The organism is Arthrobacter sp. Alg241-R88 (assembly GCF_900537115.1).
Taxonomy (GTDB): domain Bacteria; phylum Actinomycetota; class Actinomycetes; order Actinomycetales; family Micrococcaceae; genus Arthrobacter.
Genome location: NZ_UNRG01000012.1, coordinates 1 through 57671, shown reverse-complemented (window position 1 = coordinate 57671; position 57671 = coordinate 1). Strand labels below are relative to the sequence as shown.

At 62.8% G+C, this 57671-nt stretch carries 48 protein-coding genes and 2 pseudogenes (1 of these 50 running past the window's edge); 22 read left to right on the top strand and 28 right to left on the bottom strand.

Annotated elements, in window-relative coordinates; translation table 11 throughout:
* From G6R19_RS18715 to G6R19_RS18670, 10 genes are all read left to right on the top strand, one after another.
* Positions 1–709: the 3' end of an aldehyde dehydrogenase family protein gene (locus G6R19_RS18715; RefSeq protein WP_163167767.1), read on the top strand. It extends 743 nt beyond the left edge of the window; only the last 709 of its 1452 coding nucleotides appear in the window; its start codon lies beyond the left edge, outside the window; it ends in the stop codon at positions 707–709.
* A 30-nt stretch (positions 710–739) separates the two neighbouring features.
* A complete protein-coding gene (locus tag G6R19_RS18710) occupies positions 740–1528 on the top strand; it encodes an aldolase/citrate lyase family protein (protein ID WP_163167765.1) in 789 nt (262 codons plus the stop codon).
* A 28-nt stretch (positions 1529–1556) separates the two neighbouring features.
* Positions 1557–2543, top strand: coding sequence for a 2-dehydropantoate 2-reductase (locus G6R19_RS18705; RefSeq protein ID WP_163167763.1), 987 nt, complete (start codon positions 1557–1559; stop codon positions 2541–2543).
* A gap of 923 nt (positions 2544–3466) precedes the next feature.
* Entirely contained in the window at positions 3467–4648 is a 1182-nt protein-coding gene (locus tag G6R19_RS18700; protein ID WP_163167761.1) for an MFS transporter, read from the top strand.
* A 624-nt stretch (positions 4649–5272) separates the two neighbouring features.
* On the top strand, positions 5273–6295 hold the full coding sequence (locus G6R19_RS18695; RefSeq protein ID WP_163167759.1) for an SDR family NAD(P)-dependent oxidoreductase: 1023 nt from the start codon (positions 5273–5275) through the stop codon (positions 6293–6295).
* A 59-nt stretch (positions 6296–6354) separates the two neighbouring features.
* Positions 6355–7119, top strand: a complete 765-nt coding sequence (locus G6R19_RS18690; RefSeq protein WP_205484621.1) for a hypothetical protein — start codon at positions 6355–6357, stop codon at positions 7117–7119.
* A complete protein-coding gene (locus tag G6R19_RS18685; RefSeq protein WP_163167757.1) occupies positions 7112–7606 on the top strand; it encodes a DUF6644 family protein in 495 nt (164 codons plus the stop codon). The genes G6R19_RS18690 and G6R19_RS18685 overlap by 8 nt, the downstream gene beginning before the upstream one ends.
* 202 nt (positions 7607–7808) lie before the next feature.
* A complete protein-coding gene (locus tag G6R19_RS18680; protein WP_163167755.1) occupies positions 7809–8696 on the top strand; it encodes an aldo/keto reductase in 888 nt (295 codons plus the stop codon).
* A 1-nt stretch (position 8697) separates the two neighbouring features.
* Positions 8698–9603 carry a helix-turn-helix transcriptional regulator gene (locus G6R19_RS18675; protein WP_163167753.1) on the top strand — a complete coding sequence of 302 codons (906 nt, stop codon included), beginning with the start codon at positions 8698–8700 and terminating at the stop codon, positions 9601–9603.
* Between the two features lie 20 nt (positions 9604–9623).
* The gene (locus G6R19_RS18670; protein WP_240341967.1) at positions 9624–10529 is read left to right on the top strand and encodes an aldo/keto reductase; all 906 of its coding nucleotides are present in this window, start codon (positions 9624–9626) and stop codon (positions 10527–10529) included.
* Here the strand turns inward: G6R19_RS18670 and G6R19_RS18665 are convergent.
* Positions 10506–10996, bottom strand: a pseudogene (locus tag G6R19_RS18665) (transposase); the annotation flags it as partial. The gene G6R19_RS18670 and the pseudogene G6R19_RS18665 overlap by 24 nt on opposite strands.
* 351 nt (positions 10997–11347) lie before the next feature.
* The gene (locus G6R19_RS18660; protein ID WP_205484619.1) at positions 11348–12370 is read right to left on the bottom strand and encodes a LacI family DNA-binding transcriptional regulator; all 1023 of its coding nucleotides are present in this window, start codon (positions 12368–12370) and stop codon (positions 11348–11350) included.
* Positions 12371–12666: 296 nt separating this feature from the next.
* Here G6R19_RS18660 and G6R19_RS18655 point away from each other — a divergent pair, with 296 nt between their 5' ends.
* Positions 12667–13953 (top strand): MFS transporter, encoded by a 1287-nt coding sequence (locus tag G6R19_RS18655; protein WP_205484617.1) that lies wholly within the window; start codon positions 12667–12669, stop codon positions 13951–13953.
* 57 nt (positions 13954–14010) lie between these two features.
* Positions 14011–16827 (top strand): alpha-L-rhamnosidase, encoded by a 2817-nt coding sequence (locus G6R19_RS18650; RefSeq protein WP_163167751.1) that lies wholly within the window; start codon positions 14011–14013, stop codon positions 16825–16827.
* Between the two features lie 1030 nt (positions 16828–17857).
* Here G6R19_RS18650 and G6R19_RS18645 read toward each other — a convergent pair.
* The 6 genes from G6R19_RS18645 to G6R19_RS18620 are packed head-to-tail and all read right to left on the bottom strand — an operon-like array spanning position 17858 to position 24773.
* A complete protein-coding gene (locus tag G6R19_RS18645; RefSeq protein ID WP_163167749.1) occupies positions 17858–19336 on the bottom strand; it encodes a mannitol dehydrogenase family protein in 1479 nt (492 codons plus the stop codon).
* 8 nt (positions 19337–19344) lie between these two features.
* A complete protein-coding gene (locus G6R19_RS18640) occupies positions 19345–20349 on the bottom strand; it encodes a carbohydrate kinase (RefSeq protein ID WP_163167747.1) in 1005 nt (334 codons plus the stop codon).
* A 60-nt stretch (positions 20350–20409) separates the two neighbouring features.
* Positions 20410–21468, bottom strand: coding sequence for an NAD(P)-dependent alcohol dehydrogenase (locus G6R19_RS18635; protein WP_163167745.1), 1059 nt, complete (start codon positions 21466–21468; stop codon positions 20410–20412).
* 43 nt (positions 21469–21511) lie between these two features.
* Positions 21512–22435 carry a carbohydrate ABC transporter permease gene (locus tag G6R19_RS18630; protein WP_163167743.1) on the bottom strand — a complete coding sequence of 308 codons (924 nt, stop codon included), beginning with the start codon at positions 22433–22435 and terminating at the stop codon, positions 21512–21514.
* Positions 22432–23400 carry a sugar ABC transporter permease gene (locus tag G6R19_RS18625; RefSeq protein WP_163167741.1) on the bottom strand — a complete coding sequence of 323 codons (969 nt, stop codon included), beginning with the start codon at positions 23398–23400 and terminating at the stop codon, positions 22432–22434. Before G6R19_RS18625 ends, G6R19_RS18630 begins: the two co-directional genes overlap by 4 nt.
* A 20-nt stretch (positions 23401–23420) precedes the next feature.
* On the bottom strand, positions 23421–24773 hold the full coding sequence (locus G6R19_RS18620) for a sugar ABC transporter substrate-binding protein (protein ID WP_163167739.1): 1353 nt from the start codon (positions 24771–24773) through the stop codon (positions 23421–23423).
* A gap of 266 nt (positions 24774–25039) precedes the next feature.
* Here G6R19_RS18620 and G6R19_RS18615 point away from each other — a divergent pair, with 266 nt between their 5' ends.
* Positions 25040–25954, top strand: a complete 915-nt coding sequence (locus G6R19_RS18615; protein ID WP_163167737.1) for an AraC family transcriptional regulator — start codon at positions 25040–25042, stop codon at positions 25952–25954.
* 148 nt (positions 25955–26102) lie between these two features.
* Here G6R19_RS18615 and G6R19_RS18610 read toward each other — a convergent pair whose 3' ends face one another.
* The 6 genes from G6R19_RS18610 to G6R19_RS18585 all read right to left on the bottom strand — a co-directional run bounded on the left by G6R19_RS18610 (position 26103) and on the right by G6R19_RS18585 (position 31752).
* Positions 26103–26771 (bottom strand): hypothetical protein, encoded by a 669-nt coding sequence (locus G6R19_RS18610; RefSeq protein ID WP_240341966.1) that lies wholly within the window; start codon positions 26769–26771, stop codon positions 26103–26105.
* Positions 26772–26916: 145 nt separating this feature from the next.
* Positions 26917–28047: a PQQ-dependent sugar dehydrogenase gene (locus G6R19_RS18605; protein WP_240341965.1), complete on the bottom strand. Its 1131-nt coding sequence runs from the start codon at positions 28045–28047 to the stop codon at positions 26917–26919.
* Positions 28048–28112: 65 nt separating this feature from the next.
* Positions 28113–29384, bottom strand: a complete 1272-nt coding sequence (locus tag G6R19_RS18600) for an MFS transporter (RefSeq protein WP_240341964.1) — start codon at positions 29382–29384, stop codon at positions 28113–28115.
* Positions 29385–29435: 51 nt separating this feature from the next.
* Complete coding sequence (locus tag G6R19_RS18595; RefSeq protein WP_163167735.1) at positions 29436–29972, bottom strand: cyclophilin-like fold protein; 537 nt, start codon at positions 29970–29972, stop codon at positions 29436–29438.
* Between the two features lie 180 nt (positions 29973–30152).
* Positions 30153–30818 (bottom strand): SDR family NAD(P)-dependent oxidoreductase, encoded by a 666-nt coding sequence (locus tag G6R19_RS18590; RefSeq protein ID WP_240341963.1) that lies wholly within the window; start codon positions 30816–30818, stop codon positions 30153–30155.
* Between the two features lie 37 nt (positions 30819–30855).
* Positions 30856–31752, bottom strand: a complete 897-nt coding sequence (locus G6R19_RS18585; protein ID WP_163167731.1) for a helix-turn-helix transcriptional regulator — start codon at positions 31750–31752, stop codon at positions 30856–30858.
* A gap of 279 nt (positions 31753–32031) precedes the next feature.
* Between G6R19_RS18585 and G6R19_RS20500 the strand changes: the two are divergent.
* Positions 32032–32151, top strand: a pseudogene (locus tag G6R19_RS20500) (IclR family transcriptional regulator); the annotation flags it as partial.
* Between the two features lie 625 nt (positions 32152–32776).
* Here the strand turns inward: G6R19_RS20500 and G6R19_RS18575 are convergent.
* The 4 genes from G6R19_RS18575 to G6R19_RS20280 form a co-directional block, all read right to left on the bottom strand.
* Positions 32777–33565, bottom strand: a complete 789-nt coding sequence (locus G6R19_RS18575) for a hypothetical protein (protein ID WP_163167729.1) — start codon at positions 33563–33565, stop codon at positions 32777–32779.
* 354 nt (positions 33566–33919) lie between these two features.
* A complete protein-coding gene (locus G6R19_RS18570) occupies positions 33920–35056 on the bottom strand; it encodes an alpha/beta hydrolase (RefSeq protein ID WP_163167727.1) in 1137 nt (378 codons plus the stop codon).
* A gap of 743 nt (positions 35057–35799) precedes the next feature.
* A complete protein-coding gene (locus tag G6R19_RS20285; RefSeq protein ID WP_205484613.1) occupies positions 35800–36081 on the bottom strand; it encodes a hypothetical protein in 282 nt (93 codons plus the stop codon).
* A 143-nt stretch (positions 36082–36224) separates the two neighbouring features.
* Positions 36225–36566: a hypothetical protein gene (locus tag G6R19_RS20280; protein ID WP_205484611.1), complete on the bottom strand. Its 342-nt coding sequence runs from the start codon at positions 36564–36566 to the stop codon at positions 36225–36227.
* Positions 36567–36853: 287 nt separating this feature from the next.
* Here G6R19_RS20280 and G6R19_RS18560 point away from each other — a divergent pair, with 287 nt between their 5' ends.
* On the top strand, positions 36854–37348 hold the full coding sequence (locus tag G6R19_RS18560; RefSeq protein ID WP_163167725.1) for a lipocalin-like domain-containing protein: 495 nt from the start codon (positions 36854–36856) through the stop codon (positions 37346–37348).
* A gap of 763 nt (positions 37349–38111) precedes the next feature.
* Here G6R19_RS18560 and G6R19_RS18555 read toward each other — a convergent pair.
* Both G6R19_RS18555 and G6R19_RS18550 read right to left on the bottom strand, forming a co-directional pair.
* Positions 38112–38525 (bottom strand): cupin domain-containing protein, encoded by a 414-nt coding sequence (locus G6R19_RS18555; protein ID WP_163167723.1) that lies wholly within the window; start codon positions 38523–38525, stop codon positions 38112–38114.
* Positions 38526–38632: 107 nt separating this feature from the next.
* Positions 38633–39670, bottom strand: coding sequence for a zinc-dependent alcohol dehydrogenase family protein (locus tag G6R19_RS18550; protein WP_163167721.1), 1038 nt, complete (start codon positions 39668–39670; stop codon positions 38633–38635).
* 327 nt (positions 39671–39997) lie between these two features.
* Here G6R19_RS18550 and G6R19_RS18545 point away from each other — a divergent pair, with 327 nt between their 5' ends.
* Complete coding sequence (locus G6R19_RS18545; RefSeq protein WP_163167719.1) at positions 39998–40561, top strand: cupin domain-containing protein; 564 nt, start codon at positions 39998–40000, stop codon at positions 40559–40561.
* Between the two features lie 44 nt (positions 40562–40605).
* Complete coding sequence (locus G6R19_RS18540) at positions 40606–41403, top strand: carboxymuconolactone decarboxylase family protein (RefSeq protein ID WP_205484609.1); 798 nt, start codon at positions 40606–40608, stop codon at positions 41401–41403.
* Between the two features lie 474 nt (positions 41404–41877).
* Here G6R19_RS18540 and G6R19_RS18535 read toward each other — a convergent pair whose 3' ends face one another.
* From G6R19_RS18535 to G6R19_RS18500, 8 genes are all read right to left on the bottom strand, one after another.
* A complete protein-coding gene (locus G6R19_RS18535; protein WP_205484606.1) occupies positions 41878–42099 on the bottom strand; it encodes an SDR family NAD(P)-dependent oxidoreductase in 222 nt (73 codons plus the stop codon).
* 882 nt (positions 42100–42981) lie between these two features.
* Positions 42982–43389: a hypothetical protein gene (locus G6R19_RS18530; RefSeq protein WP_163167717.1), complete on the bottom strand. Its 408-nt coding sequence runs from the start codon at positions 43387–43389 to the stop codon at positions 42982–42984.
* A gap of 127 nt (positions 43390–43516) precedes the next feature.
* A complete protein-coding gene (locus G6R19_RS18525; protein ID WP_163167715.1) occupies positions 43517–45010 on the bottom strand; it encodes an NAD-dependent succinate-semialdehyde dehydrogenase in 1494 nt (497 codons plus the stop codon).
* A 221-nt stretch (positions 45011–45231) separates the two neighbouring features.
* On the bottom strand, positions 45232–46017 hold the full coding sequence (locus G6R19_RS18520) for an isocitrate lyase/phosphoenolpyruvate mutase family protein (RefSeq protein ID WP_163167713.1): 786 nt from the start codon (positions 46015–46017) through the stop codon (positions 45232–45234).
* Positions 46018–46353: 336 nt separating this feature from the next.
* On the bottom strand, positions 46354–47031 hold the full coding sequence (locus G6R19_RS18515) for an aspartate/glutamate racemase family protein (protein ID WP_163167711.1): 678 nt from the start codon (positions 47029–47031) through the stop codon (positions 46354–46356).
* A gap of 597 nt (positions 47032–47628) precedes the next feature.
* Entirely contained in the window at positions 47629–49128 is a 1500-nt protein-coding gene (locus G6R19_RS18510; RefSeq protein ID WP_205484591.1) for an aldehyde dehydrogenase family protein, read from the bottom strand.
* Positions 49129–49159: 31 nt separating this feature from the next.
* On the bottom strand, positions 49160–50185 hold the full coding sequence (locus G6R19_RS18505; RefSeq protein ID WP_163167709.1) for a zinc-binding dehydrogenase: 1026 nt from the start codon (positions 50183–50185) through the stop codon (positions 49160–49162).
* 195 nt (positions 50186–50380) lie between these two features.
* Positions 50381–51808, bottom strand: a complete 1428-nt coding sequence (locus tag G6R19_RS18500; protein WP_163167707.1) for an MFS transporter — start codon at positions 51806–51808, stop codon at positions 50381–50383.
* 840 nt (positions 51809–52648) lie between these two features.
* Here G6R19_RS18500 and G6R19_RS18495 point away from each other — a divergent pair.
* From G6R19_RS18495 to G6R19_RS18475, 5 genes are all read left to right on the top strand, one after another.
* Positions 52649–52831, top strand: coding sequence for a hypothetical protein (locus tag G6R19_RS18495; protein WP_163167705.1), 183 nt, complete (start codon positions 52649–52651; stop codon positions 52829–52831).
* Between the two features lie 103 nt (positions 52832–52934).
* The gene (locus G6R19_RS18490; protein ID WP_163167703.1) at positions 52935–53924 is read left to right on the top strand and encodes an aldo/keto reductase; all 990 of its coding nucleotides are present in this window, start codon (positions 52935–52937) and stop codon (positions 53922–53924) included.
* Positions 53925–54050: 126 nt separating this feature from the next.
* Positions 54051–55142, top strand: a complete 1092-nt coding sequence (locus G6R19_RS18485) for a tartrate dehydrogenase (RefSeq protein WP_163167701.1) — start codon at positions 54051–54053, stop codon at positions 55140–55142.
* Between the two features lie 134 nt (positions 55143–55276).
* Positions 55277–56050 (top strand): SDR family NAD(P)-dependent oxidoreductase, encoded by a 774-nt coding sequence (locus tag G6R19_RS18480; RefSeq protein WP_163167699.1) that lies wholly within the window; start codon positions 55277–55279, stop codon positions 56048–56050.
* 938 nt (positions 56051–56988) lie between these two features.
* On the top strand, positions 56989–57671 hold a 683-nt coding region (locus G6R19_RS18475; RefSeq protein ID WP_163167697.1), incomplete at its 3' end, for an IclR family transcriptional regulator C-terminal domain-containing protein.

Below are 57671 nucleotides of genomic sequence, written 5' to 3'. Positions count from 1 at the left end.
AGCCAACATTGTGCTGCCCGACGCCGACCTTGAAAAGGCCGCTCGGTGGAACATCCAACGCGCCTTCTTCAATGCCGGTCAGTCCTGTCATGCCCCCGCCCGCATGCTCGTGCACGAGAGCCAGATGGAGCAGGCAGTGCCCTTCCTCGTCGACGAGGCACACCGCTACCGGCTCGGTGACCCTCTGGAGAGCTCGACCTCTATGGGCCCGGTCGTCAGTGCTGACCAGTTCAAATCGATCCGAGATTTCATCCAGACCGGCCTCGATGAGGGCGCCCACCTCGTCACCGGCGGGCTTGAGCGCCCTGAGGGTCTGGACCAGGGCTATTTTGTGAAACCGACGGTGTTCACGGGAGTGACCCCGGACATGACAATCGCCCGGGAGGAGATCTTCGGACCCGTCCTGGCCGTCATTCCCTACCGCGACGAGGACGATGCCGTCCGGATCGCCAACGATTCGCCCTACGGGCTGGGAGGCTATGTCTTCGGTGGCGATCGGACGAATGCCCGGCGTGTCGTGAACGCGCTGCGGGCCGGACGTATCAGCTACAACGGCGCAGCCACGGATTCATACACGCCCATGGGCGGATACAAGCAGTCAGGCATCGGCCGCTCCATGGGCCGGTTCGGGCTCGAAGAATACCTGGAGGTCAAGTCCGTCTACGGGTTCGAGGACGAAGCGCAAGCGCTACCGGCACTGTTCGGCTGAAACACCCGACTCGATCAGGAGACACAGAACATGAACAACGAAGCCCCGCTGCTGCGCAATTATGCCAAAGAAAAGCTCTCCAAGGGCGAGAGGGTGTACTCAATGACCGTTCGTCTGGTGCGGACTGTCGACATCGCCTCCATCGCCTACACCGCAGGGTTCGACTCCGTCTACATCGACATGGAGCACAGCAGTTTTTCCCTGGAGGCTGCTGGTCAAATCTGCATGGCCTGCAACTCCCTGGGCGTCACTCCCCTGGTCCGCGTCCCCGGCCTGGACCCGTCCTTCATCGCCAGGGTCATGGATTCCGGGGCCATGGGGATCATTGTCCCCGGGGTGGAATCGGCCGAGGAGGCACGCGCGTTGGTTCGCGCCGTAAAGCATGCACCCCTGGGTGGGCGGTCCTTGGCGGGGGCCGCGCCCCAACTGCACTACCGGACCCTCCCCGCCGATCAACTCGTCCGTGAACTCGATCAGGCCTCCATGGTGGTACCGATGATTGAGTCCCAGGCCGGTCTTGACGCGGTGGAAGCCATTGCCGCCGTAGACGGTGTGGACATGCTCCTCGTGGGTGCCAGCGACCTCAGCGTCGAACTGGGTGTCGCGGGGCAACTGGACCACCCCCGGGTACACGAGGCATACCTCCAAGTCATCAAGGCCTGCCAAGCTAACGGAAAGTCCGTAGGCATCGGCGGCTTGGGCGGGCGGCCGGACCTCATCCGTCAATACCTGGATCTCGGCGCCGGCTTTGTCTCCACCGGCAACGACATCTCCTTCCTCAGCGCCGCCGCAGCACAAAAGCGCCAGCAATTCGAATGACCGACACATCACGGAACAGGAAGCACACATGAAAATCTGCGTATACGGAGCAGGAGCCGTAGGCGGACACATCGCCGGACGGCTTGCTGGGAGTGAAGCTGAGGTGTCACTGATCGCCCGCGGCGAGCAACTTGCCGCCATCCGGCAGCACGGGCTGCGGGTGGAAACCCGTGACGGAGTGCTGGTTTCCCACCCGACTGCCACCGACCGGCCCGGCGACCTGGAACCCCAGGACATCGTCATCGTCGCGGTCAAAGCCCCGTCCCTGCCGACCATCACCAAGGACGTAGGATCCCTGCTCCACAAGGACAGTCTGGTGCTGTTTGTCATGAACGGCATCCCCTGGTGGTACTTCCACTCTCACGGCGGAGACCTGGACGGCACCCGCCTTCGACGGCTGGATCCCGAAAGTGCGCTGTGGGAACACATCAGCCCGGAGCGCGCCGTGGGTGCCGTGGCCTACACCGCCTGCAGCGTGATCGCACCAGGGGTAATCCGTGCCGCAAATCCCGTTAACCGCCTGATCATAGGACGCCCAGACGGCGGGGCGGATGCCAGGCTCGATGCACTGGCGTCGCTCCTGAACCCCAGTGGCCTGGAAGTCACCGTGACACCGAAGATCCGTAACGCCGTTTGGGCCAAACTACTGATGAACCTGATCGGGGGTTCTTTGGCCGTCCTCACAGCCTCGCCGATGAAGGATGTCCTGGACAAGGCCGCCGTTGCCGGCACCGCCAAGGCCATGGCAGCCGAGGGCGCCGCCATCGCCCGAGCCCTGGGCTGCGATCCGGGCGATCCCTACGAAGGCCTGAGCAAGCTGGCGAAGTCCGGCCATCTCCAGAGCATCGCTCAGGACCTGCTGGCCGGCCGTCCCATGGAGATCGACGCCATGTTCCGTGTCCCCCTTGACCTGGCAGAACTGGTGCAGGTCCCAACCCCCAACCTCGACCTGATGATCGAACTGGCCACCCAACGCGCACGTGCCGCCGAAATGTATCACGACACCAGCAGATGACTACGCATGTGCACGGGCTCGAGCGTGCCCGCGTACTTGGCGCCCGTTGTCCGATCACTCACCACGTAACGAGTCATTCCAGGCCGTTCTGTGTGCTGCCTCCCGAGCAATTGTGAAGAGGACTGCGGACGAACGAAACCCTCACTCCCACCGAAAGGATACTTGTACCTTGCCAAAGGAACACGCCACACGGGAGAACTGGGCACGCCTGCGACCAGGGGATCACGTCACCGTCTCAGAATCTGCGCACTATTCCTATAAAGCCACAGTCGATGTCCTGACCGAGGACGCACGTGTCGTCTGGGTACTTCCTGAATCAGGCGATATCCGCCGTGCCTTTGACTGCAGGGAAGAAATTGTCATTAGCAGGATGGGTGACAGCTTCTGAGACTCCTCGGTGCCGCTCATAGGCAGTCCCGTCCTCACCCGCCGGTGCCCTCCAAGCCGCCGGGGCCTCCCTTGTCGCAACCGGGGAGGTTCCGGCATCCACAGCGGCCCGCACGCAAGCAACGATCATCGGCGAACGGACCCTTCGTGACTTGCCCCCGCATTATCCCGAGTCAACGAGGGTTCTCCAGAGAGGAGAGCTTCAAATGGGATGTTTTGCCGATTCACCCCCTGCCGGTGGTGATGCGCACATCCCGCAGGCTCCGCATCGAGGCGACCGGTGATGCTATCGCCCAAAGAACTCAACTTGACAGGACGTGGGTTGGATGCGCCGATGACTGGACAATTTTGTCGGAGGTATTGCTTAGGCCTATAAGCCTAGGGCAGTGCGAGGGGGGTTCCGCCAGTGACTCCCGCCGGAGGAAACATGATGGTTCCTTGGAAAGATGGATAAACCCAGCGACAGCATATTGCAGCCCGAATCGACGACGCCCAATCAACAAAGTTTGGGTCCGGCAGAAGGGTCCGGCCCGAGAATGAACCCAAAGGCCGGACTCCTTGTCCTCGCTGCTGCTGGCTTCATTGCCGTAACGACGGAACTTCTGCCTTCCGGCCTGCTGCCGGAGATCAGCCGTGAGCTGGGAGTCACCGAATCGGCCGTGGGGTCGCTGACGGCCGTGTACGCAGCAGTAATCGTCTTTACAGCCTTGCCTTTGTCGAAGCTTTTGGTAGGCCGTGTCCCGCGGAAGACGCTGCTGATGGCTGCAATATTCACCTTTGCCCTTAGCAATGTGCTGCTGGCGTTGAGCCCCACGCTTCCCCTGGCGATTGGAGCCAGGCTCCTGGGAGGCGTGGGGCATGGGCTCCTATGGTCTGGTATGGCACCGTATGTAGCGAGGATCGTGCCCGCACATTCGGTAGGCAAGGCGATGGCCATCGTCTTTAGTGGCAACAGCATTGCCCTGGCTGTCGGCGCTCCATTGGGGACCATGATGGGCGCCGTGCTCAGTTGGCGTACCTCGTTCCTTGTGCTTGCGGGAGTCGCAGTGGCCCTGGGGATCCTCGCGGCGTGGCTCCTTCCCGCCTCGTTAGAAGCTGGCCGTCAATCCACGCCGTCGCTGCGAGCGGCCCTGGCCGTCCCGGGCGTCATTGCTGTAGCCGTGGCCTGGCCGCTGCTGGTCCTGGCGCACTTCACCCTCTTCACCTACATCGCCCCGTTCCTGCTGACCTCGGGCCTGCCGGCAAGTGGCGTCAGTATCGCGCTGTCGGTGATTGGCGTCGCCAGCCTCGTGGGGATTTGGATCGCTGGCATGACCGCGGACTCACACCCCCGACGTGCCCTGCTGGTCACGGTGACTGGGTTCCTGGCAGTCTTTGTGCTACTTCCCGCACTCGGCGGCAGCTGGGCTGGCGCGATCATCATGCTGGCTCTATGGGGAACGGCTTTCGGCGCAATCGGCATTTTCAACCAGGCCGCGATCCTCCGTGTGGGCGGGGAACACCGGGATGCTGCCAATAGCTTGACAGTGGTAACCATCCAACTGGGCATCGCCCTGGGTGCCTCCTACGGCGCGGTGGCAATAACCACCATGGGTGCCGGACTTGTGTCCTATGCCGCGGCCGTTCCTATCGTTTCGGCCCTGGTGATCATCATTGCCAGCCGGAAGAGCGGTTACCCGTCCGGGCCGGGTGAGAGGCCTACTAATGGCCGCGCGTAGCAGCGAATGTATCACGTCTGGTAGATGCGGAAGTCTATGAGCTTTTGGATCGGATAAGGCTCTCGCGGTCGTATAGGCCAAAGCCGACGCCTATCGCGGTACAGGGACTTTCACGCTACGCGCTTTTTGGTGGTTTGGACGGCAACGTCACCTGCAATTCATCCAGACACGGCGATATCCGATGACAAACGAGCGTTACTCTCCGCGAGGTCAGGCCGCAAGGGGTGCCCTGCCAATCCCACCCCTAGATAGAGACTCCCTTGTTTTGCCACACTCGGTGTCTACTGGACGACATAACGACAAAATTCCCGGGAGGAAAACACAGCATCACATTGCAGCAAGACGGCTCCAAGGAACCCCCGCCGATCGCCGGTGCGGGAGTCCCTCTTGGTACCCCTCCCGACAGGGACTCCCGCACCGTCAATTCTCCGTGTTGCATTGATGGAGTACTCCTCGGACCGACCCGGAAAGCCTCCACAATGCGGCCTGCCCAGAACAACCGCCCGGCGCTGCGATCGCACTGGCGCTGCTCCTCGCCGGATGCAGCAACGCGTCACCGCCGTGCTGCTGGACGGGCAGCAGGTCATCATCGCCGTCGCCGGCTAAACGAAGGAAACGACGAGAATGAAGCTCAATACGACACCCCTGACCAGACGCGGCCTCCTGCTGACCGGAGCGGCGTTTGGCGCAGTGGCCCTGGCCGCCTGCACCAGCGCTGCCCCGCAGGACGCCTCGACGCCTGCGCCGACGGGAACAGCACCTGAGCGCACCGAGACCTCCGGAAGCGCCGTCCAGGCCCAGGGTGGCCTGTACGGCGTCGGCGTGTACAACACCCAGCAGGTCGCCGACGAGCTGGTGTGGATCGACGAGAACGTCCAACCGCTCGACGGCGACACAAAGCGCATCCTCATCACCGGTTCCACCGCCGGTGCCGGGCAGCTCGCCGCTGCCCATCTCCTCAAGCGCGGCCACACGGTCGTCGCGCACGCCCGGAACGAGCAGCGCGCCGCTGACGTGCGCCGGGACCTGCCGGGCCTCGGGGACGTTGTGACCGGCGATCTTCTCGACCTTGACCAGACGAGAGCGCTGGCCGGGCAGATCAACGCCCTCGGCGAGTTCGACGTCATCGTCCACAACGCCGGCGAGTACGGGCTCCCCGACGGCGACCTGCTCAACTCCAACTCCCTCTCGCCGTACCTCCTCACCGCGCTGGTGACCCCGCCGCGGCAGCTGAGCTACCTCTCTTCGGACCTGCACCTCGGCGGGGACCTGAGGCTCGACGAGGTGCGCTCGGGCGGCGGCATCGGCTACGGCGACAGCAAACTGCACATGGCGATGATCGCCACGGCAGCGGCCCGCCTCTGGCCGGACCGGCAGGTGAACGCCGTCGCACCCGGCTGGATCCCCACCCTGATGGGCTTCCACAACGGGAACACCAGCACGCCCGACAGCCTTCGCGACGGCTACCTGACTCAGGTCTGGCTGGCCGAGGGCCTCGAGCCCGGCAGCGACGTCACCGGCGAGTTCCTCTTCCACCAGCAGGTCGAGACGCGCGTGAATGAGCTCGTGCATGACACCCAGGCGCAGGACCGGCTCCTGGCCGCCTACGCCGAGCAGACCGGCGTCGCGTTCCCCGCAGAAAGCTGAACACTAACCCCAGGCTCGCCATACGGGAGCCCCACCGCCCACAGAGAGGATCGACGATTTTGAGCGTCTCCACACACACCGACCGACCACTCCGCCGCGGCCTTCTGGCCGCCGCGGCTCTCCTCGCCGCGGCAACCATCGCGCTGGTCCCGGCATCACCGGCCGCCGCGCATCACGGCTGGGACGGCTTCGAGACCAACGACCTCGTCTACATCGCCGGCACCGTCTCGTCTGAGGGGAGCTGGGGCGATCCGCATTCGCTTTTCGATGTTGCCCTGGATGCCCAGCTCCCGGCCAACACGCCCGATCTGCCGATCCCCGAAGACCTGTCGGGACCGGAGGACAGCCCCCGGGTCGAGGCGGCTCTCGCGTATGACGGGCCCCACGACGAGCTCGAGGTCATCATCGCTCCGCCGTGGTGGTCGAGCAGCAACGGCTTGGGCCGCTCCCTGGAGGTCGGAGAGCGCTTCCAGGGCGTCGGGTACATCAACAGCACCGACGACGGCCTCTTCCGTCCGGTCGCCTTCTGGTACGGAGACGACAATGCGCCCGTCAACCAGGTGATCGGCAACACGCTTCCGGTCAGGGCACCGCTACCGGGCGAGGCGCAGGCAGGCGACGAGCCTGCCGCCGCGCCGTCCGCGGCAGAGGAGCCCCTGGAGATGGACCCTCCGGCAGAGGATGCCGGCATGGTCAATGACAGCGGCTCGGAGACGTCGGTCGTCTGGGCGGTGTTCGGTGCCGCCGTCGTCGCAGCCGTCGTGGGCGGCGTCTTCTACGTGCGCCGCCGTACCCGCCAGGACGAACGGAGCCCGAATGCCTGAATGGCTCGAACCAATCCTGCGCTGGCTGCAGGAATCCGCGCTCGGTGATGCCGTGCGCTCCACTCCCTTCATGTATCCGACGCTCGAGAGCCTTCACATCCTCGGGATTGCCGTGCTCGTCGGCCCGGCCTTCGCGTTCGACCTCCGGCTGCTGGGCGTTGGGCGTTTTCTGGTATCCGTCACGATGGCCGCACGCTATCTCCTGCCCGTGTCCCACCTCGGACTGGCCATCGCCGTCGCCACGGGCATCCTGCTGTTCAGCGCGCAGGCCGTCGGCGTCGCCGGCTCCGGTGCTGCACCGTGGAAGCTCGGACTCCTGTTCCTGGCCGGGCTGAACGTCCTCGTGTTCCACCGCGGCGTCCACCGTCGGGTCGACGAGTGGGCGGACGCCGACGCGACACCGATCGCAGCCCGCATCTCGGCGGTCGTATCGATGACGACGTGGACGGGCGTGATCTTCGCAGGACGATTCCTGGCCTACGTCTGAAGGTTCGTTCCATCAGGCAGCACGTCGCAGAGCCCACCACCGCTTCGGAAGCAAGGCACCTATGCCTATAACGGGGCCTTGCAGTCTTGAGGCAGCAGCACTCATGACCGTAATGGGGTGGTCTGGCAGACCACTGTTCATCCCGCCCTTCCGGGAAGACATGGCAGCGGGTTGACTAGACATGGGAAACGAAAGGATTGCCATGGCAGACACACCGATCATCTTGAACAACGGGGCACAGATTCCGGCTTTGGGCCTGGGGGTGTTGCAGAGCGAGGGCGGTGAGGCGACAGCAGCGGTCTCGACCGCGCTTCAGACCGGCTACCGGTTGATCGACACTGCAGCGGCCTACTTCAACGAACGCGAAGTCGGCCAAGGTATGCGCGAGTCGGGAGTCGACCGCGCAGACGTGTTCCTCACAACGAAGCTGTGGATGACTGACTACGGGTTCGACAGCGCACTGCGCGCGTTCGACACCAGCATTATCAAGCTCGGAGTCGAGTACCTGGACCTTTACATGCTGCACTGGCCATGGCCAGCGAACTGGAGCCACACCGTCGCCGCCTACCAGGCAGCCGAGCGGCTGCTCACCGAGGGCCGAGTACGCGCGATCGGGGTAGCGAACTTCAAACCCCATCACCTGCGGGCGCTCGTGAGGGAAACCGATGTCGTGCCAGCGGTCAACCAGATCGAGCTGCACCCGAACTTCCAGCAGCCTGACCAACTCGCCCTGCACCGGGAGCTCGGCATCCTGACGCAGGCCTGGTCGCCGATCGGCGGTGTCTACGGCTGGGCGGGCGAAAACGGCACTGTCCCTCCACTGCAGAACGAGACGATCCTGGCCATCGCTCAAGCGCACGGAAAGACCCCCGCCCAGGTCATCCTGCGCTGGCATCTGCAGGAAGGGCGCAGCGCCATCCCCAAGTCAGTGAAGCCGCAGCGGATCTTTGAGAACTTTGACGTGTTCGACATTGAGCTCACTGACGAAGACATGGCAGCCATTGCCACGCTCGACACCGGCCGCCGCGGAGCGATCGATCCCGACGACGCAAACCCTGAGGCCATTGATCTCACCATTGACGCGGCCTGAAGTGACCACTCACGAGGAGATCAGCAGCTTTCTGACCTCACGGCGCGCCCGGATCAGCCCGGAACAGGCAGGTGTACCGGTCTTCGCGGGCAACCGGCGGGTCCCTGGTCTGCGGAGGGAAGAGGTCGCGCACCTGGCGGGCGTCAGCACCGACTACTACTCGAAGCTGGAACGGGGCAATACCCGAGGCGCGTCTTTCGAAGTGCTCGATGCCATCGCCCGCGCCCTCCAGTTGGACGACACCGAACGGGAGCATCTGATGAACCTCGTGGACATCACTACATCTCCGCGCCGGCGAAAGCCCCGCCCCAAAAGCCGGACGGTCGTCGCCCCGGGAACGCAGGCGGTACTGGACGCGATCACCGTTCCCGCCCTCGTACAGAACTCCCGGCTGGACTTCGTCGCAACCAACAGACTCGGGGCAGCGCTGTACGGCCTACCGGATCCAGCCCAGGGCGGGGAAAAGTTCAACGCCGCGAGGTACCAATTCCTTGACCCGCGGGCAGAAGACTTCTTCATCGACTTCGACCGGGCCAAAAGGAATGCCGTCGCGCTGCTCCACCAAGCGGCCGGGCGGGACCCGTTTGATGACGAACTCATCCGGCTCGTCGGTCAGCTTTCCACACAGAGCCCGGAATTCCGTGCGATGTGGGCCTCCCACGACGTCATCCGCTACCAGCGCGGCACGAAAAGGTACCGACACCCGAACGTGGGCGACCTTGAATTCGGCTACGAGTCCTTCGACCTCACCACCGAACCCGGACTGACCATGCTCGTCTACACGATCGAACCACACTCACCCACCGCCGAACGAGTGGCGCTCCTCGGCTCCTGGGCCACAACCCCCGCCACCGCCAACAGCAATACCAACCCCGCCATACGCGCCGCGACCGACGGCCCGTCCTGATCATCCCCTCCGGAGAACCCATGAAAAGTCCACTGACACTGAACAACCAACTCACGCTGAACAACGGGGTGAGCATGCCCGCGGTCGGCTACGGCGTATTCCAAAGCGCCCCGGAAGAAACCGCGGCCTCCGTCGAGACCGCCTTGAAGACCGGCTACCGGCATATCGACACCGCCGCAGGCTACGGTAACGAACGCGAGGTCGGAGAGGGCATCCGTCGGTCCGGCATTGACCTGGACGATGTTTTCCTCGAGACCAAGGTCTGGGTCAGCGACTACGGCTACGACGAGACGCTGCACGCATTTGAGAAGAGCGCCACCAAGCTCGGTGTCTCCCAGATCGACCTGCTGATCCTGCACCAGCCCATGCCGCAACACTTCGAGCGAACCCTGGCGGCTTACCGCGCGCTCGAGCAACTCCTCGCAGACGGAAGCGTGCGGTCCATCGGAGTCAGCAACTTCATGCCCCACCACCTTGCTGCTTTACGCGAGCAGACCCAGATCGTCCCGGCAGTCAACCAGGTGGAACTGCATCCGTACTTCACCCAGCCAGCCGTCCAGCGTGCCAACGCCGAACTTGGCACCGTGACGCAGGCGTGGTCGCCCATTGGTGGCATCACCTTCTACCCGGGGTGGGGCGAGAACCGCGAGAGCGTCCTCGAGGACCAGACCATCGGTCGTATAGCCGCGGAACACGGTAAAACCCCGGCGCAGATCATGCTCCGGTGGCACCTCCAACAGGGACGCTCCGTGATCCCCAAATCCACCAACGCGCAGCGGATGGCAAAGAACATCGACGTGTTTGACTTCGCCCTCGGCGACGAGGACCTTTACGCCATCGACTATCTTGATCGCGGCGTGCGCGGAGGGCCAGACCCCGACGACGTTGACCCCTCAACGTGGGACCTGGAAATCCCGGAACCCTAAACCGCGTCAACGAACAGCACTGGATAGAGCGGATCCAAAGGCCGGGCACACCATTCGGCCAGTTCCCCAGCGACTTTCTCCGTGATGCGGCTGATGGTGTCTTTAAAGACTCTGGCCACGTAGACCTCCTCGAAGTGCGCGGCGATTTCCCCGGTGGTCAGCCCCCTGGCAGAGAGCGAGAGCACGATCTGATCAATCCCGTCCAGCCGCCGTTTCCGCTTGGGCACGATCACCGGCTCGAACGAGCCGTCCCGATCCCGGGGCCCTCAATCTCGACCGGACCGATCTCGGTCAGCACGGTCTTGAACCTCGTGCCGTTGCCCATGTTGGCTACGACCGGTGTCGGGCCGTGCTCGTGCCCCGAGGTGCTCTGTCAGCTTGGCTTCCAGCGCGGTCTCGAGCACATTTCTCGTGAGCTGGTTCAGCAGCCCGCCCGGGCCCACCAGGCTCACGCCCTGCTCCTTGGCCTGCGCGAGCAACCGCTCCGCAAGCTCCTTCTGATCGATGATCTCTCCCGTCACAGGATCGATCATCACCCCTGTCACCTCGGTCGTGAACTCTGACACGGCCGACTCCTTTCGGATCAGGCCGGACCCCACACACCGTTATTCAGACAGTCCCTGGCGGACACGATATCTCCCAAGCAGGCAGCGTGCGGGTGAGAAGCATGTTGAGCCGCAGAGGTGTGTCGTACAGCAAAACTTCGTCACATGACACCACACCTCAACCTGACACGAGAAGGCCATTACCGGAAGCGCTGTTGCCAGTGTCGGGTGGGATGGATCGAAACGGCCGGGAGAGCAGTCCCCGGTGCCCTGTTATCTGTTGGTTGTGGACTGCCTGATGATGAGTTCCGGCTGGAAGAGAACGTGGCGGCTGGCGACTTGGGGCAGTTCCCCACGCTTGGTCTTTGCGATGAGGTCCATTTCTTCGAACAGTAGCTCGACCGCGGCTGCTCCTAGGGCTTCGCCGGACACGCGGATGGTCGAAAGTGGGACTGCCATCGATTGGGCGAACTCGATGTCGTCATATCCCATCACGGCTATATCTTCGGGCACGCTGACGTTGGCGGTGCTTGTCAGGTGTTGAACGACACCGATCGCGAGGAGATCGTTGGCGCAGAATAGTGCGTCCGGACGTGTTTCTTGAGGGCGGGCAGCGATGGTTCCGGCGGCGTATGCACCGGCGGCAACGCTGCGTTCGCTAACGTTAATGACCTCAAACAGGGCTCCCGGAACCTCTTGGATGGCTTTCAGCGCTCCCTGCATCCGGTCTGTGAGTTGTTGGAGCTCCAGTGAAGAGGTAACGAAACCGAGCCGACGCCGGCCAAGGCTCAGGAGGTGCTTAGCCGCGATGTATCCTCCGGCGACACCGTCCGCCGCTGCCCATGCAAGGTGGGGGCTTTTGGCCTTCCTGGCACTGAGTACGCTTGGGGTGCCTCGCCGTTTCAGTCGCAGGAGTTGTTCTTCGATGTCCCCTATTGGTGCGACGATGAGGCCGCTGACGCGCTGCATTTCAAAGAGCTCGATGTAGCTGCGCTCCCGTTCAGAGGAGCCGTCGTCGTTGGCCATCAGGACGTGCATTCCACGTGCGCTGACCTTTTGCTCGATGGACCTTGCGATTTCGGGGGTGAAGGCACTCGTGAGCTCGAAGGCGATGTAACCGATGACAGGATTCGTACCAGACCTCAGTTGCCGGGCGGCGTCATTTGGAACGAACTGCAGTCTCTCGACGGTTTCACGGATCCGGTCACGTGTCGGCTCGGAGAGCCGGCTAGGGCTGTTGAAAAAGTTTGAAACGCTCGACTTTGAGACGCCCGCCATCAGGGCGACGTCGTTCACTGTCACTTTGTTCACTGGCCTATCTTCCCTGATTCAACACATCCGTTCCCACGGGGACGTCCTCATTGTATCGGTTTACCGTGACAACAGTCTTCTTCTATTCCTAGTAAATCTGCTCTTGTAAATCGTTCCAATTTTGTTTTATGGTTGTGGGGGCCGCCACACTGAGCCAACGGAGCAATCAGAAAAGGGCGGCACAGAAGTGGCGCCGGGCACAGCCCGCAGACTGCATTAACTGGGCATCTGCCCGAACCTCGGCTTCACAATCACTTTCATGACTCAATGAGGAGATTTCCGTGACTAACACTGGAACCCCCACAGCTATCGACTCCCGGCACTGGAAACTGGGCGTGGCTGCAGGAATGGCATCATTCCTKGACTCGGCTGCCATCATTTCTGTTGGCCTGGGCCTCGCTCTTTGGAARACCCACTACAACCTCGACGTGTGGATGGTCGGCGTGCTGAGCTCCGCACTGACKCTCTTCATTGCCATCGGGGCCCTGTTCGGCGGCCGGGTGGCGGACCTGTTCGGCCGCACCAAGGTCTTTTCCATCACGATCCTTATTTATGCGGTAGGTACGGCGGCGATTGCTTTGGCACCGAACGCRGCRGTTCTTGTGGCCGGCGTCGTSGTTGTCGGGCTCGCCGCAGGGGCGGACCTGCCCACTTCCATCGCCGTTTTGTCTGAGCGGGCCCCTGTCGGCGCACAGGGCCGGCTGGTGGCGTTCACCCACGTGATGTGGACGGTTGGCGTCGTTGTCGCTACGGCCCTCGGGTTTGTTGTTGCAGGCTTGGGAACGTTGGGAATCAGCATTATCTTCCTGCTGCTCACGGTCCTGGCGGTSGCCACCTTTGCTTTCCGGGCCTTCTACCCGGCCTTCCGTGAACTCGAAGCAGAATCCGAGCGCCGCCACGAAGAAAACGGCGTCAACGCCTTGGTCGCCATTCCCCTGAAAGCCCTCTTCACCAACCGGACGTTCGTCGTGACCATTGTCCTCACGGCGCTCTTCTACGTGTTCTTCAGCCTGGTTGCCAACACCTTTGGTTCCTTCAAGACCTACTTCCTGGTTGTCGTTGGCGGCACGGACCAGGGCACCGCAACCGGAATCTCCTTCGTCACCACCCTCATCGGCCTGGTCGGAACCATCATCTTCACCCGCATCGCAGACACGAAGTGGCGAAGCCGGTTCTTCTTCGCAGGCGTCGCCGTCTTCACCTCCTGCCAGGTACTCATCGCCATCACCGGCGGAACCGTCCTGCCGATCATGTTCACGGCACTCGTTCTCTACAACATCGCCTTCCCCTTTGTCGGTGAAGCCCTCTACAAGATCTGGACCCAGGAGTCCTTCCCGGTCAATGCCCGGGCCACCGTCCAGGGAACCACGATCGCTGCAGCCCGCTTCATCGCATCCGGATTCGCCCTGATCACCCCGGCACTGATCGCCTGGAGCCCGTCGGGTCTGTACTGGCTGCTCACAGCCTTCGCCCTGACTTCCGGAGGCATCGGAGCCATAATCCTTCGCCGTGCGCGCCGGGCGCAGGGCGCCACCTTTCAGGAACCGGCTCCCGCACTCGTGAAATAGCCAAAACCCTGAAAAGCAACCGAGACATCCACCACGGCTGACAAGGATAAGAACCACATGCTGCGCCAGGTACAGGTAACCCGCCCCCGCTTCGAGAACCTCACAGACGACCCCTTCGTTGCAGTGGACCGGCCGCGTCTCAGTTGGAAGACCCAGACCGAGCTACCGGGTTGGATCCAGCAAAGAGCGGAAATCGAGGTCACCCGAGCCACCGGAACCCGGACGAGCGTCCTCGACGGACGGGCATCCGTACTTGTCGACTGGCCGTTCGCTCCCTTGTCACCCCGTGAAACCGTCTCGGTACGGGTTCGCGTGCACGGTGCTGACGGCAGCGAATCCGGGTGGAGCCCGGCAGCAACCGTCACGGCAGGGTTCCTGGCGGACGGCGAGTGGCGGGCCCAGTTTGTCGGGTCAGGTGCAGAAGCACCAGCGATGATCCGTACCAGCTTCGATGTGGATGGGCACGTCGCCCGGGCCACTCTTTTCGCATCCGCCCTTGGCGCCTACGACGCCGAACTGAACGGTGCGGACGTGGATGACCACGTGCTSAAGCCCGGGTGGACAAGCTACCAGTGGCGGGTACCGCTGGAGGCAACTGACGTAACCCGCCACATCCGCCCGGGCCGGAACACCCTCGGCATCCTGCTGGCGGGAGGCTGGTACACCGAACGCTTCGGGTTCCGCGACGCAGCCAAGCGGTTCTATGAAGGATCCCCGGCGGCGGCCGGGCAGCTCGTCATCGAATACTCCGACGGGCGAACCCAAACCGTCCTCACTGACGCAAGCTCCCGGTGGGCGCCCGCCCCCATCACCGCCAGCAGCCTGTATCAGGGTGAGACGTACGACGCCAGGCTGGAAGTTCCGGGCTGGTCCACCCCGGAATTCGACGACAGTAACTGGCAGCCCGTTCACGTCCGGACGGACGTGAACGTAACGCCGACACCCCGCACATCCCCGCCGGTGCGCCGGATCGAGGAACTTCCCGTTCAGGAAGTCCTGACAACTCCCAGTGGCGCGACCGTCCTGGACTTCGGCCAAAACCTTGTGGGCTGGTTGCGCATCCGGGTCCGCGGCGAGGAAGGCAGGGCTGTTACGCTGCGCCACGCCGAGGTACTCGAACACGGCGAACTGGGCGTGCGGCCACTGCGCAACGCCGCCGCCACCGACCAGTACGTCCTGAAAGGGCAAGACACCGAGATCTGGGAACCGCGCTTCACTTTCCACGGCTTCCGGTATGCACAGATTGACGGCTGGCCAGGGGACCTTGACCCGGCGGACGTCACAGCCGTCGTCGTCCACACTGACATGCCCCGCACGGGGGGCTTTGAAAGCTCCCACGAGCTGTTGAACAAACTGCACGAAAATGTGGTGTGGGGGATGCGGGGGAATTTCCTGTCCGTTCCGACCGATTGTCCGCAGCGTGACGAACGGCTGGGCTGGACCGGGGACATCCAGGTGTTCGCCCCAACAGCAGCCTTCCTCTACGACTGCAACGCCTTCCTCGGCTCATGGCTGCAGGACCTGGCCCTGGAACAAAGCGCCAACAACGGCATCGTCCCCATGGTAGTGCCGGCCGTCATCCCCCAGGTTCCCGGACTCACAGATCCGGTCGCCGCATGGGGCGACGCGGCCACAGTCGTGCCCACCGTGCTGCACCAACACTTCGGCGACCAGGGCATCCTCCACCAGCAATACGACAGCATGCGCGCCTGGGTGGACGTGCTGTGCCAACGCGCAGGCAAAGACCTCCTCTGGCAAGACGGCCTTCAATTCGGAGACTGGCTGGACCCGGACGCCCACCCCGACCGGCCCGGCGATGCCAAGGTCGACGCCGACATCGTCGCGACTGCCTACTTCTACCGCTCCGCAGAGCTGACCGCACACACAGCCGCGCAACTCGGCGACGAAGACGGTCACAAGCAGTACTCAGCCCTGGCCAAGAACATCAAGGAAGCCTTCCGCGCAGCATACGTCACCCCCGCCGGGCGCATGATGTCCGACGCCCAAACGGCCTACGCACTGGGAATCTGCTTCGGCCTTGCCCGGGACGAAAACCAAAGGCAGGCCATGGGCGACCGGCTCGCGTTCCTCGTCCGTGCCGCCGGATACCGCATCAGCACAGGATTCGTCGGGACACCCCTCGTATGCCAGGCTCTAACAGAAACGGGACACGTGGAAGCCGCATCCAGGCTCCTCACCCAAACCGAATGCCCTTCCTGGCTTTACCCGGTCACCATGGGCGCCACCACCGTTTGGGAACGCTGGGACTCGATGCTCGAGGACGGCAGCATCAATCCCGGCCAAATGACAAGCTTCAACCACTACGCCCTGGGTGCSGTSGCCGAGTGGCTCCACCACTCCGTCGCMGGYCTCGCCCCCGCAACACCCGGCTACCGGAAGCTCATCATCAAACCCACCGTGCTGCCCGGCCTCGGCCACGCAAGCAGCTGGCACGAAACACCCTACGGACGTGCAGAATCAGGGTGGCGCCTCGAAGGAGGGCAACTGACTGTCAAGATCACGCTGCCTCCCAACACCACGGCCACAGTGGTCCTGCCCTCCGGGGCGRCGYACGAGGTAGGCAGTGGATCCCACACCTGGTCCGAGACAYTCCTGGTTCAGAGACCCGAAAGGGCCAAACTCAGCCTGTCCAGCGGCTTGGCRGAAATCATTGATGACCCCGAAGCATACGAGGCAGTGCACACGACGATCTCCGCCCACGACGAAAAACGATCCCGCGACTTCCGACGATTCACACGCTGGACCCCAGGGCGTGAACTGCGGGACCCCCTGAACAAAGCCCCCTTGGTAATCCTGAATGACATCGAACTAGCTCTGGCAAAGCTTCCAGCCGCCGACGGCGGCGACGCCTGAAGAAGAAAAGGATCAATGCTGCGCCCGCCCATCCTGAAGCGAGAACTCCGCTATAACGGGCGCAACTGAAGACCATCCCGACCGGCGAAGCATCTGTAGCCCGACCGAAAATACACCGCAGCTGACACCGGCCGTTTACTTGACGGAATATCCATTATCGGCGCGGGCTAAAGCTTGGTGATGGAGGTCCTCAGGTAAAGGTTCTGGAGTTGGAGCTGTTCCTCCAATGAACAGATATTTCTGAGGTGGGCTCGGGTCTGTTCCATGAGGACGGGGCATAGGAAAACGGACACAGCAGCGCTCGTCAGGAAGTATCCATAGCTCCCGGGCAGCACCGCAGCGGCGTAAACAGTGCTTCCACCGGAAATCAGGATGGCGACTGGAAGCGCGCGCAGTGCTCTTTCCAGGCCGCGCCGCCGCTCGACCAGTTCCGTTGTCCAGTCCCTGAACAGACTGGCGAGGGGAAGAATCCCGGTCCCGACGGCATATCGGAAGCAACGCAATTGGTTATTCGGCAGGGTAGATCCAGGCTTCAAAATCGGTGAGGGAACCAGGACGAAAAGGAACAATCCGCAGAAGACTGGCAGGTTCCCCCGGAGCAGATCCCAGTACGCAGTTCCGGGCCGCGCATCTGCCTGCCACGCCAGCCACAGGGGAATCAGGAAGACGTTGAGGAAGACGAGAGCTGGCACCAACCGCCGTCGGCCCTCCAGCCACATACCGGTTGTCACTCGTCACCATGCTCTCGCGGCGCCGAACTAAGGCAAACGCCTTCCCAGTCGCCGTACATTCTGCGGCCCTGCCCGGAATATGAGAGTAACCAAACAATTCTTGAGTCGGGCGACTTAGCGTCAATTTTTGCTGTTTCGACGTGCCCGTCCGGATACTGGACCTCCACGTCTTCGCCAACGCAAAGTTCCGACCAATTTTGGCTCGAATACTGCGTCTCAAGATGGGACTGACTGCTTCTCGTGTGGCTCATTGTTGCCCACTTCCTCGTCGACCGGCAGGAACGCTTGGTGTCTTCCGGTTAGGGCTGAGAGGTAAGAGATTCAAGCGTGGCCCGTGCCCCGCCCTTGTGGAGTTTGTTCAGCGCTTCGGTGTAGGCCTGGACGAACAGCTCGTTGTCGATCAGATCTCCAAAGATTTGGCGGTTGGAGATGAACGCCAAGGGCTCCTTGCGCTGGCGGGCAGCCGCTGCCATCAACGGTGCTTTGAGCCGGTCGACGACTTCGATGATGTTTCCCTGCTCGTCAATCCCTTCGGCGTAGCGAGCCCAGCTCGCCACTATCGCGGCCGAGCGGTGTATGTCCCCGCCCCGTTCCAGGTTGGTGTTGATCACAGGCAGCAGCCATTTGGGGATGCGGTCGGAACTTTCGGCGCACAGACGGGCGAGGGTGTCCCGAATGTGCTCATTGGAGAAACGGTCAATAAGGGTTTGCTTGTAGCTGCCAAGGTCTATTCCCGGCACGGGCTCCAGGGTCGGGGTTGCTTCCTTGTCCATGTAGTCCAGCAGGAAGCGGGCAAACAACGGGTCTTGGGCGGCTTCGTGGGCGTAGGTGTAGCCGGCGAGGTGGCCGAAGTAGCACATGCCTTGGTGGCTGGCGTTGAGCAGGCGGAGTTTCATGAGTTCGTAGGGTTCTACGTCGGCCACCAGTTGGACGCCGGCATCCTCCAACGGGGGCCGGCCGAGACTGAAATGGTCTTCGAGGACCCATTGTTCAAACGGTTCGCAGACGACCGGCCAGGCGTCCTCGACACCATATTCGCGTGATGCGGCCTGCCGGTCCCCGTCGGTGGTGGCGGGGGTGATGCGGTCGACCATGCTGTTGGGGAAAGGGACGTTTTGCCGTACCCACGCGCCAAGTTCCGGGTCTTTGAGGGCAGCAAAGGCGGTAAACATCTCGCGGGCAACGTTGCCGTTGCCTTGAATGTTGTCGCAGGACATCACGGTGAAGGGGGCAAGTCCCCGCTGCCTTCGGCGGGCGAGGGCTGCTGTGATGAGACCGAAGGTCGTCCGGGGCACGGCTCCGGGTTGAAGGTCATGGACCACGTCGGGGTTGTCCGCGTCGAATTTTCCGGTTACGTGGTGGAAGTTGTAGCCACCTTCAGTCACGGTCAGCGAAACGATGCGGATGGCGGGCGAGGCCATCTTCTCAATGACTGCTTCCGGGTCGTCCGGGGCGAAGAGGTAGTTGATGATGGAGCCAATAATCCTGCCATGTCTGATGCCGTCGGGGTGCTTCACGGTGAGGGTGTATAGGCAGTCCTGGCCGTCCATGACCTTCTTCATGTGAACATCACCGGGCAGGACCCCTACTCCACAGATGGCCCAGTCAAGAGCTTTTCCGGCATTCATGAGCTTGTCCAGGTACATGGCCTGATGCGCGCGGTGGAAACCGCCGACTCCGAAGTGGACGATGCCCTCTGTCAGTTGTGACCTGTTGTATGCTGGTCGGCTGACCGGGCCGGGAACGTCGGGCAGGGTGTAGTTTTTCAGGGGTTGCATGGGTGCGCCTACGCGTCGAGGAACGACGATGGGGTTGCCAGCAGCCCCAGTTCTGCCGGTCCCGGTGGGTTGGCGCCCGCCCGGGAGCAGGTGATGCCGGCGGCTTTGTTCGCGTAGCGGGCCAGGGCATGGAGTTCGTCCTGGCTAATCCGCTGGAGTCGCTCCCGGCCTGCTGCGCCGAGTGCGTCCAGCTGCGCCAGCCCGGAAATCAGTGCGGCCATGAAGGAGTCTCCTGCTCCGACAGTGTCTGCTACCGTGACCGTTTCGCCGGGGATGTCCACCCTTCCGGACCGGCTGAGGAGGACGGGTCCGTTGGCGCCGCGGGTCAATGCCACCAGGGCCGGCCCCAGAGCCATCCATGCGTTCATTGATTCCTCCAGGGTCCTGTCGGGGTAAAGCCAGAGCAGGTCCTCGTCGCTGGCCTTGACGATGTCGCTGGCGGCAACAAAGTCCTCTGCCTGTTTCCTGGCGGCTGCTTTGTCCGGGCTGATTGCCGGCCTGCAGTTGGGGTCGAAGCTGATGGTGGCGTGATGGCGGGCAGCGTCGAGCAGGCCCATCACCGATTTGCTGCCTGGAGGCAGACCCGTGGCGATGGATCCGGTGTGGACGTGCAGGGAGCTTTCCGCCGCTGCCAGGGCCGTAATGGAGGCCCCGTTGATGTCCCAGCTGATGGCGAAGGTGTACTGGGCGGCTCCAGTGTCATCTAAAGTCGCCACAGCTGTTGAGGTGGGTTGGGATCCCCCGACGATGGTCTCGACACCGTTGTTCTCGAGGTGCCTGGCGATCAACTGGCCGTACGGATCCTCGGCGAAGTGGGTGACGAGTTTGGTGTGAAGGCCCAGCCGGGCGCAGCCGACGGCCACATTCAGGGGGCTGCCGCCCGGGTGCCTCTCCGGTGTTGTGCTCCCTTGGTTGGGGTCTTCGATGATGTCGACGAGTGCTTCCCCGATGACAGTGACCAGGGCTTTGCTGTCGGAGAGATTCGTTTCCGTGCCGGTCCCTTGTAATGACATGGCTGCTTCCTCGCAGGTCGGTGCTTGATGTGGCGGGGTACTGCTTCTGGGCCGTGAGGTTCAGCGGCCCGGGTAAACGACGGCTTTGAGCTGGCCTGGCTGCTTGCCGGCCTTCAGTGCCTCCTCGGACTCGGACAGGCTGAATTTGCCGGTGACCAGAATGTCCAGGTCCACTTTCCCGTCCGCTATGAGCTGGATGGCCAGCGGCCAGGTGTTGGTGTAGCGGAACACCCCGGAGAGCCAGATTTCCCGGTTCTGGAGGAACGAGACGGGGAGTTCGACGTCGTCGGCCCCCAACCCCACGAGGATGACCCGGCCGGCCGGGGCCACGGCCTTGATGCCTGAGCGGACGGCCTGTGGTGCGCCGGAGGCGTCGATGAACGCATCGACGTCGAGCCCTTCCACCGTGTCGGTCCTGGCGTTGAGTGCGTGGGTGGCGCCGTGTTCGAGGGCGAAGGCGAGGCGGTCTTCGGCGATGTCGGAGATGTAGATTTCGGTGGCGCCGAAGGCGCGGGCGGCCTGGGCGGCGATGATGCCGATGGGCCCTGCACCTGCGATCAGGACCCGGCTGCCCGGCTTGATCTCGGCGCGTTCGCAGGCCCAGAGTCCGACGGAGAGCGGTTCGATCAGGGCGGCGGCTTCGTCGCTGACGCTGTCCGGGATGTCGTAGGCGAAGTCGGACTGGATGGTGACGTATTCGGCGAAGGCGCCGTCGATGGGCGGGGTGGCGTAGAACTCGATTTCCGGGCAGAGGTTGTAGCGGCCGGCTTTGCACTGCTTGCATTTACGGCAGGGGCGCTGGGGTTCGACGGCGACGCGCTGGCCGACCCGGCCGGGGTCGACGGCGCTGCCGACGGCGGCGATCCGGCCGGAGAGTTCGTGGCCGAGGATCAGCGGGTGGTCCACCACGTAGGGGCCGATCCGGCCGTGCTCGTAGTAGTGGACGTCGCTGCCGCAGACGCCGACGGCGGCGACCTGGACCAGGACCTGGTCGGCGTCGAGTTGCGGGAGGGGCAGGGTTTCCATGGCCATGTCGCCCTGGCTTTTGAGGATATTGGCGCGCATGGTGGCAGGCAGCCCGGAGCCGGTAGCGGCTGACTGCGTGGTTGTCGTTGTCATCGAAGTAATCCTTGAAAAGAGTGTTTGGAAGGGAGCCGACTGGCTATTTGACGGCGCCGAGGGAGAGGCCTTGGACGAGTTTGTCCTGGGCGGCGAAGCCTGCGAAGAGCACCGGGAGGGAGATCACGACGGCGGCGGCGCAGACTTGGGCGAGGAACAGTCCCTGGCCGGAGACGAACCCGGTGAGGAACACCGGGGCGGTGCCGGCGACCACGCCGGTGAGGACGCGGGCGAGGAGCAGTTCGTTCCAGCTGAAGATGAAGCAGATCAGGGCGGTGGCGGCGATGCCGGGCATGGCCACGGGGGCGATGATTTTGCGGAGGATGAGCAGCAGGTTGGCGCCGTCGATCTGGGCTGCTTCCAGCATTTCCTCAGGTACTTCGGCGAGGAAGGAGCGCATCATCCAGACCGCGATGGGCAGGTTCATGGAGGTATACATCAGGATCAGGAACCAAATGTTGTCCAGGGCCCCGACGGTTCGGGCGAAGAGGTAGAGCGGCAGGATCGCCGCGACGACGGGCATCATTTTGGTGGAGAGGAAGAAGAACATCACGTCGGTCCACTTCTTCACCGGCCGGATGGACAGGGCGTACGCGGCCGGGAAGGCCAGGAGCAGCACCAGGACCGTGGACAGGATCGAGGCGGTGGCCGAGTTGATCAGCGACGGCCACGGGCTGACGCCGGAGGTTTCGCCGAAGAACTCCCGGTACGCGTCCAGGGTGAGGTTCGCGGCCAGGGACGGCGGGTTCGTTGCCGCGTCGGTCTCGGAGTGGAACGAGGTGAGGACCATCCACAGGACCGGGACTGCGAAGAGCAGGGCCAGCAGCCAGGCCGCGATGCCGGCGGCAGTGTTGTTGCGGGTGGGGTCCATGCGTGCCTTGCCGCGACGACGTGGAGAGCGGCCGGTGTTCAGCGCAGTCGGGCCAGGAGGTGTGCTTTGCGGTGCAGCGGGGGTGAGGGTGCTCATCGTGCTGCCTCCTTCTTGAAGAGTGAAAAGACGGTGCGGAGGGCGAAGGTCGCCACGATGATGGTGCCGATGACCACCACGACGCCGGCAGCGGATGCCAGTCCGTATTCGTTGGCGAAGTAGAACGTCTGGTAGATCGCGTAGGGCAGGTTGGCTGTGCCCAGTCCGCCTGCGGTGAGGGTGAAGACGGCGTCGAAGTTCTGCACGATGTAAATCGCGCCGAGCAGTCCTCCGAGCTCCAGGTACTGGCGCAGGTGCGGCAGCGTTAGGTGGCGGAAGATCCCCCAGGGGGTGGCGCCGTCCATCTGGGCGGCTTCCACGGTGTCCATGGGGCGGGACTGCAGGCCGGCCAGCAGGATGAGCATCATGAACGGCGTCCATTGCCATACCAGGGAGAGGATCACAGCCATCATGGGTGCCTGTGAGAGCAGGTCCAGCTGCGGTGCCGCGGCGCTGCCGAACAGCGACCACACCCAGGTGAGGACACCGTTGATCAGCCCGTAGGTGGGGTTGAGCAGGGCGTGCTTCCAGATCAGGGCCGCTGCCACGGGCACCACCAGGAACGGGGCGATCAGCAGGGTCCGGGCCAGGCCTCGGCCGATGAACTTCTTGTCCAGCAGCAGTGCCAGTCCCAGGCCGATGAGCAGGCTGATCAGAACCACGGAGACGGTGAGGAGGATGGTGGTGAAGATCGCCTGGCGCAGGTCAGGGTCGGTGAGGACGGTGGCGTAGTTTTCCAGGCCGGCGAAGGCTGTCTTGTCCGGGCTGAGGCTGTTCCAGTTCATGAACGAGATGATCAGCGTCACCACGAACGGGAGCTGGGTGACCAGGATGAGGAAGACCAGGGCCGGGAGCAGTGGTGCGCGCCGTGCCCAGGCCAGGGCGCGTTCGCGCGATTTGGCGTCTCGTGAAGGTTTGGCTGCATTATGTCCCGGGCGGGAGATGCGCGCCGTTGCGGTAGTCATGATGTTCTCCTGCGGTTCGGTTAGGGCTGCTTGTACTTGTTGCCGACCTTTTGGGCGGCTTCCTGGCCTTTGGCCAGCGCGTCGGCCACGCTGCCCTGGCCGGCGATGGCGGAGCTGACGCCTTGGGAGACGTTGGTGCCGAGGGCGGCAAATTCGGGGATGCCCACGAACTGGATGCCGACGGCGGGGCGTTCCTGGGCGCCGGGGTTCTTCGGGTCGGCGTTCTCGATGGCGAAGCGTTCAGCCTCGAAGAACGGGGCGGCCTTCTGGAACTCGGCGTTTTCGTAGGTGGAGATCCGTTTCCCGGACGGGACCTTGGCCCAGCCGAGCTCGGAGGCGACGAGTTCCTCGTAGTCCTTGGAGCTGGCCCAGGCGATGAATTTCTCGGCTGCGTCCTGCTTCTTGGAGGCGGCCTGCATGGCCCAGGACCAGGTCCACAACCAGCCGGAAGAGGCTGTTTCCTTCACCGGTGCCTGGGCGTAGCCGATCTTGCCCTTGACCGGGGAGTCTTCGGCTTCCAGTGCACCGGCGGCCGAGGTAGCGTCGTACCACATGGCCACGTTGCCCTGGCTCATGTTGTTCAGGCACTCGGTGAACCCGGCCTGCGCGGCTCCTGCTTCACCGTGCTCGCGGACCAGCTTGGTGTAAAACTCCACAGCCTCCGTGAACTCCGGGGAGTTGACCTGGGCGTTCCAGTCCTTGTCGAACCAGGTCCCTCCAAAGGTGTTCACCACGGTGGTCAGCGGTGCGAAAACCTGGCCCCAGCCCGGCTGGCCACGCAGGCAAATGCCCTTCATGCCCGGTTCCGCGCCGTCGACCTTCGCCGCGATGTCCGCGACCTCATCCCAGGTGGGCTTCGCCGGCATGGCCAGGCCCTTGGCCTCCAGGATGTCCTTGCGGTACATCAGGAACGAAGACTCGCCATAGAACGGTTCGCCGTAAAGTTTGCCGTCCTCACCGGTCAGGGATGCGGTGTAGGCCGGCAGGATGTCGTCCTGGTCAAACTCAGGATCCTTGGCAACGTCGTCCAGCGGGGCGAGCCAGCCGTTGGCGGAATAGAACGGGATCTCATAGTTGGACAGTGAAGCGACATCGTACTGGCCGGCCTGGCTGGAGAACTCCTGGCTGATCTTGGCCCGCACGTCGTTTTCCGGCAGGATCGTGTAATTGACCCTGATCCCGGTTTCCTTGGTGAAGTTCTCTGCGGTAAGCCGCTGCAGGTCCTCCATCTGGGGGTTGTTCACCATCAGGACACTGATGCTGTTCGGGTCACCGGCGGAATTGCCGCCGCCGGCACCTGCACAGGCCGAGGCACTCAGCGCAACGCACAAAGCGCCGGCGGCCAGGGTCACAGCACGCATTTTCGGGCGCATTAAGGACTCCTTTGTTCTTCAGGGATGCACAGTCACCACACCCCGACTGCCATGTCGGGATACGTGACCAGGGCGAGGGCTATGACCGGAAGTTCCGAGACATCTCGCTGATGTACCTCAAGATTAGGCGCGAGGTGCAGGTCACAACTAGCGCCCTGGTTGCCACTTTCTGATACAAATTTGCCACTTCAACTACTAATGGAGAGCTAATCTGAGGGAACCTGTAGGGTGTGTAGCCCTGCCTTGGAACCTGATTGAGGAGCACGATGACTGCCGCCGACGGAGCAACGGCGAGGCTCGCCGAAAGACTATTGGGGATGCGGGCCAACCGGGAGGTTATCCCGCCTGATCCCAACCACTCCGTCCGGTGGCATCAGCACAGTTACCCAAGCCCTGTGGCACGATGGAATTACCATCCCGAGTACGAGATTCATCTCATCCGGAAGGGCACCGGAAAGTTCATCGTCGGCGACCACATCGGCACCTTCGAGGCAGGCCATGTATCCCTGGTGGGGCCAGGACTTCCGCACGACTGGGTCAGCGACCTGGAGCCCGGCGAAGTGCTCGACAACCGGGACGCAGTTATTCAATTCGAGGGAACCTGGGTTGAGAACGCCGCCTCCTTGGTTCCCGAGCTGGCCGAGGTCAAGCCGCTGCTGGAACAGTCGGCACGAGGCATCGAATTCCTTGGAACTTCGGCCAGGGATGCGGCCACAGCTATCGAGGCCATGGGCGCCTCTACCGGGTTGGAGCGTCTTCAGCACCTGTTCGCACTGTTCCGGGTCCTGACCAGCGCCCCCGAGGAAAACCGCCGCTACCTGGCCGAGGAATGGTTCAGGCCGCAGCTGGATGGGCGGGCTGCCGCAGTGGTGGACATCGTCCTGGAGTACGTTTTTAGCAACCATGCCGGCAGCGTCAAGATGTCTGAGGCAGCATCGATGGTAGGAATGCAGGAAGCTTCCTTCTCGAAATACTTCAAACGCGCCACCGGCCAAAACTTCAGCGATCTGGTCCGCAAGCTGCGCCTGGCCCACGCCCGGCGCCTGCTGGAACGCACCGACAAGCCCATCTCCGACATCTGCTATGAAGTTGGCTTTACCAACCTCTCCAATTTCAACCGGCATTTCCTCAATGATGCAGGAGAAACCCCGCGGCATTACCGCCAACGCATTCAGACGTGAGGTCGGGCTTGCTGCTTGTCGGGATCGGGCTGCGGCTTTCCCTGGTGATGTTCCTGAGGCACCTGGTTTGTCACCACTGGGGACATTCATTCCTGGGTCAGGGCCTGGCAGCCGCATCCAGCCGGATCATCCTACGTGCAAGTGTTCCTCAGGCAAAACCTCCGCCCAGCACGTCGACGTGCACGTGGTCGACGTGACGCAGGATCTCGTTGCCAGGCTCGGGTGCGTCGTAGTAGTGCCATAGCCCTCGCGAGCTATGGACACTCCAGAACCGGTCGTCGAAGATGACGTACTGGATGTTCAGGTCGTCGGCATGAGCGACGAGCCAGTGGGCCAGTATCCACCCTTGACGTCGGTTCTCCTCCGTCACCGGGCGGAAGAAGATGTCGATGGCCCGGCCGTCGTAGTGCGTCGAATCCGTTCCGTGTCCCTGACCGACGCCACCCGGGGCGAACCCTCCCAGGCTCTGGTCACCGAACACCTCGGTCATGGCCTCGCGCAACTGCTCGGCGCGCGGTGTCAGGCCGGTGGCACTGAGCTGCTGTTCCTGCAGGTCAGTGGCGGCCGAACCCCTGCAGGTCAGGCTAGGACCCGCGTCTTCAGCTGGCCCGTCGGCCAGCCGCTGCATCACGGCGTCATCGATGCCTGAGGTGTCCGGGGGCTCCATTCCACGGGCCAGGAGCGCGACCGCCGTCGTGGCCAGCTGCGCCTCATCACGGTCGAGCCCGACCTCTCCCTCGGAGGTTTGGACAGTGCACTCCGGGCGCAGCAGCAGCGAGCCGTCCTCTGTGCGCGAACCAGCGAGCAAATTGGGCACGAATAGCACCGTTAATGACGCGAGCAACCCGAGCAGGAGAAGTACCAGCAGCGTTCGGAGCGGGCGGCGCCGGACTCTGTGCGTGTGGTCGTTGGTCAACACGAGTGCAGAGGTGATTGCCGCACGATGATTTCGTAGCGTCTGGTCACTGCCGGGCCGGCTCCACGCTGAGGATGCGGTCGTCGTCGGGACCGGGGGTCCCCCGGCCGTCGGTGTTGTTGGTGACGAACCAGAGCTTCCCGTCAGGAGCCTCCGTGACATCGCGGATGCGTCCGAATTCGCGGCTGTGGTAGGTGGTCGAGGTGGTCGGGTCGGCAACGGGCACGGCCCGGAGGACCTGTCCGCGCAGGTTGGCGATGAACAGGGTCCCGTCAGTGTGTGTCATGCCGCTGGGGCTGGCCTCGGAGGGCTCCCACTGCTGCAGCGGGTCGGTGAAGTCTCCTGTGGTGGCTATTCCTTCAACGGTCGGCCAGCCGTAGTTTGCTCCCGCCGTGATGATGTTCAGCTCGTCCCAGGTGTTCTGCCCGAACTCGGTGGCGAACATGGTGCCATCCTCCGCCCAGGCCAGGCCCTGGGGATTGCGGTGTCCGTAACTGTAGACGAGCGAGTCCGGGAAGGGGTTGTCGTCAGGGACGTCGCCGTCGGGGGTCATCCTCAGGATCTTCCCGTTCAGTGAATCCAGGTCTTGCGCGCTGTCGCGCCTGCCGGCATCTCCGATTGTCACGTAGACCATACCGTCCGGCCCGAAGGCGATCCGGCCGCCGTTGTGATAGCTCGCGGACGCGATGCCGTCGAGGAGCGTTTCGGGCTGCCCCAGTGCCAAGGACCCCGGTGCTCCGGTGACGTCGAAGCGTTGGAGCCTGTTTCCGTCCGTCCCGGTGGAGTACGCGTACAGGCGGCCTTGGCTGTCTACAGCCAGGCCCAGCAGCCCGCCTTCCCCGACGCCGGCCACGCCGGGAATTTCTCCAAGGCTGCGGGTGGTGCCGTCGGGGCCGAGTTCGAGGATCCGCCCGCTGTCCCGCTCGCTGATCAGCGGGGTGCCGTTGCGGAAAACCACGGACCATGGAGCCTCCAGCCCGGTGGCCACGACCTGGGGTGCGCCCGTGGGAGTGGCATTTCCCGCCGTCGTCGATGCCTCGGCTGAGGAGGGGGCGGGGGACGGAACAGCGGACTCGAGTTGTGGTGTGGATGCCGGTGATGTGGCAGCGCAGGAGGCCATCATCAGGCCCGCTCCGATAGTGACTGCCAACAGGGCTGGCGTGCGGGTGGCTTTCAAGGCTTCTCCTGATGCGTGTGAGGATGTTTGTTGCAGTGCTGCTGTTGCATGCGCCGATTGGCTGGCTAGGTGGGGAATGCTGTGCGGCGTCCGGCAACAGTGATGGCGAGGGCGACGGCGGCAAGTCCGGCCAGGGCGGCTGGCAGGACTATCCCGTCGAAGGTGCTGATCACGACCGCCCCGGCCACGCCCGCGGCGAAGATCGCGAGGTTGAACGCGACGCCAAGCATTGAGTTGGCGACGTCTGCGTTTTCTCCGCTTGCGGCGCTGATGGCGGTTTGGAGTTGTGCTGCCGCGCCGCCGAAGGCGATGCCCCACAGCACGATCGCGGCGAGGACTGCCAGCAGTGACGCCTGCCCAACGATGAAGATGACGCCGGCCGCAAGGAAGCTCCCGAGGCTGAGCAGGACCAGGCGTCGAAGGCCCTTGTCGATCACGGCGCCGGTGATGGCGATCCCCGCGATGGCGGCCGCGCCGAAGGTTACGAGCGCGACGTCCACGGAGAGATTAAGGTTTGCCCCGCGGAGGTAGGAGCCGATGTAGGTGTACATGATGTTGTGCCCAAGCATCCAGCTGACGATGACGCCGAGGACAACAGCGACGCCCGGGATGGCGAAGACCCGTGCGAGGGGTACCCGTGTGCCGGCTCGTTGGCCGGGCGCGTCCGGGACCAGGAAGACCGCCAGCAGCACGGTGACCACCGTGAGGATCGCGAGTACACCGAAGGACCAGCGCCAGTCGAATGCCGTGCCCAGCCAGGAGCCGAAGGGCGTCCCCACTGCCAGGCCGACGGGCGTTCCTACTGAGGCGACGGACAAGGCGCGGCCGGCATGGTGCGGAGCCGTGATACGCCGGGCGTAGCCGGCAGTCATTCCCCACAGCAGGCCGGAGAATGCACCGGCCAGGAGCCGTGCTCCGAGGGAGAGGACGATGTCGGTGGAGAATGCCGTAATGAGGTTCGCGGCCAGGAAGCCGAGGATCCCGAAAAGGAAAACGGGCTTCCGGCGCAGCCCGCGTGTCAACGCGATTGCGGGCATTGCCGCAATGACTGTTCCCAGGGCGTAGGCACTGACAAACTGTCCCGCGGTCCCCTCGGTGACGTCCAGTCCCGAAGCGATCTGCGGCAACAGACCGGCGGGCATGGTCTCGGTGGCAATCAGCAGGAATCCCATCAGGGCCATGACCAGCAGGGCCGCCCAGGGAAAGCGCCCGGCCGGGACGGAAGGATCGCTTGCCGTGGCCGAATCTTTTGTTTCTTCAATGATGTTGTTGTTTTCGTGGGGCAGGGCTTTGACGGGCGCTTGGCGCGCGCCATCGTCAAGGGTTGCTCGAGTCAAAACGGTTCCGTTCTTGTGTGGAGAATGTTCGGAGTAGCCGTGTCATTCAGCTCAGTTAGCGGGAGCCAGCCTGGCGTTAAAGCCGCTTGTTTGGTCCTGGATCGCCGCGAGGTCGTGGAACGATCCGATCCGCACAATTCCGCGCGAGTACGCGACGCGCTCGTAATAGAGGACGAGGGCTTGGTCGGGCGCGTAGTAGCCGATGGTCAGTGGTTCTGCGCTGGCGCCGGCGGGCACGCCGTCGAGCGAAAGCGCCTCCGGCAGCTCTGCGATCTTTTCCTGGCCGCCGTAGTCCCTGAAGGAGAGCGTCAAGGGAAGCTGCCCGATGAGGGAGCGCGCAGTTGCATTGCCGGAAAGGGTACCTGTCACGGTCCCGCCATCGATCTCGATGGTGATCGGGGTGCTGTCTGCCGGTGAGGACGGGACAGGTGAAGGCTGCGACGACGACCCCTCGGCCGCCGTGGATGTTTCCGTTGGGGAGGACGGCGGCTCAGGGGTGGAAGCCGGACCGTTCGACGTAGTGTTGCACCCGGCCAGGGGCACGGCGAGGGCGATGATCGCAACCAGGGCCCGCATTTTCAGGCGCATGGGAGATGGTTCCCCTTTCAGTGAGAAAAGTTGTCCATTCCAGCAAAGCAGTTGGCGAAGAAGGGTAGGAGCCCCTGTTGTTAGGGGTACTGGGAGGGACTCCTAGAGGACCCAGCCCCGCCCGGTCTCCCGTGGCATCGCAGCGGCCATGGGCGGCGCGCAGGGAAAACAGTCCCGTCCTTAATCCAGAGGTGTCACGAAGGTGCGGAAGTCTTTCCCATCCGCGTAGATGCTCCAAAGAGTTTCGGACAGGGCTGTCGGTTCGTGCGTAGGGTCGCCTCCGCCGATGCCCAGGGGAATGATGAGCTGCGCTACGTGGATTCCTTCCGGTGCCAGGGCGTCATGGAGCATCTGGGCGTACGCGGATTCGGCGGCGAACGCGGCGGAGGTGCCGGCGTAGTTGTGGTTGGGACGGACGGCGCTGGAGCCGTTGACGAACAGCGCGGTTCCGCGCCCAAGGGCGCGCATGCCGGGAAGCACCGCATTGATGGCGGCCGCGGCTCCCAAAGCTGAGAACTCAAGCGCCGAGCGCAGTTCTTCGGCTGTCGTGTCAAGAACGGGCCGGAGATATTCCTTGGACGGCACCGGGCTGTACTGGAGAATTTCAACAGGCCCCAGGTCATCGGATGCCTGTGCAAGGGCGGTGTTGAGCCCTTCCTGGTCACGGACGTCTGCGGCGTAACCGCGGGCGGTGATACCGGCGTCGGCCAGTTCCGCAGCCAGAGCATCGACATGTTCCTGGGTACGGGAGAGCAGGGCAATGTTGAAGCCTTCGTCTCCAAAGCGGCGGGCAGAGGCAAGACCCAGGCCGCGTCCTGCACCGATGATCGCGATCGTAGTATTCACAGTGTTCTCTCTTTCGTGGAGGTACATCGGCTGTTCATTAGCCGTCCGTCCGCGTCCTCTCGGGCGCAGCCTGGATGGCCTTTCCGTATTCGCTCGCCGCCCACGAGGCGAGCAGCTGCATCCGTTCAGCGGACGGCGACCCGGGCTCCGCGGTGTAAATCGTGAGCGTCAGTCCTGGCTCGGCGGCCATCTCCAGACCTTCGAACGCGAGGCTCATTTCGCCCACGATGGGGTGGTTGAAGGTCTTGAAGCCAGCGCCGTGATGGCGGACGTTGTGCGCGCCCCAGCGGGTGCGGAACTCCTCGCTGCGGATTCCCAGCTCACCGATGAGGTCGTGGAGTTCCTTGTTGTGCGGGTCCCGGCCGGCTTCGGTGCGCAGGATGGAAACGGTCACCTCCGCGAAGGCATCCCAGTCCGGGTAGAACTCGTGGGCACGTTCGTCCAGGAAAGTGAAACGGGCGATGTTAGGGGGCTGGCCTGGCATGTCATAGCAATCCTTGTAGAACGCCCGCGCCAAGGGATTGACCGCCAGCAGATCCATCCTGCCATTGCGGACGAACGCGGGACCGGCAGTGATCGCATCAAGCGCCCATTGCAGGCTCTGGTGCGGCACATAGGACTTGGACGTTCGGCGCCGCGGCCGCCGGGCAGCCGGGCTGGCGGCGTTGGCGAGGTTGAACAGGTGCGCCCGCTCGGCGTCGTCCAGGCACAAGGCCCTGACGATGCTCTCGAGCACCTGTGGGGAGGCGCCGCTGATCGCGCCGCGCTCCAGTCGGGTGTAATACTCCACGCTCAAACCGGCCAGGGCGGCTACTTCGCTTCGGCGTAAACCCTTTACGCGCCGGTTGGCCCCGGCAGGCAAACCGACCTGCTCCGGCGAAACCTGGGCGCGCCGCGAGATGAGGAAGTCACGTACTTCCGCTCGATTGTCCATGCCTTCCACGCTAGGCCAACCCCCGGGCAAGAGGGAGTCCCTTTCAGGGCCCCTACCCGGAGGGCCATCCAGCATAGGCCGAGGGGTTCAAGCCGCCGATGACCGGCTTACTAGAACCGGGTCACGTCAGCGCGAAAGCGTTCGCGGGTGAGCCGGTTCCGTCGGTGATGTTCAGCGGTTTGATGTTGAGGGAGGCGTCCCAATTGCCGGTGCTGCGGATGTGCCGCGTGAGGGAGCCGAGCCGCCTAGTTAACCAACGGGCATGCCAAGCTTGGCGAGGAGTTCATTTCACTCACCAGCCCGGTGGAGGCAGCCAGCGAAGCCACGCTGAAAGCCGGGGTGCCGGAACCCCGCCGCGCCGCCGGCAGGCTTTCGGAACTGCTCGAGGGCTCCGTCTACTACGGCGACCACGGCCAGCAACGCGTACGCATCGGCCGCCTTACCGTCGAGCGTCTTTGGATCCTCCACGGCGAGCAGAGCCAGCGCGTCGGTGACAAACGCGGAGATCAGTCCGTATTGGGCGTCCTGGTCATCCCAGGCGATGTCCGGCATGCCGGTGCGGGTGTAGTCATACCCATTCGCGTGGCTGACCACCAGGTCCTGGCCGCCGGGGATGTCCCAGCCGAAGCGGCGGACCGTGGCGATCAGCTGTGTGATGGTATCTTGCCTGGCGAACGCGTCGTCCAGGACCGTGGAGTCCACCCCCTCCGGCGCTTGCCCTTCAGTACCCCGTTTTCCGCGACGACTTCGGCGATGACCTCCATGATTCGGTACGGGTTCTTCGCGGCGGCCAGCCGTCTGCGCCAGTACGTAAGCGTGCTCGGATGGAATGCCGTTCAGTCAGCCCGTAGCCGCCCAGCCAGAAAAGCGAAGGCGCTGCCCGGAGCCAACAACTCCCCGGCCAGCGCCTCCACATCCAAATACCCGCGTTGCGCGTCCTCCCGTCCCTGCATAAGACCAGTCTTAATTACCAAACCCACGAGTCCAGCCGACGCGCCCGACCCGCGAATATTTCAGCAGTCTCCTAGGGGGTCCACCCACGGGTGTGGACAGGACACTCGCCAGTTGTGTGTGCCGTGCGCTGCCCTTGGCCGCCCCGGAATACCCGGACAGCCCACCGCAGCCGCCTCCGGAAGATGATCACGCCCAGCACGGCAATAGCCGCAGTCTCGGGCCATTTGGGGGCTGGCCCCTTGTCCGGCGCAGGTGGGTATCCGCCCCGGGACAGGCCGGCGTCCCGCTCAAAGTGGTTGCGTGAGCCGGGAAAGAGTGCGTCGTCGACAAAGTAGGCTGCGGGGAAGGCCAAGGGGCCCGCCAGGAAGTTGGCGACAGCCCATTGGTCCACGTGCCGCGACTCGTGAAGCCCCAGCTCCTCCTCATCATCCCGGGCTTGCGAAATGTTTGGCCCATACCTGATGTACAGCCGCTCCCCCTCGGTCCCGTACCCATTGATGCTTAAGGGTCCGGCCTGCGTTTCCCCGGGAGGCATCCACGCAACGAACACATCGCCCAGGACGCTTCCGCCGCCACTTGTCCGGGGAGGTGGCCAGAACATGACCAGCAGCGGCGGTCCGGAGCAGGACTCCATCCCCATCACCCCGCCGGCCAAAACGCCCACCCCGCTGATGGGCGCAACCAGGAAGTTACGGGTGAAACTCCACGGGGCAGGCGGCGAGATCTCCAGGTACGGCTCCGGCTCCACTTGGCCGCCAGGGGTGATGTGGCTATGGCAAATGATCTGCGGTGAAACCGCCTCGATGGTGCGGGCAGCAGCTCCGGCGAGGAGCAGCGCCGCGGCCAGGAATACCGTCACGTTGCGCATCCTCATGTGAGTCGCGCAGGTCCGGCACGTGGCCACCCGCCGCAACCGACGCACCCGCAGCCGCGGCAGGGACCATGCCAGGCCAGCGACGCCGAAGCAGATCCCGCACGCCACAGCACGCAGCAGCGAACGAGCGCTCCTGATCGAGCGGGCCACTGGTCGCGCCATAGAGGGTCACCTCACGTGTTCCGGCGCCGCAACCATAACCGCAAACCATAACGTCCGTCCATGGTTGCCGCCGCACCCGAAGGCGGCAACCATGAACGGCCCGAAGTACCGGGTTTTGAGACTGTCGACCGGTAAGGGGGCCCGCGCACCTTTGGAACGCGCGGGCCCCCTGCCTTCCTAGAGCTCGGTGCGGAAGAAGTCCGTGAGCTTGTCGAAGGGGATCAGGCCCACGCGGTCGTAGAGGTCCACATGGCCGGCTCCGGGAACCCAGAAGAGTTCCTTGGGGCCGGTGGCGAGCCGGTAGGCCTCTTCGCTGAACTCCCGTGAGTGTGCCTGGTCGCCGGTGATGAACAGCAGAGGCCTCGGTGAGATCAGGTCCAGGTCGTTGAACGGGTGGAAGTTTATGAACTTGGTGTTGGTTGCCAGGGCCGGATGCGTGGTGGTGTTGGGGTGGTAGCCGCGGGCGGTCCGGTAGAAGTCGTAGAACTCCCGGTCCACCGCCGTGGATTCAGCGGTGAGTACTTCCGGCGTACCGCCGGTGTACTCGATCGCTCCGCCGGTGAACTCGACGTCGCGCTGGGCCGCGGCCTGGGCGATCATGACCTTGCGCTGTTCCAGGGTCACGGATTTGTTGAGCCCGTCGCGGTTGGCGGCGCCCATGTCGTACATGCTCACCGTGGCGATCGCCTTGATACGTGGGTCAATCTTTGCCGCGCTGATGACGAAGCTGCCGCTGCCGCAGATCCCGATGGCCCCGACGCGTTCCTTGTCAACGAAGGCCTGGGCCCGTAGGTAGTCGACGGCGGCGCTGAAATCTTCAGCGTAGACGTCGGGCAGTACTGAGTTGCCGGGCTTTCCGGCGCTCTCACCCCAGAATGAAAGGTCGAAGGAGAGCGTGACGTACCCCTGCTCCGCCATCTTGGTGGCGTAGAGGTTGGCGCTTTGTTCCTTCACCGCGCCCATGGGGTGTCCCACCACCAGTGCCGGGTGGGTGGTCGCCCGGTTCAGCTTGTTGGGGACGAACAGGTTGCCGACGACCTTCATCTCGTACTTGTTCTTGAACGAGATCTTCTTCACCGTGACCTGGTCGCTTGTGTAGAAGTTATCAGCCCCGTTCGAGGTGTCGCCGGGCTCCAGGTTGTTGCGTGAAGCAGCCGGGGCGGCGAAAGCCGGTCCCGATCCTGCCAGCCCCGCTGCGCTGGCGAGTCCGATTGCCGCCGCGCCTGCGCCTGTCAGCTTGATGATGTTCCGGCGCGACACCCCCTCCGCCCGAAGCCCCTTCGTTGTGTTGTGATTTGCTTTGTCCGTGCTCATCGTATTCATCCTCGTGATCGTCGGTTCCGTATCTTGATGGACTTCGTCGTCCTTTCGAGCACACCACAGCCGGAACGGTCAGCGGGAGTCCCTGCTAAGACGGGTTCTGGCAGAGCCCGTATGGGGTGGAAACAAGAGTGCGTGTTCGGTCCGCGGACGGTGCAGCGGCCACCCGGTGGGCACCTGAATTGACGCGCAATACATTTCCTTTCGGCCCGTTTTCCTGCACGGGAGGGATTGCACCCTCCACGACAAATTTGGGACCCCCGCGGTGATGACAGGTCAAGGAGGGTCAGCCACGAAGCGTGCCGGTACTGGAAGCCTGAGTCTCGGTCGGGCCTCGAGCAGCTGCTCGTCGAAGGAAAGGTCCTTGCGAATTCTTGAAGTACACCCGAAGCTGACACGATTCCTTACCTGGTCCTCGGAACAACTGGAATTGATCCACGTTTGAATGATTAGTCAGGGTCCGCCCGCCCACAGCCGGGATCAATTTTCATAGGTTACCCACCGCTACGGCTGCCAGGGAGCTAACCCAACGGCTCCTACTTCCAGCCGTGGATAACTGAATTGACCCCTGCCAGGACGGATCAGAGTCACCACCAGTTTCAGCCGCGTGAGGTCTTGACGCCCCGGATTCGAAGTAACCGGTCCTGCTCGGGACGAGTACGCCTTGTCGCCTAACCCCTGCGCCCTACCGGGTTCTGGCGGTGCCGCCGCGGAAGCGTGTACCCACCCTGACCCCATTACGCCCCTGGATTGGTCGCAGCGGGGGCATCCTGGTCGACAGCGGCGGCAGACGCGTCGTCCTGAGGATACGGAACCGGCAGCGGCCTTACCGGCAGTTCACTTCCGAGCACCTGATTGACCGGCTGCCCGTTCTCGAACCAGAATACGACTGGACGAAACTCATCGTCGTGACTCGCGCCGATGTAGCCGACCGCCTCGACTCGCTCGCCGTCGACGAGTGGAAGGTCGAGGCCCCATATTCCTGTGAAGCTCGGCGGCGCGATGACGACCTCCAGCATGTCATGCGAGCCACTGTACGACGGAACGTCGTTGATCGGGCCACTGTCCTAGGGGGCCTGCAGCTGCGCAGGCAGAGCCACTTCAGCGTGTCAGCGGGGAGCCCCCTGTCGAGGGTCACATTAAAGTAGGAGTGCGGTTCGCCTCAACGGACCTGCGAGACGGCGCCCGAGATGTAGTACAGGCGGTCGGTGTCGAAATCGTCGAACCCGTGATGGGCCTGCGCAGCGCTAGTGGGGAGCACTACGAACATCGCCGCGAAAATGGCGGAGGTCGCTGCCAGCGTGGCGCGACGGGCGCCGGGGCGGGTCTGTCGTACGGTGCTCGTGATGAAGCGCATGTTGAGATGATCCTTCCAAAAGTTGGGTTCCGCATCCAGCAAATCCCATTTCACGGTGAACAGGGAGCCCTTGTTGGTAAATTTGGGCAGGGCCTCCCACAGTCGGCAAATTTTTTTGATTGTTTCGCGGGACATCAAGGCCGTCATCCCCACGCCCTCGGATCGGCTGGAGCACCGTAAGCCCCGAGGTACAAGGTTGGACCGCCTGCGACTGGTCAAAATATCGCGGGCGGTCGAATGTGGTCTAATTTCGCGCCCTTCGTTGTCCGCGATCCGGTGAGAACGCAGGTAACCCGATAGTTGCCCTGACTGTCAGCTCAGAGGTGCCCTGACAAGGAGCGCTCCAGGAGGGTCTCCCTCGTCCGGGGTGGCTCCCGTAGCGTGGCAGATACGACTCCCACCAATCCTTGAGAGGTCGCACTATGAACCTGACCATGAAGAAGAGCAAGCTGTTGATCCCCGCTCCCTTGCTGGCTTTGGGCCTGCTGCTCACCACATCCGCATGCACCGCACCAGCCCCGCAAAACGCTTCCGAAGCTAGCGGAACGGCTGATCAATCCGACTCGATCATCGGGGAATGGACGATGACGACTCTTGAGTTCGGAACCGGTGGTGAGCTGCAGCAGGTCCCGTTCTCCGGGCAGATTATCTTTACCGACGCAGGTACCGTCTCGGTTCAGGCCATGAACCCGGACACGACCGCACCCGACACCCCCTACACCGTCCAGGGGTACGAGGCGTTCTACGGAGATGCCGCCATCGACGCCGACGCCGGTAGGTTCTCCGTCGCCGTCGAGTCAGCCGCCGCACGCGACCTCATCGGACAGACCCTAAGCCGTAACTTTGAGGTTACCGATGACACCCTGGTCCTTACCCCCGTCGACCCCTCAGAGGGATGGCGTGTTACCTACGAACGGGCTACGGACTAGGACGCGAAGGCGGCCCTAGTTCACGACATGACACGCCAAAGCTGCCCTGTGGCTGCCCCCACAGGTAAAGGCGCCGCGCCCGTTCGGGGCCACTAATCACAGTGCTCGACAGCCCCGGTAGTCCGCTCCTGCAATAGTTGGAACCCTGCTGCGAAACGAAGGGGGGTGCAACATCATCGCTAAGGACGCAGTGACCGGCGTTGGGGTCCTCAGGTCAGTCCTCGCCCTTGAGTTGGCCGGCGCCGACACGTACCGGGTCACGGCGTCGCCCCAAGGTCTGCCCTCGTCATGACTATCAACGATTCAGAGGGGGCCCGTACCGCCTTAGCCGGCTGTTCTTGGTCCTTTTGCTGCTTGGGAACTACGACGGACGAGCCCTTGACATCTTTTTCCGTCCGGTGACTGAGGAAAACCGGCGTGAGGGGTGGATACTCGCCCACTGGCTCGTCGCTCATGCCGAAGACTTGGACATCCAGTACGTAATCTTCGACGACCAATTCTGGAGCGCACACATCTCGCGGGGGCAGTGGCACAATTATGATGCACCTGAGCCAAGCAACGAGATCCTGCGCCACGTAGATCACGTGCACGTGGACGTGATCGGCGGAGACTCAGGTTAATGTGACAGACAATCCTATGCGTGAAGATCATGCCCGGCGACGCACGGCCTGGGCGCCACGCGACCGCGTTGCTTTCCGGCGAATGCGCCCGAAGCAGGGCCGCGGCCGCCTTCAGGTAATTCCGGAGGCGCGACTGCAGTCGTCTACTTCCTGTTGAAGGGGTATTCGTTGTGAGTAAGCTTGTCGCCCCAGACCGTTTCGGGCTCCTCGTTGTTAGCAGCCGCTTCCCACAGTGCTAGGTGGGACATGAAATTTTCCTCGGTTGCCCCGTGCCAGTGCCACTCCCCTGCTGGGGTGTACACAGTATCGCCGGGATGCAATTCGATCAGTTCCTCCCCTCGGGATTGCACGTAACCGATCCCTTCCGTAACGTGCAGGGTTTGGCCGACGGCGTGTTTGTGCCAGGCCGTGTGTGCGCCGGGAGTGAAGCGCACCAGGTTCAGCCGGGCAAGCGAAGGGCGCTGGCCGGAGTAGTAGGCGTTGAAGTACACGTCGCCGGTAAACCACTCCTTGGGACCCTTGACGGTGGGAGTCTTGGGTTGCATCTGTGTACTCATAGCTTTCTTCCTTCGGGCATGTTTCGTGATTGCTCATTGCACCGAGGACGGGGTCCTGGGCGACTGTGTGAAGGCAGCTGGGTTCTTCGGTCCATTCGCCGCAGAATTTAGGGGCGGACGAGGACCTTCAGTGATTCTCGTGAATCCATTGCACGGTAGCCGGCAGGAACCTCGTCCAGGCTGATGGTGCTGTCAAAGACCTTGCCCGGATTTACGGTGCCTTCAAGGACACCGGGCAGCAGAGTCTCAATGTAGGCCCGGACGGGAGCTGGACCACCGGTGAGGGTGATGTTCGGTCCGAACATGGATCCGAAGCCGATGGGCGCGTCCTCATACTGCGGCACGCCTACCCGGCTAATCACGCCTCCGGGGCGGACCACCCCAAGGGCCTGGTCGTATGCAGGCCGGTGACCCACGCATTCAAGCACCGTGTGGGTACCGTCCCCACCGGTGAGCTCGCGCACCTTCTCGATACCAGCCTCGCCCCGTTCTGCGACCACGGCAGTAGCGCCGTATTCCAGGCCGAGATCAGTGCGCGCCTTGTGCCTGCCCATCAATATGATCTGCTCCGCCCCGAGCTGTTTGGCCGACAGCACTGCCAGGAGCCCGACCGCACCGTCACCAATGACCGTGACGGAGGTCCGCTCGTTAACGCCCGCCTTGATGGCCGCGTGGTATCCCGTCCCGTAAACATCGGACAATGTGAGGAGAGACGGCAACAACTCCGGGTCCTCTCCTGCGGGTGCCTTTACTAAGGTGCCGTCCGCGAAGGGGACCCTGATGGCTTCAGCCTGGGCACCGCCGATGCCGTTGGATGCCCAGAACCCGCCGTGCCGGCAGGAGGTCTGCAGCCCTTCGCGGCAAAAATCGCACGTCCCGTCCGACCATGCAAACGGGGCGATCACAAAATCACCCTTCCTTAGCATCGAGACGTCGCTGCCTGTCTCCTCAATAACGCCGACAAATTCGTGCCCCATTGGTGATCCCTCATGGGACTTCGGCATGCCGTGGTAAGGGTGAAGATCCGACCCGCATATACAGGAGTTCACGATTCTGACAATCGCGTCAGTCGCATCCTGCAGGACGGGATCAGGCACGGTTTCCACGCGCACGTCGCCGGCTCCATACATAAAAGTGGCTCGCATGTCTGAATCCTTTCGCTGCCAATTACGGGAGGTGGAACTGCACAGGTGCCAAGGGCGGGGAGGCAAATTCCCGCCGGTGACGCGGCCTGTCCGTGACGGTGCGGCTGAGCCAGACGTTAGGTTCTGCACCTCACAACCGCATCTCTTCCAGTTAAGGTAAGCCCCGCGGGTGCAGAGTAGGGAGGCCCTGTCAAAACCCGGCTTGGCAGGGCCCTCCCTCAGCTTTCGCTGGGAACGTACGGTGAACGAACATGGCTGCCCGACGCGTTGTGCAACACCTCGGCGAGAACCCCGCTTTCCATCGCCTAGAAATAGGAGAAACACTTTATGCCCAGCCCACGCCTGACCTACGCCGCCGCCACCCTTGGCTCCGTTATTGCTTTGGCCGGATGTTCGCCGGCCCAGGAAGAGCTCTCGTCCCCCGCCACTTCAGGGTCCGACGTCACTGTCCAACCAACGGCTGCGGCGGCCGCTTCACCCAACACCCAGACCATTGATATTTCTTCCCAAGCTGACCGGGGGGTAACGCCCGGACCGGCGGAATACTTCACTGGCTCCGTACAAATCACTCCGCTCTATAGCCCCAATAATGACTCCAGCGGAGGAGCAGCCCGGGTCACGTTCCAACCCGGGGCGCGTACCGCCTGGCACACCCATCCGGCCGGACAACGAATCATCATCACCGAGGGGCGCGGCTGGGTACAGGAGTGGGGCGGCCAGCGACGGGACATCAATGCAGGAGACGTTGTGTGGTTCCCGGCCGGTACCAAACACTGGCACGGCGCCACGTCGGCGGAGGCAATGACACACATCGCGGTTCAAGACACGGTCGACGGTTCGAACGCCGGGTGGCTGGAGCACGTCAGCGATGCCCAGTACGAAGGCCGCTAAAAGGACGCGAACAACATCAACATCAACCCCGGAAAGGTCTTCCTGTGAAATACCGCTACCTGTCCCTCTTCGCTGCAACTGTCCTGGCCACGACGGTCACCGGCTGCACGCCGACCCGCAGCGGGTCCAGCACTCCTTCTGTGGAGTCAGCGTCCGCCGTCCAAGGAATCGAGAACGTCGCGCCGGCCCTCGCCCGGTACCGGGACGATGTCGTGATTGGGGACTTGTGGGAACGTGACGGGCTCTCGGACCGGGACCGCAGCCTTGTAACGGTGGCAGAAATGATCGCCCTAAACCAGACAGCGGAGCTCCCGTTTTATGTCTCCAAGGCTCTTGATGACGGTGTGGAGCCGCGGGAAATTTCCGAAACGGTCACGCACCTTGCGTTCTACAGCGGCTGGGAAAACGCCATGGCCGCGGTCCCCGCCATCGGCACAGTATTCAGAGCCCGCAGCGTCGATGCTTCCCAGCTGCCGGTGGCCGACCCGGAACTGCTGCCTCTGGACCAGGCAGCAGAACAGGCCCGGGCCCAGGGGGTTGAGTCCAACTTTGGCCAAGTGGCGCCGGGGGTGGTTGAGAAAACCACCGACGTCCTCTTCCGCGATCTTTGGCTGCGACCGGACCTGAAGCCGCGTGACCGCAGCTTGATCACCGTCGTCGCCCTCATCAGCTCCGGGCAGGTACAACAAATCCCCTATCATCTGAACCGCGCCATGGATAACGGGCTCACCGGTGCTGAGATCGGTGAAACCCTGACCCAACTCGCCTTTTACGCCGGCTGGCCGAAAGTTTTTACGGCAATGCCCGTCGTTAAGGACGTCCTTGCCTCACGCCCGCAGTAGCCAAGTGAGGCAGCTGCCGAACCGGTGAAAAGCCACGGACGGCGCCATCAGACGTGCGGGGCCTGGCCGTCATCCGGGACGGGCCCCGCCGGCCGTATCGCGGTTCCTCGTTTTTGCTCCTCCGGCCACTGGAAGCGGAAGGAGTTGCGGCAAGAAGGGCTGAAAAGGGGCCGCCCTATAAACAGAAACGGTAAAACCAGGCAATTGATGAGGAAGCCCTCGACCAAGCACTGCTGCGGGCTGCCTTCAAGGCTCAAACGTCCGCGGAAGAGCGCAGCGAACTTCTTCAGACGGGATAAGGCCAATGCGGTCGTAAGGGTCGACACGCCCCCGGGATCATCGGGAGTTCCTTCGGATCCTACGTAAGCCGATCAGCCCTTTTGGCCGAACTCCCGTAAGCGGCCCCTGGTTCCCCGCGATGAACAGCAGGACCCGCGCGGAAGTGATGTCGAGGTCCGCGAATCCGGCGGAAGTTCAAGCCTCCTCGGACACGTCACACTGTACGGCCAGTGCACGGTGACCCGTGCCGTTCAGCTCAGCAGCGAAACGCTCCGCCGCCCCGCCATCGAGATCAACGATTGCGACCGCGGCACCGGCCTCGGCGAACGCCCAGGCCGTCGCCGCACCCATCCCGGCATTCGCCCCGGTGACGAAAGCGACCTTGCCGTTGAAGTCATAACTGACCATGTTCATCATTCCTTTCCTGTGCGGCAAACGCGCTGTTCATTTTTGGGGTGACCTCTGCCGTCGTCGCACGCGGCACCACGGCGACCATTGGCGGCAAATACGTGCTTCTGGCACATCTAATCCGCCTCATCAATCACCCCGGTCAGGTCCGGATTCGCCGTGGGTAAGAGCCACCTGATGTGTCTGCCTTGCAGCGACGACGCAGCCGGTACCAGCGTGACCACGCCCGCACAAACAGCCGACCCTCCACTACCGGACCAGATCCAGACGTGGATCACTGCGTCGGACCGGCCCGCGAGCGTTGCTTGCGTGGCAGAGGACGGAACTTGTCAGGTTCAGCGGAGTTGCCACCGGGCCTGCCGCCTCGGTCAAGGAGGGCACGAACGACGAAGGCCTGGAGGTCGCCGGGCAGCGTTTTGGCCGCCGAACGGCCGAGTCGGTCACTGGAGCCGGGAATGCGGACGCGGGACACGGTACTTCTTCCCATGTTGCCTCATTGCAATACCTCCGAGAAGAGTGATTCGTTGCGTCATTTGAAAACCTCCGGGGCTGAAGCGATCTGCGGCAACAGGCCTCGTGGCTGGCGGATGGAGAGCCGACGAAATTCTGCATTCCCTCATTGTGTCCGGGCTGGCTATGGCTACCCTGCAACGTAATGGCCATCAGTTCAGCAATCACATCCGTACGTCCCATCGGTGTTTCCGCCCCCTCGGAGGGCAGCACGGATGAGCAGGTTCGGGACGGGGACGTCCTCCCTGGCTGCGGCGTGCCACCAGTGCGCTTCTTCCTCGGCGATGACCCACGGTCCTTGTGCTTTCTTGGACCGCGCCGATTCTCCGGTACCGCTTGGAGATCGGACGCACACTCTTGTCATGCCGGGTCATCGCCAAGTCAAGGATTCAGCACAAGGGCGCGCTCCTTGGCCGCCGTCTTATCGGTGGAACAGGGCACTCGGGTCGTCGAGCCCCCGTCGACCACGGTATGCGCCCCGGATTGGTGCAACGCCAAGGCGGTGCCCAGAGTAGCGATCGAGCGTCGCGGCCCGTCCGGGGTCAGCGCAAGCACACTGCAACGTTCACCACCGTGCTGGATCAGGACCGAGATGGGACGGAGGTTGTTGTTGCGGAATTTGGCTGCCCCTGCTGGATCGGGAATGTCGTCAAGGGTGTAGTCGATGAATTCTCCGGCGAAGGTTTGAAGTTGCAAAACGGTGGTTTGGGAACCATAGGCTGCTCCGGCGACCACCGCCGATCCGACGAACTGGCCAGAATCTTGTGAATGATTCCGTGTGTCCTCCATGATCTCCTCCTGGCTTAAGGCAGACGCAGTTGACCTTGTGAAGCCCGACCAGCTTCCGGGCAGAAAGCTGGTTCGGGCGGGACTTGGTGAGGGGTCGGCTCCGGCCATTCTGGTCGCGGCCACAGCTTTAAACCCGCGGGACCGCCATGTACTTGTACTCGAGGAACTCGTCGATGCCTACACGGCCTCCCTCGCGACCCAGACCCGAGGCCTTGACGCCGCCAAACGGTGCGGCGGAGCTGGCCACGATGCCGGTATTCAGGCCGACCATGCCGACTTCGAGGGCCTCCCCCACCCGGAAGCCCCGGTCCACGTCCTGAGTGAACAGGTAACCCACCAAGCCAAACGGGGTGTCGTTGGCCATGCGAACGGCCTCCTCCTCCGTGTCGAACGGGATGACGGGAGCCACCGGACCGAAAATCTCCTCGGTCATCAGGTCTGCCTCCGCTGAAACGTCAGAGAGGACGGTGGGCAAGAAAAAATAGCCTTGGCGGTCTGGCCGGTTCCCGCCGCAGACGACTGTCGCTCCCTTGTTGACAGCATCGTTGACGAGCTCCTGGACTTTCCGCAGGGCCTTTTCCTCCACGAGCGGTCCAACTTCAGTGCCCGGCTCGGTGCCGTCGCCAACCGACAGCGAGCCCAGTCGTGCGGCGAGACGGCGAGTGAACTCCTTCGCGACGGGCCGCTGGACGAAGATCCGGTTCGCGGCTGTGCAGGCCTCGCCGATGTTGCGCATCTTGGCCGCGACAGCCCCTTCGACAGCGCGGTCCAGGTCGGCGTCCTCAAGGACAATGAGGGGCGCGTTTCCGCCCAGCTCCATGGACGATCGCATGACGTTCTTCGCCGCCTGCTCCAGGAGCCGCACCCCCACCGCGGTGGAGCCGGTGAAACTGACCTTGCGGGCGATGCCGCTTTCCATCCACGGTGTCACTACGTCGGAGGCCTTGGTGGTGGTGACCACGTTCAGCACGCCCTTGGGCAGGCCGGCCTCAATCAGGATGTCCACGAGCGCGAGGGAGGATAGCGGGGTGAGGGCGGCGGGTTTGAAAACCATGGTGCATCCAGCGGCAATGGCTGGCCCGATCTTCCTGGTGCCCATGGCCAACGGAAAGTTCCAGGGCGTTATCAGAACGCAGGGACCCACCGGCTCCTTGGAAACGAGGATACGGTTTTTGCCGTCCCCCGTGGTGGTTAGATCGCCACCAATGCGTACGGCTTCCTCGGAGAACCAACGGAAAAATTCGGCGGCATAAACTACCTCACCTTTGGCTTCGTTCAGAGGTTTACCCATTTCCGCGGTCATGATGAGGGCCAGCTCATCCTGCCGGGCCATGATCAGGTCGAAGGCGCGGCGCAGGATCTCACTACGCTCCCGGGGTGCGGTTTTAGCCCACTGCTTCTGCACCCGGCCGGCCGTTTCAATGGCCCGGCGGGCATCTTCAGGGCCCCCGTCGGCCACCGTGGCGATAACTTCCTCAGTGGCGGGGTTAATCACGTCGAAACGTGCACCGGTAGTCGCCTCGGCCCATTGGCCGTCGATGAACAGACGGGTGCTAACTTTCGCGACTGCCTCCGCTGCCCTCTGCGAGGTCTCGGAGTAGGTAGTTGTCGGGTTACTCATGAGGGATCCTTGTCTGGAATGGATGGGAATGGTCTGCGGTCGTTCTTCCGCGAGACGGGAACCTGCACGGACCGAAAAATTTATCGCCGTTTTCCTCACTGGTGGGCCGGTCTCGTCGCCGCTGTCAATCGGATGGCCTTGGACCGGCACGGATTGGGCAGGGACATCCTGTTTGCACCAGGTCTTCACTGCGGTGGCCACCAGCATTTGATGTCGTGTAGTTAATTCAGGGGTGGGGTATCGGCGGGAACGACGCCGGTCCCGTACAGGTCGGTGGCGAGATCCCGCAGTGCGCGCAGGGCGACACGTTGGGTGAAGGGGCCATAGGAGATGCGGGCTACGCCGAGTTCTTGCATTTCGGTGGCGGGCAGGGCCCCGGGGGCGCCGCCGCCCACTGATAGCTTTCCCCTCCCAAGTCCATCGACCAGAGGCTCGATGACCTCGCGGGTGCGTGCTCCCGGAACAAACACCAACGCGGCGCCGGCGTCGAGAAATGCGCGGCCCCGTTCGATAGCGTCGTCGATGCTGTCCTTGATGGGGCGGTCACCGCCCATAAAGAGCGCGTCTGTCCGTGCGTTCAGCTGAAATGCGATACCTTCAGCGTTGGCGGCCACCATGATGGCGTGCACGCGGGCGACAGCTTCATCGAAGGGCCGAAGTCGGTCCTCGACGTTGGCTCCGACAACGCCGAGGCCGATAGCCCGGCGGATCGTTTCTGCGGGGTTGTCGTAACCGTCGTCAAGGTCGGCCGTAACGGGAAGGTCAACGGCGTCGACGATTGTTTTGACCCCTGCCAGAGCTAACTCCAAGGGCATCGTGCCGTCGGCGTAACCGTACATGGCGGCGATAGAGTGGCCGGCGGTGGCGATCGCTTTCGTGTCCGGCAACGCCGCGACCGTTGCTGCGCTGATCGCATCCCAGACGTTTACAACACGGAGAATTTCGGGGGCCTCGTGCAGCGCTTTCAGTTGCTGTGCGCGGTCTGATTGGCTTGCGGCTGCGGTCATTCTGATGTCCGTTCTTCGTCGTCGCTTGGCTGAAGCGTGGTAGCTGCGGTTCTGGATTTGGTGTCCCCCGGGACCCTGGACCGACCATTCTCACGAGGGAGGCATGAAACCTGGGCCTTCATCAGGGTGGAGTCACTGCGTGGAGCCGGCACCGGATACGACCCCGACATGCCCTGAACCCTGATGGTTTCCGGTGGGGTCGCCTTTCAGCCCGATCATCCAAGTGGCAGCGTTTGCCTCGCGAATGCGGAGTCTTGAATCAGGGAAACGCCCTACCGCGGGGCCGAACAAGCAACTCAAGTGATGCCTGCTTTTTTGCGGTCAGATTCGCCATTTTCACACAGGAAGTTCGGCGACGCGACGAGCGAGGTAGTCGACACCCATACGGGGGCTCGACAGAACTGTCATCTTTGTCTTCTCCTGAAGCACTCCGGCAAGGCGGTTCATCGATGCCTGGGCTAAGACGATCAAGTCGACGTTTTCGGCGAGGTCCACCGCCTGCTCGATGATCATAGCGTCGTGCTTTTGACGGTCCCCCGCCATGAGGACCGAGAATGCTCCTTCACATAACCGCTGTTCGAGCGAAATGCTGCGTCCGATTTCGTCTGCTTTTGCCTGGATCAAATCCGATGTCGGACCAAGCGTGGTGGGCACGGTGGCCAAGACTCCTACGCGGTTGCCTTCGCGGGCGGCGCGGATGGCCATCGCTTCGTCAATTTTCACCACGGGGGTATGGACGTTACGGGCCGCGACATCCAGTGCCGGTCCCAGCGAAGAGCATGCAGAGAAGATGACGTCGGCTCCTGCTGCTTCCGCTGCCTGCGCAAGATGCGTCATTCGCGCCTCGCTATCCGACGAAATCCCTTGCTCGCGCACAACTGTCGCCAAAACATCAGAGTCTACAAAGTGCATAACTTCAGCATCGGGAATTAGCTCAGCAATAAGGTCATTGATCACGGGCTCGACGGAAACAAAGACGAAGCTTGTGTGCAGAATTGCGATCTTTTTGGACACGCTAATTACTTCCTTTATCTACTGCCGATGTCCATTGACTCGGCAGTCATGAATGGATCCATCCGAACTCGGGTGGCTGAATCAAAAACCGGCATCAGCCGGATTAAGAATATCCCGCGATGTGAGATCGCGTCAATGGTGGTGGCGCTATGCCGTTTCTTTTGCCCGCCAGATGCGCCGGCCCTTGGACTAGGAGCATGGCACGCTCGTTTCATGCCGTCGCGACGGCATGAAACCGGCCGCAGCCGGGCCCCGGACTTGCTGGCTCAGAGATGACAGCGTTTCAAACGTCGTGGATTGAAAGCCAGAAATTCCTGCAGTCCACCTGGCCTTGCGGTCGCAACTCCGCCACTAAACCGTCGACACGGACTCCTTCCGCGAGCACTCCTTTGATGGGCAAAGAGTCAAAAAACCAGGGGCAAAGTCCCGAGCGTTCCACCTCTGGTTTGGATCGGAGTTGGAGGGTCCTTTGTTCCGGCTCGGAATGCGCGGAGGGAGGACCCATCGTCTAGTTCGGGATATACGTAGATGACACATCATCCTCGTGCCGCTACCGGTTCTGCAGGGGCATCCAGGAAGCGGCGGACCGCATCCTGGTCATAGTTGAATGTAAACACTCTTGGTGTAGACGTAGGTGTCCATGTGGGCAGCTGTCCCCTTGGCGCCATATCCGCTTAGCTTCGTGCCGCTGAACCCGACAAGCGGATCGATGTAGCCGTAGCAGTTCACCCACATCGTGCCTGTGTGCACGCCGTGGACCACCCGCAGAGCAGTGGACAGATTTTGGGACCATACCGCTCCCCCAAGACCGTACTCGCTGTCATTAGCGATAGCGATCGCCTCGTCCACGTCGTCAAACGGAAGTATTGACAGGACCGGGCCGAAGATCTCTTCGCGGGCGATTCGCATCTCATTGGTCACGCCACCGAAGACGCTCGGCTCCATGAAGTATCCGTTCCCGAGTTCGTTCCCCAGCCGCTGGCCGCCGCAGAGCAGTTCGGCCCCTTCATTTCGGCCGATATCGATGTAGGACAGCACTGTGTCCAGTTGAGGCTGGGAGATGACCGGGCCCAACGAAACCGCCGAGTCCAAGCTGTGCCCGACACGCAGGGTTTTCATGAAGGCCAGCAGCCGCTCGGTGAACTCCTCCACGATGGGGCGCTGGACCAGCACCCGCGTGCCGGCGAAGCAGATCTGGCCGGAATTGGCGAAAACCCCCATCGCTGCTCCCGGCACTGCCTTAGCCAGGTCGGCATCCGCGCAGATGATGTCCGCAGACTTACCGCCCAGTTCAAGCTGCAGCTTCTTAATGTTCACGGTGGACGCCTCGATAATGCGGCGGCCGGTCTCAGTCGAACCAGTGAAAGCGATCCGGTCCACGTCCTGGTGGGCCGCCAACGCATTGCCGGCTTCCCTGCCTGGACCGGTGACCACGTTGATGACGCCCGCGGGAACTCCGGCTTCATGAAGGATCTCGGCCACCCGCAGCACTGACAGGGAGGCTTCTGAGGCCGGCTTGAGCACGGCGGTGCACCCGCTGGCCAGCACTGCACCGATAATCCAGAACTGGCTGTTAAGAGGGCCGTTCCAGGGGATGATTCCACCGATGACACCGACGGGTGCTTTCAGTGTCATGGTGGTGACATTCCCGGGGATGCCGTTCATCAACGTCTCACCTGAAATGCTGGTGGCCTGAGAGGCAAAGAAGGCCAGCATTTTCATCAGCGAGGTCTTGGTATTGCGCAGCCTCGAAACCGGGGCACCCATGTCCATCGCTTCGATCTGAATCAGTTCCTCGAACCGGTGGTCAAGGACCTCGGCAATGCGCGTCAGCAACGCCTGACGCTCGTAAGGGGTCCAGGAGCTCCATGGCCCTTTGAAAGCCCTCCGTGCGGCGAGGACCGCGTGATCAACGTCAGCCTTGCCACCGGAGGCAAACCGGGCCAAGACCTCGCCGGTGGACGGATTGGTCGTAGTCAGCGTCATCCCGGACTGTGCCGGGACCAACTGTCCATCAATAAAAAGGTGGTGCACCTCACGGGAAAAAAAGCTCTGCGCTTGCTCCGACGGAGCAAAACTCTGCTGGGTTATCGTCATGACATTCCTCTCAAGTGACGTTGCCTTTTCCTCAGTCGAAGACGAAGACGCCTTTGCCGATCTTGCGTTGATCGAACAGCTCATAGGCGTTCTCCGCCTCGTCGAGCCGGAATTCGTTCGTGAACAGCGACTCCACGTCCAGGCGACGTTCAGCCACAAACCGGGCACACTCTTCCTGCTGATTCTTACTGAAAGTAAGCGAACCCAACACGGTCTTGTGCAAAGCGATGAGTTCCTCGCTATCGAATTCGATCCTGCCGAAAACGCCAACCATGCATGCCGTTCCCCAACGACGTACTGACTGGACGGCTTGTCGACGCACGGCATCGATGGCGCTGCATTCGATGGACTTGTCGGCACCTTCGCCACGGGTGAGTTCGCGGACGGCGGCTACAGGGTCTTGCTCCTGTGCGTCGACAACGTAGTCGGCCCCGAACTGTTTGGCCATCTCCAGCCGCGAGGGCTCAACATCGACCGCGATCACCTTGGCTCCGAAGGCCTTGGCAAGCATTGTCGCGCTTAGCCCCACAGGCCCCTGCCCAAATATGGCCACGGTCTGGTCAGCTGATAGGTCAATCCTTTTGATTGCTCCGTAGGCCGTCCCGGTGCCGCATGAAATGGCTGCACCTGTTTTGAACGAAAGTGAGTCGGGCAATTTGATGAGTGTGTGCGCGGGTACCTTCATGAAGTCCGCGTGCCCGCCGTCGCCATTGAGCCCACCGTATACGATCCGTGCGTTCGGACAGTACTGCGTCCAGCCCGAGCGGCAGAATTGGCAGGTGCGGCACCCATCGTAATGGTGGACCATGACCCGGTCTCCGATCCTGGCCTCGCTGGGCCCCACGGCGTCACCGACGAGCTCGACCACGCCGCACGGCTCGTGTCCTTCGATGACCAGCTCGGCTCCCGTTCGTACCGGGCCGTGGAGGTGATTAAGGTCGCTCCCGCACATGCCCGAGGCCTTCATGCGGATGACCACTTCATCAGGCCCCGGCACCGGGTCCGGATACTCACGGATCTCGAGCTTACTTTCGCCCTGGAAAACAACGGCTTTCATGTTAACGCTTTCAATGGTCAGGGTTGGACGGCGCCGACGGCGCCGCATGTGTGATGGCCAGCAGCGCAGCTATGGGCCGGCCACGCGGACTCAAGGGATAATACGGTCCGCGGACGCGTTCAGCCGTGAGAGCGAGGCCGCAAGTCCCGCATCAGGGCTGAACACGCGAGCGATGGATCGGGTAAGCGGTTCCGACTATCGCTGTGAGTCGTGTGGGACACTGCGCCCCGGCGGGGCACCTGCGGTGTCACCGGCTGGGGCATCCGCGGTGTCGCCCTTAGGGGCGATCTTGGCCAATGCCGCAGGGGACGTATCCACACCGGCGACGGCGATGACCAAGGTCACCAGGACGTACATGCCCGAGAGCGTCAGGATCACCCCGATGATGCCAAAGCCATTGAACAGCCACAGGACGATGAAGGGGGAGGCGATCAGGCAGATTCGCCCGACGGTCTGAGTAAAGCCGCCGCCGCGGAAACGGAAGGCTGTGGGGAAGAACTCCGGGACGGTTCCCAGGGACAGGGTCAGGAACGACGAGACCATGACAGTCAAGATGAAGCCGATGGCGATAATCAGCGCAGGCTCATTCATGAACGGGTAAATGGCAGCGAAAATAGCCGCGAGCGTCCCGTACGTCACGATGATGTTGCGCCGTCCGAGACGGTCGGCAAGCAATATGATCACGATCGGCCCCACGACGTAGCCGGACATAATGGCCGCATTGAACCCGAGGGACGATGACACAGTCATCCCCTGCTTCACGAAGAACGTGGGTATCCACCCGGTAACGGTGTATGAACCGAACAGGCTGATGATGGTCAGGAGCAGGGCCATCAATGTCCGCCGGATGACAGGGCGCGAGAACAGTACTCTGAACGGCACCCATTCCGCCTTCTCGTTCTCCACGCTGGCTATCGGGTGGGTGACCGAGCTGGCTTCCTGGCTGGCGACGCCGGACTCCCTCGCGATTCTCTCGAAGACGGCCTCGGCATCCTTATGCCGCCCGCGGGACTCCAGCCATCGTGGGGATTCCGGCATACCCCGGCGCAGCCACCACGTGATCACTGCACCCAAGCCGCCAATGATGAACATCGCGCGCCAGGACCACACGGGAATGACCAACCAACCAACGAGCGAGGACAGCGAGACGCCGAGGCCGGCGAAGATTCCGAGCACTCCCAGGTAGCGGCCACGATGGCTGCGTGGGATGAACTCCGTGATCATGCCGTAGCAGATGACGTATTCGGCGCCCATCCCAATACTCATCAGGCCACGCAGGCCGATGAGAACCTCCATCGACGGTGCCGCCGCCGCGCATAAAGCGAGGACCCCGAAGAGAGCCAGGTTGAATTGGAAGGCGAAGCCGCGTCCGAACCGGTCGCTAAGCCAGCCGGCGAAGGACGCTCCAATTGCAAGGCCCGCGAACGTCGCCGACAGGAAGAGCGAATTCAGCTCGAGTGTCGAGAAGCCCGTGGGCAGAAGCGATGCCAGCACCGCAGATGAGAGCGTGTTGTCGAACGAGTCCCAGAACATGCCGAGGCCGACCAGCAGCATCAGATGACGGTGAAACTTGCCGATCGGGAGATTGTCAAGCCGCGGTCCCGCGGCCACGTGCGTGCTCATCAGCCCACACCTCCCGGCCGCGCCGTGGCAACGGGGTTAGAGCACCTGGTGGGGTTCGGGCTCCTGACGGGGAGCAAGGCCCGTTCCGGGATAATAGTCGCGGTACAAGCCCGGTCTGCTGGGGTCAGAGTACAAGCTTCGCACGGGTTCGATCGACACTGTTCGGACATGCGTTTCACTACCTTTGGCTTGGTGTTCGGTGCACAGGGCGCGAACAAATCGGTGTGTTAGCGAACTGCTCCTCCTCGTAGCGGGTGGACGCAATCGAATAAGGTAAACGGCTCGTCCTGCCGACACGGTGGCCTGTCTTAGGCCTGCGAATCGACAGTGACGATGCACACAGTTCGTGGGAATACCCTGAACGATATCCTGTATTATGAGACTACGTCAATAGTTGCGCCGTGGGGCGCTCTCGTGGAATGACCTTTCTCAGCCTTTGGGATCCCCCATTGATTGAGATGCTGCGATATCCAGAGCCTGCATGACGCGGGACTGCGCACGGTGGCGCGCGCAGTGGATCTTATGGACCGCTCGGATTACTGGGAGGGGCCCGCGCATCCGCCAAGCGGACCCGCAGTCGCCCGCCCGGCTATGCGTCCTGAAACAGGAACAAGGCCCCTAAGTCTCAAGACGCATTATTGACATGATCCTATATAGTGGGATAACGTTACCTAGGGGTCCCGCCTCTTGTGGCCCCTTGGGACTCACGCTTGAGTGTGAGTGCAGTCTGCTAAGTCAGCACCACGCCGTCCATTGCACTGCACGGCTACCAGGATGCGAAGCTACGAGGATCGACTATGACGACGACTCCCCTGATTCATACCCCCGCAGTACTCCTGTGTGCCAGCATCAGCGGGACCCCTTGGTCGAGGGGCGGGTGGTGACTATTACCGGTACGGCGCGGCCGGGCTCGGCGGCGTCCTGGGCAAGCAGGTGGAATGCGGCGGCGCGTCCGTGCTGATCGTCCACAAGAAGGACTGCCGCGAAAACCCGGCGTTGCAGGGCTGCGCTCCGCAGGCCTGAAACGCTCCATGCCCCGGCACCTATTCCGCCCTCTGGCGATATCCGGCCAGTCCCCTTATAGCAATCCACCCTTAAGTCCACAGCAACCACGAGGAATCAACGCATGAGCAAGCAACCCGAAGGCACCCAGGTGGACGGTCTGATACTCCCAATATCCCGGTTGGTCCTGGGAACGATGACGTTCGGCGACACCGTCGATGAGGCCACCGCGGGCCGAATGGTGGACGAAGCGCTTGACGCCGGCATCACAACCATTGACACCGCCAACTCCTATGTGGGGGGAACCACGGAGGAAATGCTGTCCCGCCTCCTCAAGGGGCGGCGCGGGGACGTCATCCTCGCCTCGAAGGCAGGCATAACGCACGGAGACCACGGCGAAAACTCGCCGTTGTCCCGGGTAGGGCTGCGTAACAGCGTGGAAGGGAGCCTTCGACGACTCGGCGTCGAGAGCATCGACCTGTTTTACCTGCACCAGCCGGACCGTGCTGCGCCTCTGCACGAAACCCTGGGCACTGTGGCTGAGCTTGCTGCGGAAGGAAAGATCGGAGCTCTAGGTGTCTCCAACTTCGCCGCCTGGCAGATCGCCGACGTCATCCAGGTGGCGAGCGAAGTGGGGGCGCCGCGACCGGTCGTGGCGCAGCAGCTATATAACCTGGTGGCGCGCCGGGTGGAGGAGGAATACCTCGAATTCGCCGCTACGCACCATGTGCACACGATGGTTTACAACCCCTTGGGCGGTGGGCTGCTTACCGGCAAGCACAGCTTCGACGCCAAGCCGGCCCACGGCCGCTACGGCGACTCGAAGCTGGCCGCCATGTATACCCAGCGCTACTGGGACCGGCAGCTGTTCGACGCGGTGGACGAACTTTCCCGCATCGCCAAGGACGCTGGCATCACCCTGGCAGAGTTCTCCCTCCGCTGGCTCGCCTACCGCGACGGTGTGGGCTCCGTCCTGCTGGGCGGATCCAAGGTGGAACAGCTCCGCGCCAATATCGCGGCCGTCGCCAACGGACCGCTGCCGGCCGATGTCCTGGAGGCCTGCGAGGCCGTGGGTGGCGGGCTCCGCGGCCCTATGCCCGCCTACAACCGCTGATCGCTTTCCGAAGCGGCAGATCAGCTCCACCCACGCCTCATTCGTCATCCACGCTTTGGCCTGACTGAAAGCACGGCGCACCACTCGCTGCCAGCAGGCTTGCCGACCAAACGAGAAAGTCCGACTATGACACAGACGCACAAAATCGCAGTGATTGCCGGTGACGGAATCGGGCAGGAGGTAGTACCCGAGGGAGTACGGGCACTGGCAGCCGCGGCAGAGGCCTTTGACTTCAACCTGAAGACCACAGTCTTTGATTACGCCAATGGGGATTACTACCTCAAGCACGGGAAGATGCTTCCGGATAACTGGGCCGATCAGCTCGGCGGCTACGACGCCATTTTCTTTGGTGCCGTCGGTTCCCCGGATACCGTCCCGGACCACATCTCGCTTTGGGGAAGCCTCCTGCAGTTCAGGCGCCACTTCGATCAGTACGTCAACCTCCGGCCCGTCAAACTCCTGAACGGAGTGAAGAGCCCGCTGGCGGACCGGGTTCCGGGGGATATCGACTTTTATGTCGTGCGGGAAAACACGGAAGGTGAATACTCGAGCATCGGCGGCAGGATGTTTGAGGGAACGGACAGGGAAACGGTCATCCAGGAGACGGTCATGACCAGGACCGGTGTTGATCGCATCCTCAAGTACGCGTTCGAGCTCGCCGCGAGACGCCCAAAGAGGCATTTGACGTCGGCAACAAAGAGCAACGGCATCTCGGTAACCATGCCGTACTGGGACGAGCGGGTGGAGGAAATGGCGCGGAAATTTGGCGACGTGAGGACCGACAGCTACCACATCGACATCCTGACAGCGAACTTCGTACTGCATCCCGAACGGTTCGACGTGGTCGTGGCCAGCAACCTCTTCGGCGACATCCTGTCCGACCTCGGCCCCGCGTGTACCGGAACAATCGGCATAGCCCCCAGCGGCAACATCAACCCCGAACGCCGGTTCCCGAGCCTCTTCGAACCCGTCCACGGATCGGCCCCGGACATCGCCGGGAAGGGCATCGCCAACCCCATCGGTCAAATCTGGAGCGCATCAATGATGCTGCAGCACCTTGGCGAAGATGCTGCAGCTGCCGCAATAGTGCAGGCCTTCGAAAACGTCCTGGCAAGGAGGGATCGGTCCCTCACACCTGACCTCGGCGGCGACGGCACCACGGAACAGCTGGGCAAAACCATCGCAGACGAAATCCGCACAGTAGCAACCCGCCGCTGACAGTAGGGATTCCAGCGTGTACCTCCACGAACGGGAGCGTCCGAAAGTCCACCTCGCACCGGTCCGACAATTACCGCCGTGGCCGTGAACGCCCGTGAGTCCCCCGACCACTCGATACTGACGAAAGAAACGCAATGACACCCACCTCATTCCCCATGGAGCGCACCGTAGTACTGACCGGAGCGGCATCCGCCCGCGGCATTGGCCGTGCAGCCGCTGACCGGATGGCCAGCGAGGGCTGGTCCATCGCAATCCTGGACATCAACGCGGACGAGGCCAAAGCCGCGGCAGCAGAGATCGGCTCCAAGTACGCCGTGAATGCCATGGGTGTGGGCGCCGACGTTTCCGACGCCGCCTCCGTGGACCGGGCCATCACCGACTTCGAAAAATCTCTGCCGCCTATCGTGGCCCTTGCAAACCTCGCTGGCATCAGCTCCCCCACGACGTTCATGGAGACCACCGTGGAGGAGTGGGACAAAGTCTTCGCCATCAACATGCGGGGTACCTTCATCGTCTCCCAGCGAATTCTCAAGGGGATGATTGCGCGCAAGCTCGGGCGGATCGTCAGCATCTCATCGATTTCAGCTCAGCGCGGCGGCGGCACCTACTCCAAGGTTGCCTACAGCGCATCGAAGGCCGGAATCATTGGCTTCACCCGAGCACTGGCGCGCGAAGTCGGCGAATTCGACGTTACCGTGAACGCGATCGCGCCGGGGCCCATCGACACCGACATCATGGGTGGCACCTTGACGGAGGAGCGCAAGGCACAGATGTCGGAAGGCATCATGATGGGACGCGTTGGCACCCGTGAGGAAGTCGCGGCCCTGATCTCTTTCCTGCTTGGCGCGGACTCCGGCTACATCACTGCGGCTACCTATGACATCAACGGCGGCCTCCAGGTCTCGTAATCTTCTGATCCGGAGCGGCCCAGGCCGCGTCTCCTAAATAGGTGGCTCTTTGCTGAGCCGGAAGCCCAAATGGGCGCCAACAACTTCTGATCTAAGCGATGATCAGCCGTCATAGATCGAGCCGCGGGCCCGGAACGGTCGGCGGCACCGCCCGTTCAGGGGCCACCGCCGCCACATCATGGGAGAAAATCTACCGGCACCGGTGCGGTATTTCGAGGCAAGACCAGCCATCCGAGTTCGGTTCCTGCCAGGAGCTACGGAATTGAGTTCGTCAACATGGGCGTCCGCACCATCCGCGGCTGGTGCACCCGGGTCCCTATTCCGGCATGGCCGCGCCCCCTGATGGATCACAATAAACGCAGAGCGCCGCCTTTCTGGGCCTGCATATTGACGACCTTGTGGAGGACTCGCTTCGCCGCCCGGCGCGCTGATCTTCCCCGTCGGCAGCTCTACTCCTCCGCCGAGCTCTAAGTCGGCCCATCGGCTCACCGCACGAGAACGCAGGACGTCCGGGTGTAGCAGCGCAGCATCCGGCCGGTTAGGCGATCAGCGATGCAGTGGGTGAACTCACCGGCTTGGGAATTGCCGCTGCCGTTCCACGGCGGGGGGACAGCCACCAATAGAGGGAATGCGAGCTTTCCAGAAGATCGCGACGACCGGAGGCGTCTCAGGAGCGGGCGGGTGATGGCCGCCGACGACAGTGATTTTACCGAGCTCCTCGAATCTTCGTTGATATATCCTGTATATCGAGATGTTTGTCAATGGTGAGATGTGGGTGTATTGAGTCCTTCGACATCAGCTCAGACCTGTTGCCCGGCGTCGTCAGGCCGCCGAACGGGACACGCGTAGAGAGGGGTGGTACTCGGCGTATGAGTGAACGTGATTCGCCGGCCGGCGAGGTGGCAGGGTCTTCGGATAGTGCTGGCAGCCTGTCCAGGATGCTGAATGTTCTGGATTTGTTCAGTGAGAAGGAGCCTGTTTGGTCTACGGCTGACCTTATTGAGGCTTTGGAGACCTCCAGGTCGACGGGATACCGCTACATCAAGACCTTGCATGATGCCGGGCTACTCACCTCTGTGCGCAATGGCTACTACAGCCTCGGCCCGCGGATCATCGAGATGGACCTGCAGATCCGCCAGACGGATCCACTGCTGCTGGCCAGCCACGGCGTCCTGGAGGAACTGGTGGACAAGATCGGGCACTCGGCTACCCTGTGTACCGCGTTTCGTGATTCGGTCCTGTGCATCGGGGAGTACCGCGCCCCGCTGAGCCCCGCGAACCGGTTCAGCCGCGGGCAGCGTCGCCCCTGGTTTCAGGGCGCGGTGTCGAAGGTCATCCTGGCCTACCTCCCCCATCACCGTCTGAAAGCCATCTACCCGCGATACAGTACGGAAATTGAGAAGGCCGGGCTGGGCAGTACGTGGAGCGAATTCCGCAAGAGCCTGGGCGAAATCAAGAAGGACGGCTACCTTTTGACCATGGGAGAGTTCAACCCCGGGGTTTACGGCGTCGCGGCGCCCATCCTCACCGATCAGAAGACAGCCCTTGGCAGTGTCGGTGTCGCATGGGATAAAAAAGTGCGGCGCGACGCCGTAAACCCCGGGGTTGAACTCTCCCATGG

Coding starts and splice junctions, on each gene's coding strand:
- G6R19_RS18710 (WP_163167765.1), top strand. CDS start 740: ATGAACAACGAAGCCCCGCTGCTGCGCAATTATGCCAAAGAAAAGCTC.
- G6R19_RS18705 (WP_163167763.1), top strand. CDS start 1,557: ATGAAAATCTGCGTATACGGAGCAGGAGCCGTAGGCGGACACATCGCC.
- G6R19_RS18700 (WP_163167761.1), top strand. CDS start 3,467: ATGAACCCAAAGGCCGGACTCCTTGTCCTCGCTGCTGCTGGCTTCATT.
- G6R19_RS18695 (WP_163167759.1), top strand. CDS start 5,273: ATGAAGCTCAATACGACACCCCTGACCAGACGCGGCCTCCTGCTGACC.
- G6R19_RS18685 (WP_163167757.1), top strand. CDS start 7,112: ATGCCTGAATGGCTCGAACCAATCCTGCGCTGGCTGCAGGAATCCGCG.
- G6R19_RS18680 (WP_163167755.1), top strand. CDS start 7,809: ATGGCAGACACACCGATCATCTTGAACAACGGGGCACAGATTCCGGCT.
- G6R19_RS18670 (WP_240341967.1), top strand. CDS start 9,624: ATGAAAAGTCCACTGACACTGAACAACCAACTCACGCTGAACAACGGG.
- G6R19_RS18645 (WP_163167749.1), bottom strand. CDS start 19,336: ATGCAACCCCTGAAAAACTACACCCTGCCCGACGTTCCCGGCCCGGTC.
- G6R19_RS18640 (WP_163167747.1), bottom strand. CDS start 20,349: ATGTCATTACAAGGGACCGGCACGGAAACGAATCTCTCCGACAGCAAA.
- G6R19_RS18635 (WP_163167745.1), bottom strand. CDS start 21,468: ATGACAACGACAACCACGCAGTCAGCCGCTACCGGCTCCGGGCTGCCT.
- G6R19_RS18630 (WP_163167743.1), bottom strand. CDS start 22,435: ATGAGCACCCTCACCCCCGCTGCACCGCAAAGCACACCTCCTGGCCCG.
- G6R19_RS18625 (WP_163167741.1), bottom strand. CDS start 23,400: ATGACTACCGCAACGGCGCGCATCTCCCGCCCGGGACATAATGCAGCC.
- G6R19_RS18620 (WP_163167739.1), bottom strand. CDS start 24,773: ATGCGCCCGAAAATGCGTGCTGTGACCCTGGCCGCCGGCGCTTTGTGC.
- G6R19_RS18615 (WP_163167737.1), top strand. CDS start 25,040: ATGACTGCCGCCGACGGAGCAACGGCGAGGCTCGCCGAAAGACTATTG.
- G6R19_RS18595 (WP_163167735.1), bottom strand. CDS start 29,972: ATGCGCCTGAAAATGCGGGCCCTGGTTGCGATCATCGCCCTCGCCGTG.
- G6R19_RS18585 (WP_163167731.1), bottom strand. CDS start 31,752: ATGGACAATCGAGCGGAAGTACGTGACTTCCTCATCTCGCGGCGCGCC.
- G6R19_RS18570 (WP_163167727.1), bottom strand. CDS start 35,056: ATGAGCACGGACAAAGCAAATCACAACACAACGAAGGGGCTTCGGGCG.
- G6R19_RS20285 (WP_205484613.1), bottom strand. CDS start 36,081: ATGCTGGAGGTCGTCATCGCGCCGCCGAGCTTCACAGGAATATGGGGC.
- G6R19_RS20280 (WP_205484611.1), bottom strand. CDS start 36,566: ATGACGGCCTTGATGTCCCGCGAAACAATCAAAAAAATTTGCCGACTG.
- G6R19_RS18560 (WP_163167725.1), top strand. CDS start 36,854: ATGAAGAAGAGCAAGCTGTTGATCCCCGCTCCCTTGCTGGCTTTGGGC.
- G6R19_RS18555 (WP_163167723.1), bottom strand. CDS start 38,525: ATGAGTACACAGATGCAACCCAAGACTCCCACCGTCAAGGGTCCCAAG.
- G6R19_RS18550 (WP_163167721.1), bottom strand. CDS start 39,670: ATGCGAGCCACTTTTATGTATGGAGCCGGCGACGTGCGCGTGGAAACC.
- G6R19_RS18545 (WP_163167719.1), top strand. CDS start 39,998: ATGCCCAGCCCACGCCTGACCTACGCCGCCGCCACCCTTGGCTCCGTT.
- G6R19_RS18535 (WP_205484606.1), bottom strand. CDS start 42,099: ATGATGAACATGGTCAGTTATGACTTCAACGGCAAGGTCGCTTTCGTC.
- G6R19_RS18530 (WP_163167717.1), bottom strand. CDS start 43,389: ATGGAGGACACACGGAATCATTCACAAGATTCTGGCCAGTTCGTCGGA.
- G6R19_RS18525 (WP_163167715.1), bottom strand. CDS start 45,010: ATGAGTAACCCGACAACTACCTACTCCGAGACCTCGCAGAGGGCAGCG.
- G6R19_RS18520 (WP_163167713.1), bottom strand. CDS start 46,017: ATGACCGCAGCCGCAAGCCAATCAGACCGCGCACAGCAACTGAAAGCG.
- G6R19_RS18510 (WP_205484591.1), bottom strand. CDS start 49,128: ATGACGATAACCCAGCAGAGTTTTGCTCCGTCGGAGCAAGCGCAGAGC.
- G6R19_RS18505 (WP_163167709.1), bottom strand. CDS start 50,185: ATGAAAGCCGTTGTTTTCCAGGGCGAAAGTAAGCTCGAGATCCGTGAG.
- G6R19_RS18500 (WP_163167707.1), bottom strand. CDS start 51,808: ATGAGCACGCACGTGGCCGCGGGACCGCGGCTTGACAATCTCCCGATC.
- G6R19_RS18490 (WP_163167703.1), top strand. CDS start 52,935: ATGAGCAAGCAACCCGAAGGCACCCAGGTGGACGGTCTGATACTCCCA.
- G6R19_RS18485 (WP_163167701.1), top strand. CDS start 54,051: ATGACACAGACGCACAAAATCGCAGTGATTGCCGGTGACGGAATCGGG.
- G6R19_RS18480 (WP_163167699.1), top strand. CDS start 55,277: ATGACACCCACCTCATTCCCCATGGAGCGCACCGTAGTACTGACCGGA.